This window comes from Lysobacter solisilvae, assembly GCF_016613535.2.
Taxonomy (GTDB): Bacteria; Pseudomonadota; Gammaproteobacteria; order Xanthomonadales; family Xanthomonadaceae; genus Agrilutibacter; species Agrilutibacter solisilvae.
In genome coordinates, this window is record NZ_CP071518.1 from 2502482 (window position 1) to 2558810 (window position 56329).

The following is a 56329-nucleotide window of genomic DNA, read 5'->3' on the forward strand; positions in this document are numbered from 1 at the left end:
GCCGGCAGCGGCGTAGCGCCCACTCAGCGCCGTTCGTGCCCAGTCGCGGATGAGGCTGCGCGATTCATTGCCGCCGAAGCCGATGCGGCGTCCCGGCAGATAACCGATCCGCGCCGCCAGCCACGGCAGAAAGCGGTACACCAGCGGCAGCCACCAGCGGGTACGCGGCGGGAATGCCCGCCAGTACGGGGCACCACTGGCCACCAGCCAGAACCGCCGTGCCTGGCCTGGATTCTGGCCGAGGAAGCACGCGCCCAGCTGACCGCCCAGGCTGTGGCCACCGAGGATGGATGCGTCCATCTCCAGGCGCGCGGCCATCGCTGCCGCGGCCGCAGGCAGGTCAAGCTCGAGCAGTTCGCGATATCCCCAGTCGACTGCTCGCGACGGGCGCAGGCTGCTGCTGCCGTTGCCGCGCCAGTCGTGGATGAACACCGCGATACCCCGCGCGCACAGCGCCTGCGCAAACGGCACGTAGTGCCGGGCAGCAACCCCCATGGCGGGCAGCCACAGCAGTCGGGCGCGCGGCTGCGCAGGGATCACCGCGGGCATCTGCCAACGGTGTCCGTCGGCAGCAGTCACCTCGAGGCTCTCCACGCCTGTTTCAGCAGCGGTGGAAGCTTGCGCGCTCATCGCGGGGCGGCGCCGAAATGGTCGAGCAGCACGAGTTCGCTGCGGCCGGCTCGGTAACCCTGGCGCAGTGCCGCGTGTACGTAGTCGGTTGCGGCCTGGCAGGCTTCGGGCAGACGAAGGCCCCGGCACAGGTTGGCGGCCACCGCGGACGCGAGCGTGCAGCCCGTGCCATGCGCCTGCAGGTCCAGGCGCGGGTGTTGGAACTCATGGGTGGCGTCGCGAAGAAACAGGACGTCGGTCACCATGGCCGCCTGGTCCAGCGCGTGTCCGCCCTTGAGCAGCCAGGCTTGTCCGTGTGACGCGACCGCGTCGGAGCCGGCCCGGCGCATTTCATCCAGCGTGCGCAGCGGGCGTTCCAGGAGGATCTCCGCTTCGGGAAGGTTGGGCGTGACCACCGTTGCCAGCGGGAGCAGGCGCGTACGCAGTGCGATCAATGCATCCGATTGCAGGAGCTTCGCGCCCGAAGTCGCCACCATCACCGGGTCGACGACGATCACCGCGGGCCGGTGCTGCTCGAGCGCATCGGCCACGGCGTGGATCACGTCGGCCGTGGCCAGCATCCCCAGTTTCACCGCGCCTATGTCGAAGTCATCGAAACACGCGTCGATCTGCGCGCGCAGGAAAGGCAGCGACGGCACTTCGATCGCGGTCACTCCGCGCGTGTGCTGCGCGGTCAGCGCGGCGATCGCGGAAAGGCCGTGGACGCCGTGCGCGGCGAAGGTCTTCAGGTCGGCCTGGATGCCGGCGCCGCCGCCGGAATCCGAACCGGCGATCGTCAGGGCGCACCGCGGGCGGGGCGTGTTCATGCGGCCACCGACTGCGGCGGGCTGCCGGACCCCTTGCCACGCGGAGCTGCACCGTGCGTGATGCGCTGCTGCCCTGCGCCGGAGGGCTCCATGCCGCGATATCCGCCCCCTCCGGCTGCAGCGGGGACGGGCGCGTGCACGCCCGCCCCGACGCGATGCCCATGGACCACCATGGCGGCTACAGCACCTCGGATGCGAAGTCCGCCAACCGCGAACGCTCGCCACGGCGCAGCGTGATGTGCGCGCTGTGGTTCCATCCCTTGAAACGGTCCACGGCGTAGGTCAGGCCCGACGTCGTCTCGGTGAGATAGGGCGTATCGATCTGCTCGACGTTGCCCAGGCAGACGATCTTGGTGCCCGGACCGGCACGCGTGACCAGCGTCTTCATCTGCTTGGGCGTGAGGTTCTGCGCCTCGTCCAGGATCAGCCAGCGACTGAGGAACGTGCGGCCGCGCATGAAGTTCAGCGAGCGGATCTTGATGCGCGAGGCGAGCAGGTCGTTGGTGGCCGCGCGTCCCCAGCTGCCGCCTTCCGGATTGTGCGTGAGCACTTCCAGGTTGTCGGTCAGCGCGCCCATCCACGGCGTCATCTTTTCCTCTTCGGTGCCGGGAAGGAAACCGATGTCCTCGCCCACGCTGACCGTGGCGCGCGTCATGATGATCTCGCGGTAGCGCTGCTGGTCCATCGTCTGCGCCAGGCCGGCCGCCAGGGCGAGCAGCGTCTTGCCGGTGCCTGCGGTACCCAGCAGGGTGACGAAGTCGATCTCGGGATCCATCAGCGCATTGAGGGCGAAGTTCTGCTCACGGTTGCGCGCGGTGATGCCCCATACCGCGTGTTGGTTGTGGCGGTAGTCGTCGACGATCTGCAGGATCACCCGGTCGTCGTCCAGCCGCGCGACCTTCATCTCGGCCTCTTCGTCGCCCGGCAGGTACAGGAACTGGTTGGGGTACCACTCGTCTTCCTCGTTGCGCCGGATCTCGTAGAAGGTGCGGCCCTTCTCGGTCCATGAACGCAGGTCCTTGCCGTAGCGCTGCCAGAAGTTCTCGGGCAGGGCGGTCGAGCCGGTATAGAGCAGGCTGAAATCGTCCAGCGCACGGTCGTTCTCGTAGTCCTCCGACTCTATGCCGGCGATCGAGGCCTTGATGCGCAGGTTGATGTCCTTGGACACGAACACCACCGGCACGCCGGGCTCGGCCTCCTTCAGCGCGAGGATCGAGCCCAGGATGTGGTTGTCCGGGATGACCGCGCCGAACCGCTTGCCGGAATCGAAGTCGCCGGTCTGGAAACGCAGGCGGCCGATGCTCTGCGCGCCGCGCAGCTGGATGCCCTGGGGGCGGTTGAGCGCGATGCCTTCGTTGATGGCACGCGTGCCCTGGTTCTCGATCAGCTCGTTGAGGAACCGGCTGACCTGGCGTGCGTTGCGGCTGGCTTCCGTGTTGCCTTTCTTGCCGTTGTCCAGCTCCTCGATCACCTGCATGGGCAGGTAGACATCGTGCTCCTCGAACTTGAACAGCGCGGTGGGATCGTGCATCAGCACGTTGGTGTCGAGGACATAGATGCGCTTGCTTCGGGTCATCGTGTGTTCCTGGGACGGAAGGGTGCAGCGGACGGGCACGGACAGGCCACCACGGTCCCGCAGGGCGGGGTGGCGAAGTGGCTGGAGTACGGGGTGGTCACTGGGTCGAGGCGGCCTTGAGCGCGTCGAGGACGGCCCTGGGCATGGCCGGTCACCTTCACCGGCCGCCATGACTCGCGGATGACGCCTGCGGGATCGATCAGGAAAGTGCTGCGTTCCACGCCGATGTAGTCCCGGCCGTAGAGCTTTTTCGGCTTGATCACGCCGAAGGCGTTGCAAAGTGTTTCGTCGGTGTCACTGACCAGCTCGAACCTGAAGCCCTGCTTGGCGCAGAAGTTCTGGTGTGAACGCAGGGAATCGCGGGATACGCCCAGCACGGTGGCATCGAGCTTGCGGAACTTGGGCAGCAGCGCGTTGAAGTCCAGGCCCTCGGTGGTGCAGCCGGGCGTGCTGTCCTTGGGATAGAAGTACAGGACCAGCCATTTCCCGCGCAGGTCGGCAAGACGCGTCGTGGAACCGCTGGAGAGCGTGAGGGGCAGGTCGGGAACCTTGTCGCCAACGTCTAGCATCGGGGTCTCGTCTGGGGGCGCCGTCCTGGCGCCCGATGGCCGCATCGATCAGAACTTCATCGGGTCCATGATCGCGTCGAGGTTAAGGTGATCACAGAACTCCAGGAAGTCATCGCGCAGTGCAGCAATATGCATGCTGGCCGGGACGCCGATGGTGACCTGGGCGGAGAACATATCCGCGCCGGTCTGCATCGCGCGGTAGCGCGAGCAGTGCAGGCTCTCGATGGTGATGCCCTGGCGGTCGAAGAAGTCGGCCAGCTGGAACAGGATGCCCGGCTTGTCGGCCGCCACGACCTCGACGACATACGGCAGCAGGTTCGACTGCACCTGCTTGGGCCCCGTGCGGTACCAGTTGAGCTTGAGGCCTTCCTCGCGCTCGAGCCGGCTCAGCATCGATTCCAGCTTGGCCACCGCATCCCACGGACCCACGGCAAGGGCGGTCACGGAGACATCACGTCCCACCGTCGACAGACGGGCGTCCACGAGGTTGCAGCCACTGTCCGTGATGCGACGCGTGACCGACAGCAGCGGGGATTCCGGATGTGTCGTGTACGCGTTGATCAGGAGGTGGTTTTCGTTCGGCGACGGCCGGGGGGAAATATCGGTCAAGGCGGCGCCTGCGGATGGGAGAACGGGTTGGGAACCGTGAACATGAACCTGTGCCGTCGCAGGGACGGCGCCGGGTTCAGCATACTTGCCCGCGGTTTCACGCCGCAAGTAACATCTGGATATTCGCGTTACCGGCCCGATGGCCGCACAATCCCTGCGGCGTGACGACGGATTCGCCTCCGACGCACCTGTCCAGTTCCACTTCCCAGAGCCTTACGACCTTGCGACTTTCCGGCAGCATCACCGCGCTGGCCACCCCCTTCAATGCGGCGGGCGAACTCGACCTGGATGCCTGGCAGCGGCTGCTTGCGCAGCAGCTCGATGGCGGCACCCAGGCCGTGGTGGTCGCCGGATCGACCGGCGAGGCGGCCGCATTGCTGGACGCCGAGTTCGACCTGCTGCTGCGCACGGCCGTCGAGTTCATCGCCGGCCGGATTCCCGTCCTCGCCGGAACCGGCCTGTCGAACACCGCCAAGACGGTCGAGCAGACCCGGCGCGCCGCCGTGCTGGGCGCGGACGCCGCGCTGATCGTCACGCCGCCTTACGTGCGCCCCACCCAGGCGGGCCTGGTCGCTCACTATCGCGCGATCGCCGACGATGGCGCGCTCCCGATCGTGCTCTACAACGTGCCCGGCCGCACCGGCAGCGACCTGCTGCCGGAGACCGTGGCCGAACTCTGCGGCCACCCGCGCATCGTCGCCATCAAGGAAGCCTGCAGCGAGCCCGAACGCATGGCCGCGTTGCTGGCGCTCAAGGCCGACGACTTCGCCGTGATCAGCGGCGACGATCCGACTGCATGTCGCGCGCTGCTGGCCGGCGCCGACGGTGTGATAGGTGTCGCGTCCAACGTGCTGCCCGCCGCCATGCGCTACCTGTGCGACCTGTCGCGCGCCGGCGATGCCGATGCCGCGACGGCCTGGGATGCGCGCCTGCAGGCGGTTTTCACTTTCCTCGGCGTCGAATCCAATCCGATCCCCATCAAGGCGCTGTTGTCGCTGCAGGGAATCGGCCATGGGCTTCGGCTGCCGCTGTTACCCCTGTCGGCGGGACATGCCGACCTCGCGCATTCGATGGCCTCGGCCATCCGCGAACTCGAGACCGCGAGCCGGGAACTGCTCGCGGCCTAAGTCACGAATCTCTGGAGGAATTCCATGCGTTCCAATGTTTCCCTGCGCCGCACTGCGGGCATCGTTCTGATCGTGGTCGCCGTGAGTGCGGTATCGGGCTGCAGCTGGTTCCACAAGCCGAACAAGCTGTATGCCGGGGACGCGCAGAGCCGTCCGCTGGAAGTGCCGCCCGATCTCGACCTGCCGCGCACCGACGCCGCTGTGCAGGTGCCGGGAGCCGCGGTGACGGCTTCGGGTTCGCCGACCACCGCGCCGACGCCGGCACTGGGCTTCCAGGTCACCGGTAGTCGGGACGAGGCCTTCAACCGGGTCGGCGATGCGCTGGCGCAGGTCGAAGGCCTGACGATTGCCAGCCGCGCCCAGTTGCTGGGGGCCTACGACGTCAGCTACATGGGCAGCAACTTCCTGGTGCGCGTCAGTGCAGTGGAAGGCGGCGCCTACGTGTCGGCCGTGGACCCGCGCGGCACCGCCGTGACGGGCGAGGGCCCGACGAAGCTGATCGGCGCGCTGAAGACGGCGCTGTCGGGCCAATAAGCTGGCCGGCCAAGAGCGCGGGGCCAGGGCGATACCCTGGCATCCGCGGGCATGAAAAAGGGCGCCGATGGCGCCCTTTTTTCGTTTCGCGCGTGCCTCAGCGCTCGAGCAGGTCGCGCTTGCCCGGCTTGCCTTCCCATTCCTTCGCATCGGGCAGGGCGTCCTTGCGGGTGGTGAGCACGGGCCAGCTCCTGGACAGTTCGGCATTCAGCGCGACAAACGCTTCCTGCCCGGCCGGCACGTCGTCCTCGGGGTAGATCGCGTTCACCGGGCACTCGGGCTCGCACAAGGTGCAGTCGATGCATTCGTCCGGGTCGATCACCAGGAAATTGGGACCTTCGTGAAAGCAGTCGACCGGGCACACCTCCACGCAGTCGGTGTACTTGCACTTGATGCAGTTCTCGGTGACGACGAAGGGCATGGCGGGGTCCGTGTGTCAGGCGGGGTCAAGTGTAGCCACTCGACGCGGCATCGGGGATGGGGCCGCGGTGGAGGGAGCAACAAAAAACCCGGCGCGGGCCGGGTTTCGTGTCTGGGGCCCTATCTCAAAATCAGGCCCCGCTTATGGCGCTCCCTACGGGATTCGAACCCGTGTTTTAGCCTTGAGAGGGCCACGTCCTGGGCCTCTAGACGAAGGGAGCAGAAAACGTCGCCTCCATGGCGGTCTGCTTCGTCGGTACTGTCGAAGCATCGCCTGCGAAAGCCGATCCTTCCGGTCATCCGGGGCCTGGTAGCCGAAGGCCACCATGATCCGGGTGCCCGGCGCCCAGGTAGCGACCTGAACGCGGCCTGCTAGTATAAGCAGCGCCATCGCCTCCGGCAATGGCGTCTCAACCGAATCGACAAGGACCGTGGCGAACTCGCCCGATGCCCGCTATCCAAGCCAATCCCATACTCCGGCTGATCCCCCGCGAGGAGCACAACGTCTCCCGCAAGGACATCAGTCCCAATGCCCTGCGCGTCCTCTACAGGCTCCGCGACGCCGGTTTCGGCGCGTTCCTGGTGGGCGGTGCTGTCCGTGACCTGCTGGTCGGGGGGCATCCCAAGGACTTCGACGTGGCCACCGACGCCACGCCGGAGCAGGTCAAGCAGCTGTTCCGGAACTGCCGCCTGATCGGTCGCCGCTTCCGGCTGGCCCATGTGGTGTTCGGCCGCGAGATCATCGAGGTCGCCACGTTCCGCGCCAACGCCGACGATGGCAGCGGTGATCGCGAAACCCACGAAGGCGGGCGGGTGCTGCGCGACAACGTCTTCGGCTCGGTCGAGGACGATGCGGTACGCCGCGACTTCACGGCCAACGCGCTGTACTACGCGATCGAGGATTTCTCGGTGCGCGACTACGTCGGCGGCTTCGAGGACGTCCGCGACCGGCTGATGCGGCTGATCGGCGACCCGGAAACGCGCTACCGCGAAGACCCGGTGCGCATGCTGCGCGCCGTGCGCCTGGCGGCGAAGCTGGATTTCCAGATCGAGTCGGCCACCGCCGAACCCATCCCGCGGCTGGCCCACCTGCTGTCCGAGGCGGCACCCGCGCGGCTGTTCGAGGAATGCCTGAAGATGTTCCTGACCGGGCACGCGGTCGCCAGCTTCGAGGGCCTGGAACGCCACGGCCTGCTTGCGGCGCTCTTTCCCGAAACGGCGGCGGCGCTCGCCTCCAACCGCAGCGGCGCCCTGCGCCGCATGCTGGTCGCCGGTCTGAGCGGTACCGATGCGCGCGTCGAGCGCGACGAGCCCGTGTCACCGGCCTTCCTGTTCGCCGTGCTGTTGTGGCCGGCGTATTGCCGATCCCTGGCGCAGCTCCAGCACGGCGGCATGCATGTCACCGAAGCCGAGCGCCGCGCCGCCGATCGCGTCACCGTGCACCAGTTGAACACGGTGGCGCTGCCACGCCGGTTCTCACTGCCGATGCAGGAAATCTGGCTGCTCCAGTCGCGCTTCTCCCTGCGGCAGCGCAAGCGCGTGTTCCGCCTGCTCTCGCACCCGCGCTTCCGGGCCGCGTTCGATTTCCTCAGCGTGCGCCTGGCCGCTTCCAACGAGCACGCCGACGACGTCGAGTTCTGGCGTGAAGCCCAGCAGCAGCCGGGCGACGTGCTGGCCGCACAGCTCGACGGCCATTCCGCGCACGACGAATCAGGCGAGGCCCCGCGCCGCCGCCGTCGCCGCCGTCGGAGCGGCTCGGCCGCAGCCGGCGAGTGAATACGCATACCGTCGCGCTGGTGGGGCTGGGGGCCAACCTCGGTGACGCCGTGGCCACGCTGCGGCACGCCTTCCAGCACCTGGATGCGATGCCGCACACGCGCCTGCTGCGGACTTCCAGGCTTTACCGGACTCCGGCCTGGGGCCGGACCGACCAGCCGGACTTCATCAACGCGGTGGCGATGCTCGATACGGCGCTGACCGCGCGTGAACTGCTGGACGCGATGCTCGACATCGAGCACGCGGCCGGACGCGACCGCGATACCGGCGATCGCTGGGGTCCTCGCACGCTGGACCTGGACCTGCTCCTGTTCGGCAATCAGTCCATTGATGAGCCGGGCCTGCACGTGCCGCACCCGCACCTGCATGAACGCAGTTTCGCGCTGGCGCCGCTGGTCGAGATCGCGCCCGATGCGATGATCCCGGGCATCGGGCCGGCCCGTGCCGCCCTCGCATCGATCGACACCTCGCAGCTCAAGCTCGTAGGCTAAGGACGCATGTACACGTCGACTCCCGCAGAAAAGCCCTGGACGGTGCCGATGCTCGCGCAGGCCAAGCGCGACGGCCGCCGGCTGGTGATGCTCACCGCCTACGACGCCAGCTTCGCGCGCACGCTCGATACCGCCGGCACGGACCTGATCCTGGTGGGAGATTCGCTGGGCATGGTCGTGCAGGGGCATGGCAGCACGCTGCCGGTCACCGTCGAGGCGACCGCCTACCACGTGACCTGCGTCGCCCGCGGCCTGTCGCGGGCGCTGCTGATCGCCGACCTGCCGTTCCAGTCCGACGCCACCCCCGAACGCGCGCTGGACGCGGCCACCACGCTGCTCCAGGCGGGCGCGGCGATGGTCAAACTCGAAGGTGCCGGCCACAAGCTGGAGGTCATCCGTTTCCTGGTGGAGCGCGAGATCCCGGTCTGCGCACACCTGGGCCTGACGCCGCAGTCGGTGCTGCGTCTGGGCGGATACAAGGTGCAGGGGCGCGACGACGCCGCCGCGGAAAAGCTGCGGCAGGATGCGCGTGCCGTCGCCGCCGCCGGCGCGGACCTGCTCGTGCTGGAATGCGTGCCCAGCAGCCTGGCCCAGGCCGTCACCGCCGACCTGGAGATTCCCACGATCGGCATCGGCGCCGGCCCGCATTGCGATGGACAGGTGCTGGTGCTGCACGACCTGCTCGGCGTGAACAGCGGACATCGCCGGCCGAAGTTCGTGAAGGATTTCCTGGCCCAGGGCGGCTCGATCGAGGGCGCCGTGCGCAGCTTCGCGAAGGACGTGCGCGACGGCAGCTTTCCCGACGCGCAGCACTCCTACGACTGAACCTTCCGCGCCGGCATGCTTCCGGCGCCACACGCACCGGATTGCCGCGATGATCGACATCGTCTCCGAACTGCCCACGCTGCGCGCGCGGGTGCACCAGTGGAAGCGCGACGGCCTGCGCGTGGCCTTCGTGCCCACGATGGGCAACCTGCACGCCGGCCATCATTCGCTGGTCCGGATCGCGCGCCGCGAGGCGGACCGGGTCGTCGCCAGCGTCTTCGTCAATCCCACCCAGTTCGGCCCGCACGAGGATTTCGGCCGCTACCCGCGCACCCCCGACGCCGATGCGCAGGGACTGGCCGTGGCGGGCTGCGACCTGATGTGGGCGCCGACCGTGGAGACCATGTATCCCTTCGGCGTCGACGGCGCGGTGCGGATCGCCGTGCCGGGCGTGACCGCCGTGCTGGAAGGTGCGCACCGCCCCGGTCATTTCGATGGCGTGGCCACGGTGGTGTCGCGCCTGTTCCATCAGGTCGAGCCCGACGTGGCCGTGTTCGGCCGCAAGGATTTCCAGCAGTTGGCCGTCATCCGTTACCTGGTGCGGGAGCTGTCCTTCCCGGTGCGGATCGTCGCGGCCGAAACGCTGCGCGAAGCCGATGGCCTGGCGATGAGCTCGCGCAACCAGTACCTGACGGCGGAGGAGCGGCCGGTGGCGGCGGAGATCCACCGGACGCTGCAGGCGATGCGGGAGGCCCTGTCCGGCGGCACGCGCGAGGCCGATGTCGAGGCCGAGGCCGTGCGGCGCCTGTCGGCGGCCGGATTCGAGGTCGACTACGCCGTGGTCAGGACGCCGGAACTGAATGCGCCCGCCGGCCCGGGCGGTCCCCGCGTGGCCCTGGTCGCGGCCCGGCTCGGGCGCACCCGCCTGATCGACAACCTTGAATTCGAGCTCTGATTTCGCCGCCCCGGGGACTGGCTGAACGAGTGCCCGCGGGACGTCCCGCTCCATGTTGCACCGCGCCATCGGCTGCTAGACTTTGCCCTTTCTCGCTGCCAGCCCGGCTGCCGGAGACCCTGATGCAACTCAACGTCCTCAAGGCCAAGATCCACCGCGCGAGCGTGACCCACGCCGAGCTGCACTACGAAGGCTCCTGCGCCATCGACGGTCGCCTGCTCGACATCTCGGGTATCCGCGAGTACGAGCAGATCCACATCTACAACGTCAACAACGGCGCCCGGTTCGTCACCTACGCCATCCGCGGCGAGGAAGGCAGCGGCGTGATCTCGGTCAACGGTGCTGCCGCGCACTGCGCCCAGCCCGGCGACCTGGTGATCATCTGCGCCTACGGCGTCTGCGACGAGGCCGAGGCGGCCAAGTACAAGCCGACGCTGGTGTACGTGGATCGCCACAACCACCTGACCCACACGAACCACTCGATGCCGGCCCAGGCCGCCGCCTGACCCGGCCGCGCATGGAGGCGACTACGCGGTTCGAACGACTCCAGGCCCACGCCCGCCGGCTGGCGGGCGAGGGTGTATCCGCCTCCGCCGACGCGGCGCGCGCCCAGGCGCTCGCGCTGCGGGTTGGCCCGGTCTACGCGAACTTCGCCCGCCAGTCCTACGACACCGCCGCGCTGGACGAACTGTTCGCCCAGCTCGATGCGCTCGACGGGGCCGGGCGGATCCGCGCCCTCTTCGACGGCGCGCAGGTCAACCCGACCGAGGGCCGGCCCGCCCTCCATACCGCCCTGCGCAGCAACCTCTCGCAGTCCGCCGCGAGCCGTGACGGGTACACCCAGGCGGTGGACGCGCGCCGGCGCATGGGCGCCATGATCCGCGCGCTGGCCCAAACGCCGGTGTCCGACGTGGTCAGCGTGGGCATCGGCGGCTCCGACCTGGGACCGCGCCTGGCGGTGGATGCGCTGGGCGGCGATGCGTCCCGGTTTCGCGTCCATTTCCTGTCCAATGTCGACGGCTCGGCCGCCCGCCGGGTTCTGGCCGGGCTGGATCCGGCGCGCACCGCCGCGATCCTGATCTCCAAGAGTTTCGGCACGCAGGAGACCCTGCTCAACGGCGCGATCCTGCGCGACTGGCTGGGCGACGATTCCCGGCTCTACGCCGTCACCGCCAATGGCGATCGCGCCGCGGCCGCCTTCGCGATTCCGTCCAGCCGGATCCTGCCGATGTGGGACTGGGTGGGTGGCCGCTACTCGCTGTGGTCCGCAGTGGGGCTTCCGATCGCCCTGTCCACAGGCATGGAGGCCTTCGAGGCGCTGCTCGAAGGCGCGGCGGCGATGGACGCGCACGTGCTCGACACGCCGGTACGGGCCAACCTGGCCGCCTGGCATGCGCTCACCGCGGTCTGGAACGCCAATGCCTGCCAGCACGCGACCCAGGCGGTCATCGCCTACGACGAGCGCCTCAGGCTGCTGCCCAGCTACCTCCAGCAGCTGGTGATGGAAAGCCTGGGCAAGTCGGTGACGCTCGACGGCCAGCGGGTCGGCTATCCGACCGTGCCGGTCTGGTGGGGCGGTGCCGGCACCGATTCGCAGCACAGCTTCTTCCAGGCGCTGCACCAGGGCACGCAGCAGGTGCCGATCGAGTTCATCGGCGTGGTCCGCCCCGACCACGGCCACCGCGCCAACCACGAGGCGCTGTTGTCCAACCTGCTCGCCCAGGCCCAGGCCCTGGCGACGGGGCAGGGCGACGCCGACCCGCACCGCCGCTATGAAGGCGGGCGTCCGAGCACGACGATCCTGCTCGATGCACTGACGCCGTACGCGCTGGGTGCGCTGCTGGCGATGTACGAGCACAGCGTCTACCTGCAGGCCGCATGGTGGGGCATCAATCCTTTCGACCAGTTCGGAGTCGAACTGGGCAAGCAGGTCGCCGACGCCCTGCTGCCGGCGATCCGGGAGGGAGCCGCGGTCGATGACGCGGTGACGCAGGCGCTGCTCGACCAGCTGCGCCGAGAGGACTGAGAGAACGGCTCAGCCCTGGCCGTGCCGCGCCAGGGCCCATTCCACGTGTTCGCGGACCACGGGATTGTCGCTGTCGCGACGGCTGCGCAGCGCCGCCACCACTTCCGGGGAACCTGGCGCATTGCCCAGCGCCACGGCGATGTTGCGCAGCCACCGCTCGTAGCCGCTGCGGCGGATCGCGCTGCCCTCGCTGCGCTGCAGGAATTCCTCCTCCGTCCAGGCGAACAGCTGGGCCAGCGTCGCGCGGTCCAAGTCGTTGCGCACGCGGAAATCAGGCTCGTCGCTGCGCTTGGCGAACTTGTTCCAGGGGCACACGAGCTGGCAGTCGTCGCAGCCGAAGATGCGGTTGCCGATCAGCGGACGCAGCGCCTCGTCGATCGATCCTTCGTGCTCGATGGTGAGGTAGGAAATGCACCGCCGCGCGTCGAGGCGGTTGGGCGCCACGATGGCCTGCGTCGGGCAGATGTCGATGCAGCGCGTGCAGGTGCCGCAGTGCGCGCCGGCGGGCACGTCCACCGGCAGGGGCAGGTCGACGTAGATCTCGCCCAGGAAGAACCAGGAACCGCCGTCCTTGTCGATCAGGCAGGTGTGCTTGCCGATCCAGCCCAGGCCGGCATTGCGCGCCAGCGCGCGCTCCAGCACCGGCGCCGAATCCACGAACACGCGGTGGCCGAAGGGCCCGACCTCCAGCGCGATGCGGTCGGCGAGCCGCTGCAACCGCTGGCGCATGAGCTTGTGGTAGTCGCGGCCCAGCGCGTAGCGCGCCACGTACGCGCGTTCGCCATCGGCCAGGTTGTGCCAGGCCTCGTCGACTTCCCGGCCGTAGTCCAGCCCCACGCAGATCACCCGCAGCGTGCCGGGCACCAGCTCGTGCGGCCGGGCGCGCTTGTCGCCGTGCCGGGCCATCCAGTCCATCGTGCCGTACAGCCCCTGCTCGAGCCAGTCGCGCAGGTGTGCCTCATCGGTGCCCAGCTCGACGCCGGTGATCCCGCAGCGCTGGAAGCCGAACTCGCGCGCCAGTTCGCGCACACGCAGCGCAAGCGCGGCGTAGTCCGGTACGGGCGTGATGTCGGGATCGGGCCTCATGCAGGCCAAGTATAGAATCGCCCGATGCCGACCACCCCCGCACTCCGCGACGTCGCCGCGCTTCGTGCCATCGAGGCACTCGCCAGCCAGCGGCTTGGCGACGGCTTCGAACTTATGCGCCGTGCCGGCCAGGCCGCCTGGCGGGACCTCCTGCGCGCATGGCCGGATGCGCATCGGATCGTCGTGGCCTGCGGTCCGGGAAACAACGGCGGCGACGGCTATGTCCTGGCGCGCCATGCGCTGGAGTCGGGCCGGGAAGTGACGGTCGTGCATGCCCCCGCCCACGCCCCGCGCGGCGAACTGGCACCGCGGGCGGCAGGCGATTTCCGCGAAGCCGGCGGCTCGGTGCGGACCGACGGCGCGCTGCCCGTGGCCGATCTGCTGGTCGACGCCGTCTTCGGGATCGGCCTGTCTCGCGCGCCGGAGGGCGAAAGCGCGACGTTCATCGATGCGCTCAATGCACACGGCGCGCCGATCCTGTCGCTGGACGTGCCGAGCGGCCTCGATGCCGACACCGGCAATGCGCCCGGCCGCTGCATTTACGCGCGCCGCACGATTGAATTCATCGCGCCCAAGGCCGGCCTGCGCACGGGCGCCGCGCTGGACTACGTCGGCGACCTGTCGCTGGCGACGCTCGCGCTGGAACCGGCCTGGCTGGACGAGGTGCATGCGTGCGCGAAACTGCTGCAGGCCGACGCGCTCGCGTCCTGGCTGCCGCCACGTGCGCGCAACGCGCACAAGGGCTCGCATGGACGGGTCCTGTGCATCGGCGGCGACCACGGCAGCGGCGGCGCGATCATGCTCTGCGCACAGGCGGCCTTGCGCAGCGGTGCGGGGCTGGTGGACGTCGCCACGCGCGAGTTGCATGTGCCCGCATTGCTGGCGCGGTTGCCCGAAGCGATGGCGCACGTGCCCACGTTCCGGGAGCAGTTCGAGGCCTCGCTGGAACGCGCGGACGTGATCGCGGTGGGGCCGGGCCTTGGCCAGGAGTCCTGGGGCGAACACGCGCTGGACACGGCGATGCAGCACGCACAGGGCAGGGCGCTGGTGCTCGACGCCGATGCCCTGAATCTCGTCGCGCGGCAACACCGCGCACTGCCCGCGGGCACCATCATCACGCCGCATCCTGGCGAGGCGGCACGGTTGCTGGATACCGATGCCAAGCTGGTGCAGCGCGACCGCCTGGCGGCCGCGCGCGAACTGGCCGCGCGATACGGCTGCGTGGTGGTGCTCAAGGGCGCAGGCACGATCGTCGCCGCAGCCGGGCGCACGCCGCGCGTGATCGCCGCGGGCAATCCCGGCATGGCCGTGGGCGGCATGGGCGATGTGCTTACCGGTGTCATCGCCGCGTTGCGCGCGCAGGGGCTGGCTGCGTTCGATGCGGCGTCCGCCGGCGCGCTGCTGCATGCGTGCGCAGGTGACGCCGCTGCCGCCGCGGGCGAACGCGGATTGCTGCCCACCGATCTCATGCCATTCCTGCGTGCGCTGGCCAACCCGGAACCTGTTCGATGACCTCGTGCTACCTGCCCGATGCTGATGCCACCGATGCGCTCGGCGCCGCGCTGGCGCGCACGCGGCCTGCGTTCGCGGTGGTGCATCTGCAGGGCGACCTAGGCGCCGGAAAATCCACGCTGGCGCGCGCGCTGCTGCGTGCCCTGGGTGTCGAAGGTGCGATCCGCAGCCCGACGTACACCCTGGTCGAGCGCTATCGCCTCGCCGACGGCGGCGAGGCCTGGCACCTCGACCTGTATCGCATCGGCGATGCCGCCGAACTGGAGTTCCTCGGGCTCGACGGTGACGAGGCCACCCTCTGGCTGGTCGAGTGGCCCGAACGCGGGCGCGGCGCGCTGCCGCCCACCGACGTGACAGTCCACCTGCGCATCGAGGGCGAGGGTCGCCAGGCCGACCTGGAGGCCCATTCGGATCGCGGCCGGGCCTGGCTGGAGGCGATGGCGGCGATCGCCTGAGGACAAATGCCCGACTTGCGGCAGACTCCTGACCTTGGAACGAGGAAGTCGCGGCAGGTGCCGGATTCCAAAGGAAAAAGTGCTTGACGAACTGCCACGGCAGTGCTTGACTTGCGTCATGCGCATCCAGGGGGCCACCGTTCAGAAGCTGATGATGGGCCTGGCCCTGTTGTCGGCGCTGGCGTGGAATCTGGCCCAGGCCAGTGAAATCAAGGGGTTGCAGATCACCGCGGGCGCCACCGGCACCCGTGCGGAAATCGCCCTCGACCAGCCCGGAGCCTTCAAGGTCATCCGCCTGTCCAACCCCGAGCGTCTCGTCCTGGATTTCACGGGCAGCCGCATGGCGCGCAATGTCGCGATGCCGGCCGGCACCGGGGTGGTCCGCGCCATCCGCAGCGGACAGCCGGAAGCCGGCATCGCCCGCCTCGTCTTCGACCTGAGCCAGCCTGTCGCCGCCATCGGTCCGCGGCTGGAGCAGGGCGCCGGTGGCCCCCGCCTGGTGCTGGAATGGCCCGGCGAATTCGCCTCACCCAACGCTGCCCCCGCAGTCACGACCACCACCACGGCGCCCCGGCCGGTCGATGCCGCGGCGACGCCCTCGAAGTACCTGCCGTCCCCCGCGCAGATCGCGCGCTCGGAGGCCGAAACCTCCGCCGCGTCGGCCGAAGCGACCTCGCGCCTGATCTCCCAGTTGGCCCAGCGGGGAACGGCAACGCCTACCTCTGCGTCCGGCACCCCGGCGACCACCACCGACCCGCGCGCCACGGTGCCGCCGTCGGTCCGCACGGTGCCCGTCGCGGCCGGCTCGATTTCCGCGGCGCCTGACCGCTCGACGGTCTACGTGCCGCCGGCGCGGGCCGCTTCCGTCGCCCCGGCGGGCGTCGGCTCGTCCATCCCGACACCCGCGAGGGCCGGATCCTCGACGGCGGGATCCTCGACGGCGGGATCCTCAACGGCGGGATCCTCGACGGCGGCCTCGATGACCGCGCCCACCACCGTCGCCAACGCACCGACCCGGCCGCTCGACGATCCGATGCGCAACCGGACCATGCGGCCGCTGGTGATTGCCATCGACCCCGGGCATGGCGGGCAGGATCCGGGCGCGATCGGCCAGTCGGGCAAGCGCGAGAAGGACGTCACCCTGGCCATCGCCCGCGAACTGGCGCGCCAGATCAACGCGACGCCCGGCCTGAAGGCCTACCTGACCCGCGATACCGACATGTTCATCCCGCTCAACCGACGCGCTCAGCTGGCGCGCCAGGCGAGGGCGGACATGTTTGTGTCCATCCATGCCGACGCCGCGGAAAACCGCAGCGCGAACGGGTCGTCCGTCTACGTCCTGTCGCTCAAGGGCGCGTCGTCGCAACGCGCGCGCTGGCTGGCCGACAAGGAAAACGCCTCCGACCTGGTCGGCGGCGTGCGCCTGGAACCCAGCAGCACGCTGACCTCGGTCCTGCTGGACCTGACCCAGAGCGGGCAGATGAAGGCTTCCGAGGACGCCGCCTCGAGCGTGCTCAGCGGACTGGGGCAGCTCGGCCGCAACCACAAGCCGCACGTGGAGCGCGCCAACTTCGCCGTGCTGCGCACCTCCGACATGCCGGCGATGCTGGTGGAGACGGCATTCATCTCCAATCCGGACGAGGAACGCCGCCTGACCGATCCGGCCTCGCAGCGGCAGATCGCGCGCGCGGTACTGGAAGGCGTCAACACCTACTTCCTGCGGCAGCCGCCGCCGGGAACGCTGTACGCCGCCCGCGCGACGGCCGATTCCTCGCCCCGCCCGGGCGCGGGCGCCGGCCGACCCTGAACTGCACGGGTCCGGCCACGCGCGACGCGCGTGAGTCCTGACCGATCGTGACCGGTGCCGGTATCATTCCGGCGGTGACGATCCGCCAGCTTCCCGACACCCTCATCAACCAGATCGCTGCCGGCGAAGTCGTCGAACGACCTGCGTCCGTGGTCAAGGAACTGGTCGAAAACGCCCTCGACGCCGGCGCCCTGCGCGTGGACATCGACCTGGAGGAAGGCGGCGTCCGCCTGATCCGGATCCGCGACGATGGCCGCGGCATCGCCCCCGAGCAACTGTCCCTGGCCGTCTCCCGGCACGCCACGAGCAAGATCGCTTCGCTCGACGACCTGGAAGGCGTCGCCACCCTGGGTTTCCGCGGCGAAGCGTTGCCGTCCATTGCCTCGGTGAGCCGCTTCGCGCTGACCTCGCGCCACGCCGACGCCGCCCACGGCGCGAGCCTGGAGATCGAGGGCGGCCGCCAGGGCGAACTGGTGCCCAAGCCGCACCCGCGCGGCACCACGGTGGAAGTGCGCGACCTGTTCTTCAACGTGCCCGCGCGGCGCAAGTTCCTCAAGGCCGAGCGCACCGAACTGGGCCACATCGAGGACTGGCTCCGCCAGCTGGCGCTGGCCCGCCCGGAAGTCGAACTGCGCGTCACCCACAACGGCAAGCCCTCCCGCCGCTGGAAGGGCGAGGGCGACCTGCTCTCGCAGGTGCGGCTCAACGAGGCGCTGGGCGAGGAATTCGCGCAGAACGCCCTGCGGGTGGACCACGCCGCCGCGTCGCTGCGATTGCATGGGTGGATCGCGCGGCCGGTGTACAACCGGGCCAGCGCCGACCAGCAGTTCCTGTACGTCAATGGGCGGGCGATCCGCGATCGCAGCGTCGCCCACGCGGTGAAGCAGGCGTATGCGGACGTGCTGTTCCATGGCCGCCAGCCGGCATACGTCCTGTTCCCTGGAGCTGGACCCGCGCCGCGTCGACGTCAACGTGCATCCGGCCAAGCACGAGGTGCGCTTCCGCGATGCCCGGCTGATCCACGACTTCGTCTACCGCACCCTGCATGAAGCGCTGGCGGACACGCGCGCCGGCTTGAGCCCGGGCGCGGACCAGCCCCATCCGCCGATGCCGGCAGGTAGCGATTACCGCTGGAACGCGCCGCAATCGCCGCTGGGACTGCAGGTCGAACAGACCCGCGCCGGCTACGCCGCGCTGTACGGCGAGCCTGCCATGCCGTCCCCATACGCGGCCGCCGCGGCGGCGCAGCCAGGCCAGGATGCCTTCGCGCCCGCGCGCCTGCCCGACAGCCAGGAAGCGACGCTGCCCCCGCTCGGGTACGCCATCGCGCAGCTGCACGGCGTCTACATCCTGGCCGAGAGCGCCGAAGGCCTGGTGGTCATCGACATGCACGCCGCGCACGAGCGCATCGGTTACGAGAGAAGCTCAAGTGCGCGCACGACGGCGAAGGCCTGCGCACGCAGCCGCTGCTGGTGCCGATGAACGTCGCGGTGTCCGAACGCGAGGCCGACGCGGCCGAACGCGAAGCCGACACGCTGGAGTCACTCGGTTTCGAGATCACCCGCAGCGGTCCGCAGTCGCTCACGCTGCGCAGCGTGCCGGCCCTGTTGGCCCACGGCGACGTCGAGGCCCTGCTGCGCGACGTGCTGGCCGACCTGCGCGAACACGCGGATACCCAGGGCGCCGGCGCCAACCGGGTAATGGCCGCGCGCGACGAACTGCTGGCGACGATGGCCTGCCACGGGGCCGTCAGAGCGAACCGACGTCTCACTTTGCCCGAAATGAACGCCCTGCTGCGGGAAATGGAAGTGACCGAGCGCTCGGGGCAGTGCAATCATGGCCGTCCCCACGTGGGCGCGGTTCAGCCTGCCCGAGATCGATCGCTGGTTCCTGCGAGGACGTTGAAGATGAGCGTTGCCCTGCGTTGCGCGTCCCAGGCCGCGAAGCTGCTGCTGTCGATGGGTGGGCTGTGCATGCTGTCGGTGGGCATGCTGTCCGGTTGCGCCAAGCCCGAGCCGGACGCGGTGCGGCAGGCGCGCGAGGCCAAGGCGCAGGCGTTCACCGCGGGCCAGGCCACCTGGCGCGAAACCCGCAAGGCCGACCTGCTCAAGCCCGATGGCTGGACGACGCTGATGGGCCTGCACTGGGTGGATGCCGGTGCGCACTACGTGGGCAGCGACGGCGACAACGGAATCCGGCTCGCCGTCGGTCCGCCGCACATGGGCATGCTCGAGCGCAAGGGCGACCGCATCCGTTTCGTGCCCGAAAAGGGCGCCGAACTCACGCTTGATGGCGAGCCGCTCAAGGGCAGCACGCCGCTGCGCAGCGATGCCGACCCGGCCGGGTCCAGTCGATTGGGATTCGACCAGGGCAAGGGGGGAAGTCAACATCATCAAGCGCGGCGACCGCTACGCCCTGCGCGTGCGCCACGCCGACGCGGCCACACGGACCGGATTCAAGGGCCTGGAATACTGGCCGGGCGGACAGGACTGGATCATCGAAGGCCGTTTCGTGCCCAACACCGCGGGCAAGGTCATCGCCGTGGGCAACATCATCGGCACGGTGGAAGATGTCCCCAATCCCGGCGCGATCGAGTTCGAGCGTGGTGGCCAGACCTATCGGCTCGAAGCGCTCGACGGTGGCGACGGCAGCCTGTTCTTCGTCTTCCACGACCGCACCAGCGGCAAGGGCAGCTATCCTGCGGGACGCTTCCTGGACGCCGCCGCTCCCGATGCCAAGGGCCACGTCGTGCTGGACTTCAACAAGGCCTACAACCCCCCGTGCGCATTCACCGCGTACGCCACCTGTCCGTTGCCCCCGCCAGAAAACCGCCTGAACCTGGAAGTGGTCGCGGGCGAGAAGAATTACTCGTTCGAGGAACGAAAGCACCCATGAGCCTGCCCCGACTGCTCCGCCGCCGCCCCTGGGCGAGCGCGCTGCTCGCCTGCGCACTGATCGCGCCCGCGGTCTATGCCCTGACACCCGCCTCGGATGCAGCCCCCGCCTCGTCGCCCACGCATCCGCCGCTGTGGAAGGTGTCCGACAAGGACAACTCGCTGTACCTGCTGGGTTCCTTCCACCTGCTCAAGACCAGCGACTATCCCCTGTCGCAGGACGTGGAAGCCGCCTTCGCCGACGCCGAGTCGCTGGTGTTCGAGGTCACGCCGGCCGAACTGGCGGACCCTGCCAACGCCGCCAAGATGCAGGCCGCGGCGGGCTACAGCGGCGACCAGCGGCTGAGCACCGTGCTGCCGGCCGACGTGCGCGACAAGCTCGTCGCGCGCATGGGCGAAGCCGCCTTCGCCCAGCTCGATCCGTACGAGCCGTGGTTCATCAACCTGCAGATGCTGCTGGCCACCGCCAGCCAGATGGGCTTCCAGTTCGACAAGGGGCTGGACAACCACCTGATGCAACGCGCCGCGCAAGCCGGCAAGCCGACCTCGGGGCTGGAAGGCATCGAATCCCAGTTCAAGGTGATGGAATCGGCGCCGATGTCCGAACAGGTCGCCGGCCTCAAGGACCTGGTCGACAACCCGGCCGAGATGCCGCGCATGCTCAACCAGATGCACGGCGCCTGGCGCAGTTCCGACGATGCCACCCTGACCGCGCTCATGCTGAAGGAAATGCGCGAGAAGACGCCGGTCAGCTATCGCCTGATGAACGTCCAGCGCAACGATGCCTGGCTGCCAAAGCTGCGCCTGCTGCTCGACAAGGGCGGCAAGGACGATGCGCTGGTGGTGGTGGGCACGCTGCACCTGCTGGGCGAGGACGGACTGGTGCGCAAGCTGCGCGCCAGCGGTTACACGGTCGAGAGGATCTGCACCGGTTGCGGCGGCAGCAAGCGCTGATGTCGGGACCCACGCCCGACCAGGCCAGCCGGTACTCGGCGGCCGTCGCCGCCCTCAATGCCGGTGACTGGGCGCGTGCGCAGCAGCTGGCGATGTACCTGCTGCGCGAAGTGCCCGGGCATGCCGGCGTGGCGTTCGTGGCCGGCGTCGCGGCGATGCAGTTGCGGCAGATGCCGCTGGCGGCGTCCTGCCTGCAGCGCAGCGTCGAACTCAATCCCAACCGGGCCGATTACCTGGCCCAGTACGCGCGCGCGCTGGCGCAGTCCTCGCGCACCCGCGAGGCGGGCGAGGTCGCGCGCCGCGCGATGGCGTTGTCACCGACCGACGCGATGACGATGGATACCCTGGGCGTGGTGCTGACCCAGGCCAACGAATACGAAGCGGCCGCGCAGATGTTCAGGCGCGTGGCCGAACTGGAACCCGAGCGTGCGAGCTACCGTTTCAACCACGCCACCGCGCTGGTGTTCGCGGGGGAGCTGGACCGCGCCGAGGCCGAACTGGAAGCCTGCCTGCGCCTGGAACCGCGTTACTGGAAGGCCTACCTGACGCTGTCGCAGCTGCGCCGCTGGACGCCGCAGGACAACCACGTCCAGCGCCTGGAGGCGATGCTGGCCACGCCGGAGGCCGACGAGCCCGAAGCGCGCATGTTCCTGGACATGGCGCTGTCCAAGGAGCTGGAGGACCTGGGCGACCACGCCCGTTCCTTCGATGCGCTGGTGCGCGGCAAGGCCGCGGGCGGCGGCCTGCGGCGATACAGCTTCGCGCAGGACGCGGCGCTGTTCGACGCCATCGAGACGACCTATCCGGGCGCCGCTCCGGCCGACGCCGGGCTGGCGACCGATGCGCCCATCTTCATTTTCGGCATGCCCCGCAGTGGCACGACCCTGGTGGAGCGGATCCTGTCGAGCCATCCGCAGGTGCGTTCGGCCGGTGAACTGCAGGACTTCAGCGTGGCCTTCAAGCGCACCAGCGGCAGCCGGACGCCCGAGCTGCTGGACGTCGACACCATCACCCAGGCCCGCCGCGCGGACTGGCGCCAGATGGGGCAGGCCTATGTCGACAGCACCCGTGGCCGCAGTGGCGGGCGGGCACACTTCATCGACAAGCTGCCGCACAACTTCCTCTATGCCGGCTACATCGCCAACGCGTTGCCGCAGGCCAGGCTGATCTGCATCCGCCGAGATCCGGTGGATACCTGCCTGAGCAACCTGCGGCAGCTGTTCGCGCAGAACTCGCCCTACTACGACTACTCGTTCGATCTGCTCGACATCGGCCGCTACTACGTGCGCTTCCACCGCCTGATGGAATTCTGGCAGCGGCAGCTGCCGGGGCGCATCCTGCAGATCGAATACGAGCAGCTGGTCGACCAGCAGGAAGCCTGGAGCCGCCGCGTGGTTGAATTCTGCGGGCTGCCGTGGGACGAGGCCTGCCTGCGCTTCGAGGAAAACGCGGCACCCGTGGCCACCGCGAGCGCGGCGCAGGTGCGGGTGCCGATGTACCGCACGGCGGTGCGCCGCTGGAAGCGCTACGAAGCCCAGCTGCAACCACTGCTCGCGCTGCTGGCCGATGCCGGCATCGCGGTGGATCGCGCGGACTGAGCTCGCCCGCGCGGATCCCGCGCGGAAAACACATCGATGATGGGCGAGTTGGATCCGGCGGGACGGAAGCTCGCCTCGCCGCGCCTGCCTGGCGACGGCGGAACGGTTACGACGCCGGCGCCGCCGGCACCAGCACGATGCAGTCGACCGGGCAGGCGGGAATGCACAGCTCGCAGGCGGTGCACAAGGGCTCGACCACCGTATGCATGTGCTTGGCGGCGCCGAGGATGGCGTCGACCGGACAGGCCTGGATGCACTTGGTGCAGCCGATGCAGTCGGCCTCCACGACCAGGGCCACCTGGGCGGGCTTGTGCGCGCCACGTGCGCGATCGAAGGGCCGTGGGGCCACGCCCAGCACATGGGCCAGCGCGCGCGCGCCTGCGTCGCCTCCGGGCGGGCAGCGATCCACATCCGCCTCCCGCGCCGCCATCGCCTGCGCATACGGCCGGCAGCCGGCGAATCCGCACTGCCCGCACTGCGTCTGCGGCAGCAGGCGGTCCAGCCGCTCGATCAGCGCTTCGCGATCCGCCGCCGGCAGGTTCACTTCACCGGCATGCCCGGCAGGGCGTTGGCGTCCACGTCCAGCAGGCTCAGCGGACCGTTGTCGAAGCCGGCCGACAGGATCATGCCCTCGCTGATGCCGAACCGCATCTTGCGCGGGGCGAGGTTGGCGATGAACACGACCTTGCGGCCCACCAGCTTTTCCGGCTCGCCATAGCTGGCGCGGATGCCGGAGAAGATCTGCCGACGGCCCAGTTCACCAGCGTCCAGTTCGAAGCGCAGCAGCTTGTCCGAGCCCTCGACGAACTCGCAGGCCAGCACGGTGCCGATGCGCAGGTCGAGCCTGGCGAAGTCGTCGATGCCGATGTACGGCGTCGCCGCCGGCGCGGCCGATGCAGCGGCCGGGGCCGGCGCGGATGCGACAGGGGCGGCGGCAGCCGGGACCACCGGAGCGGGCGCCGCGGCCGCAACGTCGGCGGTCGGGGTGAGGGTTTCCTTGCTGGCTTCGATCATGGTTTCGATGTGCTTGGGATCAATGCGGGTGAACAGCGGCGCGTAGGGCCGGATGCGGTGGGCCAGCAGCGGCGCCTCCAGATCGGACCAGTGACGCACGGGCGCGTCCAGGAAGTCCTCGGCCGCACGGGCCAGCTGCGGCATGACCGGCTTGAGCGCGGTGTTGAGGACGCGGAAGAGGTTCAGGCCCTGCGTGCAGACGGCATGCAGCTGCGCGTCGGCGCCTTCCTGCTTGGCCAGCACCCAGGGCTTGTGCTCGTCGATGTAGCGGTTGGCTTCATCGGCCAGCGCCATCGTCAGGCGCAGCGCGGTGGCCGCCTCGTTGCGCGAGTAGGCCTGGGCGATGGGTTCGAGCTGTTCGACGAAGCGCGCGTACATCGCATGGTCGGGCAGGGCGTCGGCCAGCTGGCCGTCGAAACGCTTCTCGATGAAGCCCGCGCAGCGGCTGGCGAGGTTGACGAACTTGCCGACCAGGTCTGCGTTCACGCGGGCGGTGAAGTCGGCGAAGTTCAGGTCGACGTCGTCCACGCCGCCGGAGGTCTTGGTGGCGATGTAGTAGCGCAGGGCTTCGGGCGGCAGGCCGACGTCGAGGAACGTGCGGGCCATGATGAAGGTGCCGCGCGACTTGGACATCTTCTCGCCGTTGACCATCAGGTAGCCGTTGACGTGCAGGCGGGTGGGCGTGCGCAGCCCCGCGCCGTGCAGCACGGCGGGCCAGAACAGGCCGTGGAAGTTGACGATGTCCTTGCCGATGAAGTGATGCAGCTCCGAAGCGCTGCCGCGCGCCAGATGGCCGAAGAAGTCCAGCCCCTCGCGCTCGCACAGGGCCTGGAAGCTGCTCAGGTAGCCGATGGGCGCATCCAGCCACACGTAGAGGAACTTGCCCGGATGCCCCGGGATCTGGAAGCCGAAGTACGGCGCATCGCGCGAGATGTCCCACGCACGCAGGCCGCCTTCCGCATCCAGCCATTCCAGCAGCTTGGCCTTGACGCCCGGCGTGGCGATGTCGCCGGCCATCCATTCGCGCAGGAAGCCTTCGAAGCCGCCGACCTCGAAGAAGAAGTGCTCGGACTGGCGCAGCTCCGGCGTCGCCCCGGTCAGCACGGAGCGCGGCTCGATCAGTTCGGTGGGCGCGTAAGTGGCGCCGCAGTTCTCGCAGTTGTCGCCGTACTGGTCCGGCTTGCCGCAGTTCGGGCAGGTGCCCTTGACGTAGCGGTCGGGCAGGAACATCGCCTTGACCGGGTCGAAGAGCTGGGCCACCGCGCGACGGGTGATGTGCCCGCTATTGTCGAGCTTGGTGTAGATCGCCTCGGTCAGTGCGCGGTTGCGTGCCGAGTGGGTGGAGTCGTAGTGGTCGAAGGCCACGCCGAAATCGGCGAAATCGCGCTCATGCCCCGCCTGGATGCCGGCGATGAACTCCTCGGGCGTCGTCCCGGCCTTCTCGGCGGCCAGCATGATCGGCGTGCCGTGGGTGTCGTCGGCGCACACGAAGTGCACCGTCGCTCCGGCCATCCGCGCCGCCCGCGTCCAGATGTCGCCCTGGATGTAGCCCACGAGGTGGCCCAGGTGCAGGGCTCCGTTGGCGTAGGGCAGGGCGCAGGTGACGATCGCGGTGCGGGACATGGCAAGGCTGGAGACGAGGGGGCGCGATTATCGCATGCCATCCCGCCGGGCTTGCGGCGAGCGGTGTCGCGGACGCCCGGGCCAAGTCGCCCCGGAACCACCGCGTCCCAAACGAAAGCGGCCCGGCAATGCCGGGCCGCGAGTATCACTTCGCAGGTATCGCTTCGCGGGAGGACGCTTACTGCTGGCGCACCCAGGTCTGGCTGCGGCCGAGCAGCGAGAAGCCCATGAAGCCGCGCACTTCGAGCTTCGCGCCGCCCTCGATGGGCGTCATCTTGGCCGAGTACACCTTGCCGTTCTTCGGGTCCATGATCTTGCCGCCTTCCCAGGTCTCGCCCTCACCCTTGTTCATGCCCCACAGGATGACCATGCCCTTGATGGGCTTGTTGTGGTTGGCGCCCTTGCACGCGTCGCACAGCGGATTGGGGCCTTTCTCGGAGTTGAAGACTTCCAGCACCTTGCCGGCGAGCGCGCCGTTGGCGGTCTGGTAGATCTCGACCGTCGACTTCACCTTGCCGGTGGCGTCGTCGATCGTCTTCCACGTGCCGACCGGCGAGGACTGGGCGAACGCCGCCATCGGCAGGATGGCCAGCAGCAGGGCAATGAAACGGATGCGCATGGGTCCCCTCCCAGGGATTGTGTTGGCCGCACGGCGAATGCCGTCCGGATTGGGCTGTTATACCGGCATCCGCCGACGTATGGAACGGGGGCGCCGCAACCGTTCAGCGCGGACTGGCCCCGGTGTCGGGAACCCTTCAGCCAGCGCCCGTGAAAGCGGCCTCGGGCTGTGGGGATGCCGCCAACGGGTGGGCCCGACGCGCGCCATGCAGTCGGCGCGGCGCCACACGCGGTGCCCGGGCAGGTGGACGAGCAAAAAAAAAGGCCCCGCCGAAGCGGGGCCTTTCGTTTACAGCACTCGAAGCCGATTAGTCCCGGTTGAACAGGTAACGGGCTTCCAGGAAGTACGCACGGCCATACACGTCGTAGTTGCCCGTGTTGTACGGCGAACCGGTCAGGCCGTCGTAGGTCAGGTCCATGTCGGGCATACGGTTGCCCAGGTTGGTGACCAGGAACGACATGCTGAAGTCCGGGGTGAAGTCGTAGTTCACGCTCGCATTGAACGTGGTGTACGAACCGACGCCGCGGTTACGACCATAAGCCGTGGGGACAGACGTGATGAACGCCACGTTGTTGCCCGTCGGACCGATGTAGTTGCCGTACAGCGTGGCGGTCAGCGCGTCCTTCGACCAGGACACCGAAGCATTGGCCTTGTAGCGCGGATCGGTGGTGTAGAACTCGTCGTAGACCAGGTCCAGGGTCGGATCGTCCGGGAAGGTCTGCGAGTCGTGCTTCAGGTTGCGCGTCCACGAACCGTTGACGTTCAGGTCGCCCCAGGCGCCGAGGCTCTGGCCCCAGTTGAGGGCAACGGTGACCGCTTCCACGTCGCGATGAGCCAGGTTGATCTTGGTCAGCGAGATGTTCTGCAGCGCACCCAGGGCGTTACGCGTGATCGCATCGAACGCCGCCTGGCAGGTGCCCGAGTTCGGATCGAGCAGGCCCGAACCGCCGTTGGCCACCGAGGTGCAGTCGTATTCGTCGCGCATGATGCGACCGGCGCTCTGCAGGACGGTTTCGTTCTCGATCTTCCAGTTGTAGTAGTCGACGCCGACCGAGAACTTCGCGGTCGGAGCCCACACCACACCGGCGTTCCACACGTCGGCGTCGATCGGTTCCAGGTCCGGGTTGCCCTGCTGGGTACCGAAGTACTGCGCGGCTTCCAGGTTCTGCGGGCAGCCGGCTTCATCCGGATCGAAGCCCGCCTGGCTGCAGCCCAGGTCGTCGCGGACCGAGCTGTAGAAACCGCTCACGCCCTGGAACATGTCCGACAGGGTCGGCGCGCGGAAGGCGGTACCGAACTTGCCACGGAACAGCAGGCTTTCGATCGGACGGAATTCCAGGCCGACGCTGTAGGTCGGGCTGTCGATCGTGCGGCCACCGGCGTCGAACGAGTCATAACGACCCGACAGCGAGATGGTCAGCGGTTCCCACACCGGCAGGCGCATTTCGCCGGTCACGGCGTAGCGGTCACGCGTACCCTGGCCGCTGACGGAGGTGGTGCCCCAGATTTCCGATTGCAGCGTGACCGGATCGGGGATCAGCAGTGCGTCGGGGTTGTACTTCCACTTTTCCTTGCCGAACTCGACGGACGCAGCGATACCGGCGTCACCGCCCGGCAGCGAGAACAGCGAGCCGTTGGTGATCTGGGCGCGCAGCATGTCGTCGTAGGTCAGGCTGCGGTTGACGGTGCGAGTGGTGAAGCTCTCGAACGCGCCGGCCGGCAGCAGCTGGTAGAACGCCTCGTAATCAGGCGTATAGACCTGGTAGGCGCCGAAGTACGGGTCCAGCATGAGGCTGCCGTCCGGATTGGTCAGCGCCGGGCCCATGATGTTGGTTTCGAACCAGTCGTTGATCGGATCAGCCAGGCGGGCCCAGCTGTTCTCGTTCAGCGTGTACTGGGTGCGGGTGAAACCGACGTCGTAATCCCAGTTGGACTCGCCGAAGGTGCCGTTGACGCCGACGGTGTAGGCGTACGACTCGCTCTTGTCATGGTTCATCGACTGTTCCCAGCCGCCGGCCATGTCTTCAGGCGCGAAGGCGCGCTGGAGCTGGAAGAAGTCGTCCAGGTTCGGGTCGTAGAAGTAGCCCCACTTGACGCTCGAGCCCCACCAGGTGAAGTTCGAACCGATGTGGTAGTCGACCGTCTCGCGGTTGTACAGCGCATCGGCATACAGCTGGGTGTTGTCGCTGATGTCGAAGGTGAAGTGCGAGTAGAGCTGGGTCGCTTCCTTGCCGTTGCGCAGGGTGCGGTAGCCCGGGGTGTACATCGAGCCGCAGTACGGCGCCGGACGGGCCGGACGGGTCTGCACGCCGGTCGTGCCGCCAAAGGCGTCGGAGACGTTTTCGCAGTTGTTCGGGTCGAGGAAGTTGTAGCTGGTGAACGGGCTGAAGACCAGCCAGTCACGGCTGGCAACCGGCACGCCGTCGTTGGGATTGTTCGGGTTGTCCAGCGGGTGCTGGTTGAACTGCTTGGTCAGGTCGCGCTGGTAGGCCCAGATCGGGTCGCGCATTTCGTACTGGATACCGGCCAGGACGGTGCCGCGGTCATCGGCGAAGCTGAAGCTGTCGGCCAGGCTCAGGCGCGTGCTCTGGCCGCCACCCTCGTGGTAGCCACCGACGCGGGCCGTGAGGGCCGTGCCGTCCATGCGCTTCTTGAGGATGACGTTGATGACGCCGGCGATGGCGTCGGAACCGTACAGGGAGGACTGGCCGCCCGGCAGGATTTCGATGCGCTCGACCAGGTCGACCGGGATGCCGCTGATGTTGTTGAACGTGTCGGTGCCGTTGTACAGCGCCGGGTAGTTCGCCATCGGGCGGCCGTCGATCAGGTACTTGGTGTAACCAACCGGCAGACCGAACAGGCTGTTGGTTTCAGCGCCCTGGGTGAACGAGGCGGAGGACTGGTTGCCCTGCACGCCACCGGTCGCCATGGAGCTCTGGTTCAGGGCTTCCTGGACGCTGTTGAAGCCACGCGCCTGCAGGTCGTCCGCCGTGATGACGGTCACCGGCTTGAAGGTTTCCAGCGTCGTCTGCGGAATGAGCGAGCCGGTCACCACGACCTTGTCGAGTTCGGTGGCGTCCTGGTCGGTCGTCGCTGCAGGCTGGGTCTGGGTCTCCTGGGCCATGGCCGCGCTTGCGGTCAGGACCAGTGCGCTCATCAGAGCGGCCGACAGCGTGGAGCGCTGCAGGCGGTTGTTTCTAACTGCCATCTTTTTCCCCTTGGATCGGTGGTTGGCTACTTGTATTGCAAGTCTTTTTTCGCCGGCGCAGGCGGCCGGTACGAGACCGACCTGCCGAAATTAACATGGGTTTAACGCAGATGTCATGGGGTCCGGGGCAAAAAAGCTTGTCCGGTCCCTGAAGAGTTATCCGTTCTCCCCCGACGTCGTGCCGGGGCCCCTACAATTGCTGCAATGCGGCATGCCCCGCGAGCCAGGTGAACCCCGTGAAAGAAGCGCTGCAGGCCCGTCTGGCCGCTCTCCCGATGCCGGAAATGGGGCTCCTCACCCTGGGCGAAGCGGGCGCCGTCTTCCGCATTGCCGAATCTGGCGATCGGGTTGCGGTCGAGATTCGGCTGGGCTTCCCCTCCGGCTGGCTCGAGCCATGGCTGGAGCAGGCCGTGAAGCAGGCCGCCGCGGCCGAGGGCCTGGAACTGGGCGCGCTGACCGTGCAGTCGCGAGTCGCCAGCCACGCCGTCCAGGGCGCGCTGACCCCGCTGCCCGCGGTGCGCAACATCATCGCCGTGGGTTCGGGCAAGGGCGGCGTCGGCAAGTCGACGGTGGCCGTGAACCTCGCGCTGGCGCTGTCGGCCGACGGCGCCCGCGTCGGCGTCCTGGATGCCGACATCTACGGCCCCAGCGTGCCGATGATGCTGGGCCTCACCGGCCGTCCCGACAGCCCCGACGGCAAGACCATCGAACCCATGCACGCGCACGGGATCGAGGCGATGTCGATCGGACTGCTGGTGGACCAGGACACGCCGATGATCTGGCGGGGTCCGATGGCGACCTCCGCGCTCACCCAGCTGTTGAACGAAACCCGCTGGGGCGGCGCCGACGGGCAGGGGCTGGATTACCTGATCCTCGACCTGCCGCCGGGCACCGGCGACATCCAGCTCACCATGGCGCAGAAGATCCCCGTCGCCGGCGCGGTGGTGGTGACCACGCCGCAGGACGTGGCCACGCTGGACGCCCGCAAGGCGCTGAAGATGTTCGAGAAGGTCGAGGTGCCGGTGCTGGGCCTGGTCGAGAACATGGCCGTCCACGTCTGCACCCAGTGCGGCCATGCCGAGCACGTCTTCGGCGAAGGCGGCGGCGAGCGGATGGCGGCCCAGTACGGCGTCAAGCTGCTGGGAAGCCTGCCGCTGGAGGCGCGCGTGCGCGAACAGGGCGACGCCGGCACGCCCATCGTGGCCAAGGCGCCGGAAACGCCGGCCGCCGGACAGTTCCGGATGACCGCCCGTCGCCTCGCCATCGCGCTGGCCGGGCGCCCCCAGGTGGCCAGGCCCCTGTCCGTGTCGCTTCTGGGCTGAAAAAGCCGCCCTCGGCCTGCTGCGACGCAACATGCGCGGGCCGGGACCCTCCCTCTAGATTCGACGTTCGCGGCCCTCACGGGCCGCGTTTGTTGCGCGACCTGGGCCGGCCGCGCAATCCGTCAACTCCCCTGAGGGTCCCATCTGATGAAGCATCCGTTCCGCACCGCGGCCCTGAGCGCCGCCGTGATCGCCTCGCTCGGTTTCTCCGCCGCCGCCCTGGCCGCTGGCCGCCCCGACCCTGGTGTTGTCGGGCCTGAAGGCCGGCAAGCCCCATGAAGCCAGCGAGCTGCTGGTCAAGTTCCGCGACGGCTCCACCGCCGCCCAGCAACTGGCCGTCCGCCAGGGCCTGGGCGCGCAGAAGATCCAGACCGTGCGCGGTGGCAAGGGCGAACTGGCGCTGCTGCGCCTGCCCGCCGGCAAGAGCCTGGCCGCCAGCGTGAGCGCCCTGGCGTCCAACCCGGCCGTCGAATACGCCGAGCCGAACTGGATCTACCAGCACAACGCCACTTCCAACGACACCTACTTCACCAACGGCGCGCTGTGGGGCATGTACGGCGACGCCTCCTCGCCGGCCAACCAGTACGGCTCGCAGGCGTCGGAAGCCTGGGCCGCCGGCCACACCGACTGCGGCAACGTCATCGTCGGCGTGATCGACGAGGGCATCTACTACAACCACGAAGACCTCGCCGCCAACATCTGGAGCAATCCCTACGATCCGGCCGACGGCGTCGACAACGACGGCAACGGCAAGGTCGACGACGTCCGCGGCTGGGACTTCGACGGCGGCAGCAACAACATCAACTCCGGCGGCGCCAACGACGACCACGGCACGCATGTGTCGGGCACCATCGCCGGCGTGGGCGGCAACGGCAAGGGCGTGGCGGGCGTGTGCTGGAGCGGCGTCAAGCTGATCAGCGCCAGGTTCCTGGGCCGTCGCGGCGGCACCACCGCCAATGCGATCGCGGCGGTGGACTACATCACCGACCTGAAGACCCGCCATGGCCTGAACATCGTCGCCACCAACAACTCGTGGGGCGGTGGCGGCTTCTCGCAGGGCCTGCAGGACGCGATCGGCCGCGCGAACACGGCCAACATCCTGTTCATCGCCGCCGCCGGCAACGATGCGTACAACAACGACGCCACGGCCAGCTATCCCTCGAACTACCCGAACGCGAACGTGATCGCGGTCGCCTCGACGACCAGCACCGGCGGCCTGTCGAGCTTCTCGCAGTGGGGCGCGACCACGGTCGACATCGGTGCGCCGGGTTCGGGCATCTATTCGTCCGTTCCCAAGAGCGTCAAGGGTCAGCTCACCTCGGCCTACGCCAGCTACAGCGGCACCTCGATGGCCACCCCGCACGTGACCGGCGCCGCGGCGCTGTACAAGTCGTCGCATCCGGCCGCCACGGCCGCGGACATCAAGGCCGCGATCCTGGGCACCGCGGTGCCGACGCCGTCGCTCAACGGCAAGGTGCTCACCGGTGGCCGCCTGAACGCCAGCGGCTTCTGATCGACCCGCCCGTTGCACCCGAAGGCCCGGTCTTCTGACCGGGCCTTCTTTTTGGGCCGACGGCAGGCGAACGACTGGGGGGCTCCGCAGCGCCGGCAGGGAAGGCGTGGCGGATCCCGAAGGCAGAGGGCGGGACCCGGAGCGGGGTGGTCGACTGAAAAAGACTGACGCTCGACTCTCAGAGAGTGGCGTTCGACTCCAAAAGACTGGCGCTCGACTCTAAAAGAGTGGCGCTCGACTCTAAAAGACTGGCGCTCGACTCTAAAAGAGTGGCGCTCGACTCTAAAAGACTCGCGTTCGACTCTAAAAGACTCGCGCTCGACTCTCAGAGAGTGGCGCTCGACTCTAAAAGACTCGCGCTCGACTCTCAGAGAGTGGCGCTCGACTCTAAAAGACTCGCCCTCGACTCTCAGAGAGTGGCGCTCGACTCTAAAAGACTCGCGCTCGACTCTAAAAGACTGGCGCTCGACTCTCGGAGAGTGGCGCTCGACTCCAAAAGACTGGCGCTCGACTCTCGCAGAGCTTCGGCTGGGTCCCGGGGAAGGGGGCGCCTGGCGCCCCGAGGGGGCCGCTTCGCCGTCCGGGCGTGGCGCCGGGCTCCCGGAGGGCGGCAACTGCCCTGCGCAGACCGCATTTCCAGCGCCCGAAGAGCGGAGCCCCGGTCCCGGAGCGTGGCCGTTGGTACTCCAGGCTGGGCCCACGGGGCCCTGCCGGCGGGCCGTGGGCCCGGGAGCACCGCCAGTTCCGGATGCCCGAGGTCGTCCGGCGGGCCCGGGACGTTCCGGCACCGCCCCGTGCCGCTTAGAATCGCGCTTTCTTTCTCGCGGAACCCCCCGACGCATGAGCATCAAGTCCGACCGCTGGATCCGCCGGATGGCCGAGCAGCACAGCATGATCGAGCCGTTCGAACCGGGCCAGGTCAAGCAGGATGCCCAGGGCCATCGCATCGTCAGCTTCGGCACCTCCAGCTACGGCTACGACGTGCGCTGCTCACGCGAGTTCAAGGTCTTCACCAACATCAACTCGACGATCGTCGATCCCAAGCACTTCGACAGCGGCAGCTTCGTCGACATCGAATCGGACGTGTGCATCATCCCGCCCAATTCCTTCGCGCTGGCCCGCACCGTCGAGTACTTCCGCATTCCCCGCGACACGCTGGTGGTGTGCCTGGGCAAGAGCACGTACGCGCGCTGCGGCATCATCGTCAACGTGACGCCGCTGGAGCCGGAATGGGAAGGCCACGTCACCCTGGAATTCAGCAACACCACGCCGCTGCCGGCGCGCATCTACGCCAACGAGGGCGTCGCGCAGATGCTGTTCTTCCAGTCCGACGAAGTCTGCGAAACCTCCTACAAGGACCGCGGCGGCAAGTACCAGGGCCAGAAGGGCGTGACGCTGCCCCGCACCTGACCCTGCCGCGGCACCGAAAGCCCGGCCCATCGGCCGGGCGCGGTGCTCAGGGCTTCTGGTAGGTGACGAAGAACCCCACCAGGTCGTTGTTCTCGACGTAGGGCTGCACGTCCTGCACGCGGTAGCCGCGGGCGGCGAAGGCGGTGTGCGCGCGGGTGAGCGAGTTGGCGGCGCCCTGGTTGCGGAAGCCCCAGCTTGCATCGACCCAGATGGTCACCGCCGCCAGGTTCAGGCGCGCGGCTTCCTCGGCCGAGGCTTCGGGCTTCTTCTCGAAAATCGCGGCGTCGGCCGGCGCGGTGGCCAGCAGGCCGGCAAGGACGGCGACGAGGACGGGCATGCGCATGGGGGACTCCTGTGTGTTGTGGGCCTGCGCGGCAAGCGCGCAGTGGGTTCGGGTGCGGATCAGTGTTCGGCGCCGGCGCTGAGCCGGGCATCGGTCGAAGTGGTCAGGGCGACCTGCAGCGCCAGCCGCAGGCCCGCCTGCACGGTGGCCACGTCCAGCGACGGGGCGCCCGGGTGCCGCGCCGCCTGCTCGGGCGAATAGGGGATGTGGATGAAGCCCCCGCGGGCCGCGCGACGACGCAGGGCATGCATCAGCCCGTAGAAGACATGGTTGCAGACGAAGGTGCCGGCGGTCTGTGACACCTCCGCCGGAATCCGTGCGGCCTGCAGCGCGGCGAGCATCGCCTTGATCGGCAGGTCGGTGAAATAGGCGGCGGGGCTGTGCGCCACTACGGGTTGGTCGACCGGACGCGCGCCCGCGTTGTCCGGAATCCGCGCGTCGTCGACGTTGATCGCCACGCGCTCCAGGCTCATCGCGGCGCGGCCGCCGGCCTCGCCGACGCAGAGCACCAGCGCCGGGCGCAGGGTACGGATGGCGGTGCGCAGGTCGTCCAGCGCGGCGCCGAACGCCACCGGCAGGCAGCGCGTGTGGACGCGGTGGCCGGCGATCAGCTCGCCTTCGATGGCGCTCACGGCCTGCCAGCTGGGATTGACGGTCTCGCCGCCGAAGGGCGCGAATCCGGTCAGCAGGACGTTGGGCGGGGCGGGGCTGGGCATCGGCGGGAGTGTAGGGCGGCCGGCCGCCGCGCGGCACCGCCGCGGCGACCGCGTGGCCGGGATCGATTCATCTGCCGGGCGGCGCCTGCCAGCGGCGATCAGCGGAACACGATCACGTACATCAGCACGACATTGCACGCCAGCAGCACCAGGCCCGTCATCCACTGCGCGCGGATCACGCCGTAGGGATCCTTCAGTTCCAGCAGCGCGGCGGGCACCAGGTTGAAGTTGGCCGCCATCGGCGTCATCAGTGTGCCGCAGTATCCCGACAGCATGCCGATGGCGGCCAGCGAGGCCGCGTCGGCGCCGTGCAGCGTCACCAGCAGCGGCAGGGCGACGCCGGCGGTCATCACCGGAAACGCGGCGAAGGCGTTGCCCATGATGATGGTGAACACGGCCATGCCCACGGCGTAGGCGACGACCACCACGAACGCGTTGTCGACGGGGATGACGTCGCGCACGACGCCGGCCACGGCTTCGCCCACGCCGCCCGCCTCGAACACGCTGCCCAGCGTGGCCAGCAGCGGCAGCAGCGCGGCCCAGCCGATGGCGTCGATCAGCCGGCGGGACTGCTCCACGGCGCTCCAAGGGCGTCTGCCGCGTGAGCCGGCACGCCGCGGCCAGCGCGACCACGCAGGCCACCGCCAATGCGATCACGGTGGTCTGCTTCGCATCGAGCAGGCGCAGGCCCGCCACGGAGATCTCGGCCACCGAGAATCCGAACGCCTTGACCGCCAGCACCAGCGTCACGATCGGGATCAGCAGCGCCGGACCGAACAGGCGGTTGCCCAGGCGTTCGGCTTCGGCCTGTTTTTCCTGCGGATCGGATTCTTCATAGCGCCCCATGCGCAGCCCGCCCAGTCCCGCGAGCAGGGCCAGCACCACCACCAGCGCGCCCACCGCCGCCGCGGGCATGTGCTCCGCGCCGAACAGCAGCAGCGCCAGCAGCCCCCAGAACAGCCCGGTGGTATGCCGGCGCGGATTGCCGCGGTCGCGCGCGCCGCGCCAGGCGATCGACAGGAAGTACGCGCCCAGCAGCCAGTAGACGTGGGTGAGGGTGATCATGGCGCGGGCTTTGACCGGTCGCGCATCGTGCCGTCGCGCATCGCCTCGTCGCGCATCGTCCAGTCACGCAGCAGGCGCCGCTCGAAGCGGCGGATGCGCGCGGCGTGGATGACGAAGGCGCACAACGCCGTGGGGATGCCCCACACCGCGATCTGGTAAGGCTCCAAGGTGATGCCGTGGTCGGCGTAGAAACTCTGCATGAGCAGCACCGCGCCGAAGGCGATGAAGATGTCCTCGCCGAAGAACAGGCCGACGTTGTCGGTGGCGGCGGACATGGCGCGGATGCGCTCGCGCTGGCTGTCGTCCACGTGCGAGCCGTGCGCCTGCGCCGCGACTTCCGCCGCACCTTCGGCCATCGGCGCCAGCAGCGGGCGCACCGCCTGCGGATGCCCGCCCAGGCCGGTCAGGCCCATGGCCGAGGCCAGTTGGCGCATGAACAGGTAGGCGATCAGCAACCGGCCCATCGTCGCGCCGCGCAGGCGGGCGATCCAGGCCTGCGCGTGCTCCTTCAGGCCGTGGCGTTCGAGCAGGCCGATCACCGGCAAGGTCAGCAGGAACACCAGCAGGTAGCGCTTCTCGGTGAAGGCGGTGCCGATCACCTCCAGCAGTTCCACCGGCGACATCCGCGCCGCCAGCCCGGTCACGCCGGCGGCGATCACCACCACCAGCGCCGGGTTCATGCGCAGCACGAAGCCGGCGACGACGGCCGCCACGCCCAGCAGGGGCCAGTAGTTCATGGGGTCGGCGCTCACGGGTGGGCCTTCATGGGTGGGCTTTCATGGTCGGGACCGTCGGGCTGGAAATGCATGTCACGCGCGTGCAGGCGGCCCTTCATGCAGGCGCGCCGAATGCGCGGATCGACACACCGTCGCGCTCGAGCGCGGCGCGGATCGCGCGGGCGAAAGTCGCGGCGTCGGGGCGGTCGCCGTGCAGGCATAGCGTGTCGGCGCGCACGGCCACTTCCTCGCCGTTGCGCGCGGTGACGCGGCCGCGGGCCACCAGCGCACGCACCTGGGCCAGGCTGTCATCGAGGGTCTCGATGACCGCGCCCGGCTCGCCGCGCGGCGTCAGGCGTCCATCGGGTTCGTAGCGGCGTTCGGCGAACACCTCGTGCGCCACCCGCAGGCCGGCGCGTTCGCCGGCTTCGGTCAGCCGGGAGCCCGACAGCCCGAACAGGACCAGCGCCGGATCGGCCTGGCGCACGGCCAGGGCAATCGCGTCGGCGATGTCCGCATCGCGTGCGGCCAGGTTGTAGAGCGCGCCATGCGGCTTGACGTGCGCCAGGCGGACGTCCTTGGTCGGCGGCCAGCGCCGCGAGCCGCTCGATCTGGGCAGCCACCAGGGCGGTGACCGCCGCCGGCTCGATCGCCAGTTCGCGGCGGCCGAAGTGCTCGCGGTCATCGAACCCCGGGTGCGCGCCCGCCGCCACGCCGTGCGCGCGGCACAGGCGCAGCGTGGCGCGCATGCTCGTGTCGTCGCCGGCATGCGCACCGCAGGCGATCGACGCCGAGGTGATCAGGGGGATGATCGCGGCGTCGTCGCCGCAGCCTTCGCCCAGGTCACAGTTGAAATCGATGCGCACGGTGCGTGCCGGGGCAGGGAAGCCGTGGGCGCTACTTGCGGCTGAACAACAGGCCCAGCCCCACGATCACCAGGATCGCCGGCCACCACGTGCTGATCAGGCGGCCCAGGCTGAGATTGGTGAAACCCAGGTTGTTCAACAGGAACAGCGTGCCGACCACGATCAGCACCAGTGCCGCGACCACATTGCCTTTCATTCCCCGTATCCCCTTTGCAGTTTGAAATCGATCATCAAGGTGATTCTGGCCAGCCGGGCGCGCGCGGCGCAAGCCAGCTGCGTCGCGGTTCGCGCATCGCAGGCGGAAAAATGCACGGGCTGGCCGGGCCGCAGCTGGGCCAGGCGCTGCAGGTCGACGGCGATCACGTGTCCGAGGCGAGGGTAACCGCCTACGGTCTGCGCGTCGGCCAGCAGGACGATGGGGCGGCCATCGGGCGGCAGCTGCACGGTGCCCGGCGCGACCGGCGCGGAAATCTGCTCGTGCGTGTCCAGCGACAGCGCCTCGCCGTCCAGGCGCAGGCCTTGCCGGTCGCTGCGTGCACTGGCGCGCCACGGCATGCGCGCGAACGCGTCGGCGCCGGGCAGGTGCGCGGGCACATAGCGGATCGGCGCCGCGCGCCCATGGGGCTGGCGATCGTGCGCGAGCGGATCCACCCACCAGGCGGGAAAGCGTGGCTCCGGACCGGGGTCGGGCGCAGCAGACACGTGCAGCCTGTCGCCCGCGCGCAATGCGCGCCCCGCGAGGCCGCCGAAGCCGCCGCGCAGGTCGGTGCTGCGGCTGCCGAGCACGGGCGGCACGTCCAGTCCGCCGCCGATCGCCAGCCAGGCGCGCGTGCCGTCGCAGGCCGCGCCCAGGCTGAGTTCGCCCGCGGGCAGGGACACGGGCCTGCCGCCGGGGATGTGGGCGGCCACGCCCGTGGAGGACGTGAACTTCATCGGCAGCCAGGCGCCGCACAATGCGATGCGCGTGGGCACGTCGAAGCGCAGCGTCGGACCCTGCAGCGTCATTTCCAGCACGGCCGCGTCCGGGTCGTTGCCCACCAGCCGATTGGCGAGCGCGGCCGCATCCGGGTCGAGCGCGCCGGCGCGCGCGATGCCCAGGTGGCGCCAGCCGTGGCGCCCGCGGTCCTGCACCGTGGTCAGCAGGCCCGGTTGCAGGACGTGCAGGCTCATGCGGCATCCATCGGCAGCGGCACGAAGCGCACGCGGTCGCCCGACGCGAGCAGGGACGGCGCCTGGCGCGTGGCGTCGAACAGCACGCTGGGCGTACGCCCGATCAGCCGCCAGCCGCCCGGACTCTCGCGCGGGTAGATGCCCGTCTGCGCACCGCCGATGCCGACGCTGCCCGCCGGCACGCGCGTGCGCGGCGTGGCCAGGCGCGGCAGCGCCAGGGCCGGATCCAGCCCGAGCAGGTAGGGGAATCCCGGCGCGAAGCCGATCATCGCCACCGTGTACTCGCGGTCGGCATGGCGTCGCACGAACTCTTCGGGCGTCAGGCCCAGTTCGGCCGCGCTGGTGGCCAGGTCGGGGCCGTCGTCGCCGCCGTAGGCCACGGGGATTTCGACCAGTCGCGAACCGTCGCCGGCGGCGTGCTGCGGCCCCTGCGAATGCGCCGCGCCCTGCGCCTGCTCCAGCAGCCAGCGCGCGGCGGCGTCGCCGTCGATGGCGGCCGGATCGAAGAACAGCGCCACGCTCGCGTAGGCGGGCACCAGGTCGCGCACCCAGTGCGGTCGCCGTGCCTGCAGGTGCGCGCACAGGGCGTGCACGCGCGCGTTGAGGGCGGGGTCGATGCGGTCGCCCAGGTGCAGCAGCCAGGCGTCGTCGGCTAGCGCTTCCAGCGCCGGCGCGTCGCTCACGCCAGTGCCGCGCGCAGGCGCTCGATGCGTCCGACCAGCGCCTCGGTCGAGTAGGGCTGCGCGGAGGCCATGCCCCACACCGGCCGCGGCCAGGCGATGTCGTCGGTGAAGCGGGCGATGACGTGCACACGTGCAGCTGCGGCACGACATTGCCCAGGGCGGCCACGTTGAGTTTGTGCGGCTTGAACACCGCCTGCAGCATGCGCCCGGCCTGGCTGATCTCGGCCGAAAGCTGCGCCTGCTGCTCGGTGTCCAGGTCGGTCCATTCCACCGCGCCTTCCACGCGCGGCACGAGGATCAGCCAGGGATGGTTGGCGTCGTCCATCAGTTGCAGGTCGCTCAGCGCGAAGTGCGCGACCGGATGCGTGTCTTCGGCCAGTTGCGGATGCAGGTGCCAGCCGACCGGAGCCTGGGGGTGCTTGCTCATCTCAGGTTCTCCGCGAGGAAGTCGATCGTGCGCTGCCACGCGAGCGAGGCGCTGGGCGCGTGGTAGTGCGCATTGTCCACGTCGCGGTTGAAGGCGTGGCCGGCCTCCTCGTAGACATGGATGCGGGCCGTCGGCTGCCTCGCCCGGTGCAGTTCGATGGCTTCCGCGGGAATGCTGTCGTCGCGCGCACCGAAATGGAACATCAGCGGGGCGCGCGCCGGTTCGTCGAGGAAGGGCACGCTGCGCGCGCCGTACCAGCTCACCGAGGGCAGGCCCAGGCGCGTATTGCCCCAGGAAGGCCACGCTCCCGCCCCAGCAGAAGCCCACCACGCCCGTGCGCAGGCCCTCGGCCTGCAGTTCGTCGGCGGCGGCGCCCACGATGTCCACGGCGCGGTCGAACCCCAGGGCATTGCGCAGGTCGACGCCGCGCTGGGTGTCCTGCGGCGTGTAGGCCAGTTCCACCCCGGATTCCACCGGGTCGTAGAGGGCCGGTGCCAGCGCCACGAACCCGGCCGCCGCGAAGCGCTCGGTCACGCGGCGGATGTGCTCGTTGACGCCGAAGATTTCCTGCAGGACCACGACAGCCTGGCGGGCCGGCACGGTCGGGTCGGCGCGCCAGGCCCGCACGGGCCCGTGGGGCGTATTCAGGTCGATCCATCGGCTCATGGCGGCGTGGTCTTTCGGGGCAGGGCAGACCGCTACTTAACGCCTAGCCGGCCCCTGCCTGCAAGCCGCCCGCCGGGGTGGGCCTGGCCCGCCATGGCTGATTGCTTCCGCGGTGAAAAATGGGCTGGTGCCGGCTGCGGCCACGGCACGCCACAGGCAGCGTCATTGGCTGCGCTGCGTCGCACACCCCAAGCACCCGGCGACGCGCCTTTATTGGCGGGCGGGCCGCGCTCCTCCGCCACCGTTGCGTTGCGTAGCCGCGCGGCTTTCCGCGAAATCCGGGAAGGTTTCCGCTATCGGCGCCGCATCCGGCAGGATGTAGAAAACCCCGCCGCGCTCGAACGTCGGACGGATGATCCCCTCGTAGAACTCGGGCGCGACGTTGATGCAGCCGTGAGTGATGCGGTTGTCGTCCGGCGTGGGCGTTGCAAGGCGTTCGGCGCGTCTCTCGGCAGGAACGCCCGTGGCCGTGGGGTGCATGGAGACGGCGGAGTCGTAGTCCACCCACAACACGCGCCCGGCGTCGACAGATGGACCGAAACCGCCCACGAAGCGACCCGCGGGCGTCGTGCGATCCCGGCCCGGAATCTCGCGAAGCGCGAGACCGGCGATGCCGGGGGCCGAATGGTCGCCGATCGCCGAGCCAAACAGCCCGGGTGCCGCGCCGCGAAGCCGGCCGTCACCGTCGAACACGAGGATCTGTGCGGCGGCCTTGTCGATGACCGCGAACGGGAAGCCTTCGCTGTCCCTGGCCGCGACAACCCAGCCCGCGAGCTCAATCACCGTGCCGGATACTTCCTGGCCTTGCGGTAGCAGGTCGACGGCCGCGACCGGTTGCTCGGCGGTGTCCTCGGCGCTGGCCACGCCAAAGCTCGCGAACGCCAGCGCAAGCGCCAGCGCACCATTTACGGCCCGGATCGCGGGGTGTCTGCACGTACGAATGGGCGGTTCCTTGGAACAAAAGCTGGATCAAGACAAGGAGACCGGTGACCAGCAAAGGTCACCGGGCCTCGGTTCAGGCCGTTCGTCGCGAACGACTAACCGCGCGGCTTGCGGCGCGGTGCCGCTTCGAGCTGCTGGACGCGGCTTTCCATCTGATCCAGTCGCTGGTTGGCCTGCTGCGCGGACTGATTGGCCGATTCGGCGCTCTGCGCTGCGCCCTGCACCTTTGCGTCGAGTTGATCGAGGCGCGAGTTGATCGTCGCGAACTCCTCGTCATAGGTGGCGCAGCTGGCAAGTCCCAGGGTGGCGATGATCGCCACGCCGAGCGTACGCGCCATCACCAGAGGTTGCTTGGTAAGTGACATTTCCAATCCTCCTTCGTCTGGGGTTTCCGAACATGGGGGGCCGTTTTGCCGGAGTCATGACCCGAATTCAGGTTAAGCAGGCATAGGTACATGGATTGTGAAGGCGTGGCGACCGGTGGAGTTGCAGCTTGAATCCATCGCTTTCCAGTGAAAACCGCAGCATCTGATCGGCGGTCACAACACTAGTCACCCGACCAAAGGTGAACAGTAGAGCGTGCCGAGCGAGCCGTTTGCACCGACTGATCTTGAGACTTCCCAAGTCTTCAGCAGGCAAAGCCATGCCGACCCGCCAATGCGCAATGCATCGAGCCGGTCGACTTGGTCTTTCATCACTCACCGCGCGCAAGTCCCGGCCTTCGATTGGGTCGTGGTGTCGGTCCATGACGCCAACGGCAATCAGCTTGTCCAGTTGTGCGGCACGGCGGTCCAGCACCGCCTGTGAACCCGGGCGCGGCGGTGGGCGTCCATCGCCGCGGTGTCCCATCTGCCTGGGAAGGCGGACCTGGAGCAGGTCGACGAACCCTCCAGGCGCCGCCTGCCTGCCTGCCGGCCATGGGTCGCAACTTCACCGCGCCGGGTGTCCTGCGGTGTGCTATCCACCGGGGCGTAGAAGGCGGGCGAGCGCCACGAACCCGCCGGAACAAAGCGCCCGGTCACGCCGCGGATGTGCTCGTTGATGCCGGAGACAGGCCCGCACGTGCCCGTGGGGCGTATTCAGGTCCATCCATCGGCTGATGGCGGCGCAGTCCCCGGGGCAGGGCAGGCCGCTACGTGACGCCTGGCCGACCGCTGCCTGCCAGGCGGCCCGCCCGGGTGGCGCGGACCGCTATAATTGATTGTTTCCGCTGTAGAAAATGCCCTGATGTCGGTTACCAGTCCAAATGACGCCAGTCCCAAGGCCGCCAATCCCAAGGTCGGTTTCGTCAGCCTCGGCTGCCCCAAGGCGCTCGTCGATTCCGAGCGCATCCTCAGCCAGCTCAAGGTGGAGGGTTACGAGCTGGTGCCGACCTACGACGATGCCGACGTGGTGGTGGTCAACACCTGCGGTTTCATCGATTCGGCCGTGGCCGAGTCGCTGGACGCGATCGGCGAGGCGATGGCCGAGAACGGCAAGGTGATCGTGACCGGCTGCCTGGGCAAGCGCGAGGAAGTGATCCGCCAGGCGCATCCGGGCGTGCTGTCGATCAGCGGCCCGCAGGATTACGCCAGCGTGATGTCGGCCGTGCACAAGGCCCTGCCGCCGCGGCACGATCCCTTCATCGACCTGGTCCCGCGCCGCGCGTCGAACGACACCGACATCGGCGTCAAGCTCACGCCGCGTCACTATGCGTACCTGAAGATCTCCGAGGGCTGCAACCACCGTTGCAGCTTCTGCATCATCCCGTCGATGCGTGGCGACCTGGTGTCGCGTCCGGTGGACCAGGTGCTGCGCGAGGCCGAAAAACTGGCCATGGGCGGCGTCAAGGAACTGCTGGTGATCTCGCAGGACACCTCCGCCTACGGCGTCGACGTGAAGTACGCCGCGCACGAATGGCGCGGCAAGTCCTGGCAGACCCGCATGAAGTCGCTGTGCGAGGGCCTGTCCGAGCTGGGCCTGTGGACGCGCCTGCACTACGTGTACCCGTACCCGCACGTGGACGAAATCATCCCGCTGATGGCCGACGGCAAGCTGCTGCCGTACCTGGACATCCCGTTCCAGCATGCCAGCCCGCGCATCCTGAAGCTGATGAAGCGTCCGGGCGCGGTCGACAAGACGCTCGAGCGGATCCATCGCTGGCGCCAGGCCTGCCCGGACCTCACCCTGCGCTCCACCTTCATCGTCGGTTTCCCCGGCGAGACCGAAGCCGAGTTCGAGGAACTGCTCGACTTCCTGGACGAGGCGCAGCTCGATCGCGTCGGCGCGTTCGCCTACTCGCCGGTGGAAGGCGCGACCGCCAATGCCCTTCCGGACGCGGTGCCGGACGAGGTCAAGCAGGAACGCCTGGCGCGCTTCATGGAACGGCAGGCGGAGATTTCCGCGGCGCGCCTGGAAGCGAAGGTCGGCACCGTCCAGCGCTGCCTGGTCGACACGCTCGACGGCGAGCTGGCGCTGGCGCGCTCGTCCGCGGACGCGCCGGAAATCGACGGCCTGGTGCAGATCCAGAACGGCTTCGAGGCCGGCCTGAAGCCGGGCGATTTCGTCGACGTCGAGATCATGGGCAGCGACGAGCACGACCTGTTCGGCGAGGTGGCGTTCGAGGATTGAGCGGCGCCGCCGCGCAGGCGCGGCGCGGTTGGCGCATGCACGGCCGTGTCCCTCCGCGACGGGGACACCCCGAGGCCGCCCGGGAATGCCGGCGGGTGAAGGCCGGCTAGAATCGCCCCCGACATCCAACGGCAGGGGGCGGCATGCGGCATGCGACTTCGGGTCTTTTCCTCGGCGTGCTTCTCGCAAGCGCGGCGGCGCAGAGCCAGGCAGCTTCGAAGGACGCCGCCCGGTTCGTTCCCGACGGCATGCGCGTGGAAGCCGAGCTGGCCACGGACCTGACCGGCGACGGCCGGCCCGACCTGGCCTTCATCGCCGGCAACGACGAGACGCGCGTGCTGCGGGTGCTCGCTCGTTTCCGGGTCGAGGCCGCGCCGGGCCAGGAGGCCGTGGAAGACCTCGAGCCCATCGATTCGATGACGCTGGAAGTCACGCCGCTCGGGCCCGGGACGCTCTCGGCCCGCAAGGGCGTGCTGATCGTCGAGGACCTCGTCGGCGGCACCACCGCAACCGCCGCCACCTATCGGTTCCGCTTCGATCCCGCGGAAGACCGGATGCGGCTGATCGGCATCGATGCCGAGCGCTACAGCCGCACCAACAGCCACGGCGGCATCGAGCTCAGCTGGAACCTGCTCAATGGCGCCCACCTGGTGCAGAGCAGCCGCCTGGCCGAAGGCGCGGCCGACGACGGCGCCTACCGGTTCTCGACCCCGCAGCGCACGGTGCAGAAGGTCGAGAAGGTCTTCATGGACGCCACGCCCAATCCCGACGAGCTGATCGACAACGAGATCGCCGCGCAGATGGCGGAGTAGGGCGGCCTTCCTTCCGGCGGCTTGTTCGCGGCGTGCCAATCGTGGCGCCGGAGGCCTGGGCTCCGGCGCCGTGCACGGCGGGACGATCGCTTGGTTACTTCATCGCCCGCTACTGATCGCCCCTTACTCCATCGCCCCTTACTTCCCGGCATCGACCAGCGCCGCGGCCGTCGTGGGCCCGCGCGCGTAGGTGTCGGTGTGCGAGCTGATGAAGGAACGGAACTCCAGCGAAGCCTTGTAGCCGGTGGTCAGGTGCTTGCCGGCGAGGATGCCCTGGACCTTTTCGTCCTGCGCCTGCGTGGTGACCGGCGCGATGCTCACGAAGTCCCAGCTGTCGCCGTCCACGTGCGCGTACCACTGCGTCGCGCCGACGCCGGCCTCGGCCGCGGCGGCGTCGCGGGCCGCCTGCCAGCGCAGGAAATCCAGGTGCTTGCCGGGCGCGATGCGGTAGATCGCGACGAGCACCGTGCCGCTGTCCTGGGCACGGGCAGGGGTGGGCGCCAGCGCGGCGAACGCGAGCAGCAGTGGCGCGCCGAAAGTGGCCGCGAGGCGGAAGGTGCGGGACATGGCGGACTCCTTGGGGGATGGGGGCGCAGTGGCCTGCGCGGCGACGATCGCCATGGTCGTGCTGCGAAGGTTGCGCAGCCTGTTCAACGCCGCCGCCCCGATGAACAGGACAGTCCGCCCCATCGCCCGGTCGGGTGATGGGCCTGTTCATCCTGCCCCGTGGCGACGTGGGCGGCGTAAGAATGGGGGAGCCTGGTCCACAGGCAGTTCCAACTCGGAATTCCACCTCGGAGTTCCACCTCGGAGATATCCCATGAAGACAATTGATTCCTGCGCGCGCGCGCCTCTGGCTTGCGCGCTGCTGCTGGCGTGCGCCGGCGTGGCGGCCCAGGATCCGGCCGCGGTCGGTTCGGGCATCTACAAATGCACGATGGAGAACGAACACACGCGCGTGTGCGAGGTGACCTTCGCACCGGGCGCGAAGATGGCGTCCCACTCGCATCCGGCGCACGTGGTCTACGTGATCCAGCCGGGCAAGCTGCGCATCACCGACGACGCCACCGGCAAGGCTGAAGACCACGACTTCAAGGCCGGCGACACGGTGTGGATGGATCCGGTGACACACCACGCCGAGAACGTGGGCAGCAAGACGCTCAAGGGCATCGTCGTCGAGTTCCGCGACATGAAGGGCGCGCCGATGGCCGGACGGCCCTCGATGACGGACGTGCCGCGCACGATGAACGAAGCGCCGCCGATGGACGAGCTTCCGCCGCTGGACAAGCCGGCCATGCCGCCGCCGATGGACAAGGTGCCGCCGGACGTGCCGCCGATGGATCCGTTGCCGGCCATCGATGACGAACCCGGGAAACGGGACGACTAGCCCGGCCGGGCCGAAGTCCGCCAGTCCGATCGATGCCACGGGCGCGTCATCGCGCCCGTGGGGTATTCAGGCATCGCTGGCGGGATAGGCCACGTCCACGATCACGAAGCGCTGCGCCCCGCCCGGCAGGAGCGCTTCGAACTCGTCGTCCAGGCGTTTTTTCAGCATCGCCCGCGCGAGCGGCGAATCGATGCTGATGTGTCCGCGCTGCGCGTCGGTCTCGTCCGGGCCGACGATGCGGTAGCGGTGAACCTCGCCGTCGACCTCGTTCTCGACCTCGACGATGGCGCCGAAGAAGACCGCGTCCCGGTCGGTCGGGGGCTCGACGACGACGCGCAGCACTTCCAGCCGTTTCGACAGGTAGCGCACGCGGCGGTCGATCTCGCCCAGCTGCTTCTTGCGGTAGGTGTACTCGGCGTTCTCCGACCGGTCGCCTTCGGCCGCCGCGGCCGCCAGCGCGCGGACCACTTCCGGCCGGCGCACGCGCCACAGGTCGTCGAGTTCGGCCTTCAGTCGCGCGTGGCCTTCGGCCGTGATCAGCGCGGTGCTCTTCTCGGCGGGGGGTCGCCAGCGGCCCATCGCAGGTCCTCATGCAGGTCGGAACCCCGAACGCCAGGCGCAGGGGGCGGATGCGCCGTCCCGGGCGCACCGTACGTCCGGGAAAAAAAGAAGGGGCGGCCCATTGTGCGGGCCGCCCCCCGGATCGGCAAAAAGCCGGTGCGGCTCAGTAGGCCGCGGCTTCGCGCTTGAACGACTGCGCCGGCTCGACGGCCTTGCCGGTGGCGTCGACGCGATCGATCTGCTCGTTCGAGACGACCGTGTAGAGGCGGTCCTCGTCGGTCTTGCTGTTGGGATCCAGGCGGATGCGCGAGCCGTTCTCCTCGGCCGTCCACGTGCCGTCGCCCTGCGCGCTGCCGGCGAGCTTGTAGGTGCCGTCGGCGTTGAGCGTGATCTTGTCGGCGCCGTTGCCGAAGGTGCCGGCAAAGCCCTTCACGTCGAAGGGTACGTCGGCGGCCGATTTGGCGGGCGCGGACTCGACGGCGACCGGCGCGGGCGCCTCGACGGTGGTCTGCGCGTCGGTGGTGGGCGCCGGTTCGGCGGGCGCCTGCGGCTTGCAGGCGGTGACGGCAACGGCGGCTAGCAGGGCGAGCATCAGCAAAGAGCGGTTCATCGAGGGACTCCCGGGGGAATGGAACAAAAGAGCGCCGGATTCGAGTGGATGGCGGCGCCCGCGTCAACCTGCAGTGCAGCAATTGTCAGCGGCGGCGCCCGAACAGGCCGCCGAGCAGGCCACGGACGATCTGGCGGCCGATCTGGCTGCCCACCGTGCGTGCGGTCTGCTTGGCCATGGTCTCGACCACGCCCTGGCGGCGGCGGGTGCCGAACACGACGTCCTTCACGCCTTGTCCGAAGCCGCCTTCCTCGGCGTCGTCTTCCTCGCGGGTGCGCGCCGGCGGCGCCTTGGCGTCCTGGGCGGCGGCCTCGCCCTTGCGGGCGAGCATCTCGGCGGCCGACTCGCGGTCGACAGGCTGGTCGTACTTCGCGCCGACCGGGCTGCCGGCGCGCACCTGGGCGCGCTCCTGGGCCGTGATCGCGCCCATGCGGCTGCGCGGCGGGGCGATCAGCGTGCGCTCCACCGGCATCGGAATGCCCTTGTCCTGCAGCATGGACACCAGCGCTTCGCCGGTGGCCAGCTGCGAGATGGCCTCGGCCACGTCTAGGTGGGGATTGGCCACGAACGTCTCGGCGGCCGTGCGCACCGCCTTCTGGTCGCGCGGCGTGAAGGCGCGCAGCGCATGCTGCACCCGGTTGCCGAGCTGCCCCAGGATGTCGTCGGGCACGTCGTCGGGGAACTGCGAGCAGAAGTACACGCCCACGCCCTTGGACCGGATGATCCGGACGACCTGCTCGACGCGCTGCTGCAGCGCCGGCGGGGCGTCGTCGAACAGCAGGTGGGCCTCGTCGAAGACGAACACGAGCTTCGGCCGGTCCAGGTCACCCACTTCCGGCATCTGCTCGAACAGCTCCGACAACAGCCACAGCAGGAACGAGGCGTACAGGCGCGGCTTGAGGATCAGCTGCTCCGCGGCCAGGATGTTGATCACGCCGCGGCCGTCGGGGGTCGTGCGCATCAGGTCGGCGAGCTCGAGCGCGGGCTCGCCGAAGAACATCTCGCCGCCGTCCTGCTCCAGGCGCAGCAGCGCGCGCTGGATCGCGCCGATGGACGGTGCGCTGACCAGGCCATAGGACGTGGAGATGTCCTTGCGCTCATCGGCGACCACGCCGAGCAGGGCGCGCAGGTCGGCCAGGTCGAGCAGCAGCAGGCCGCGGTCGTCGGCGAGCTTGAACACGATGTCCAGCACGCCGCTCTGGGTGTCGTTGAGCTCGAGGATGCGCGACAGCAGCGTCGGGCCGATCTCGCTGACGGTGGTGCGCACCGGGTGGCCGTTCTTGCCGAACAGGTCCCAGAACACGACCGGGTTGGCGTCGTGGGCGTAGTCGGGCAGGCCGATCTGCGCCAGGCGTTCGTTGAGCCGTTCGCTGCCGGTGCCGGCGATGGCGAGCCCGGCGACATCGCCCTTCACGTCGGCCAGGAACACCGGCACGCCCAGGCGCGAGAAACCTTCGGCCAGGGTCATCAGCGTGACGGTCTTGCCGGTGCCGGTGGCGCCCGCCACGAGCCCGTGCCGGTTGCCCAGCCGCGCCTGCAGCAGGACGTGGCCGTGGCTGTCGGGGAGGGCATCGGGCGTGGTGACGGCTTTGCCGACGATGATCGCGTGTTCCGTCATGGGGCCATCCGCAGGAAAGGTCGGGCGATTCTAGTGCAGCGGCGCAGGGGGTGAACTTTCACCCCGCCCAGCACTCCGATGATCCATCGTGCCGACTTTGTCGCCGGCATTGTCGTGGCGTCGCCATGACGGGGTCTGCGGCGGGGCCGTTGCCGGTTTTCCCGCGCGGGGGCTACCCTGCCGGTGAGGCGCCCGTTCGTTTTCGAGTTCTTTTTCCGGCTCATGCCGCTCTTCCAAGGCCGATCCCAGTAATGCCGATCCCTGTAGCGCCGATTTCACTAGCGTCCATCCCAGTGGCGTCGATCTCAATAGCGCCGAGCCATCGTTTCGTTCGCCGCACCGGTTTTCGCGTCCCGCATCTCGTCCTTCCTGCCCGGCATGCGCCGGCCTCGTCCACTGCCGACCGGAGCGCCCGCCCATGACGCCGATCATCCAACGGGGTTGCCTGCTTCTCGTCGCCGGTTCGCTGCTGCTGACCGGCATCCCGGGCCAGGCGCAGGCGGCTTCGCGCCGCGACCAGGCCGCCATCGATGCGCTCAACCAGCGCATGCAGGCCGCCGAAGCCGACTACCGCGAGGCGGCCGTCCTGATCGGCAACGCCGACCCGGAAGGCCAGAAGCGCAGCGACACCGCGCTGGAGGACATGGAAGACGTCGTGACCGCGTGCATGAAGCAGCGCGGCTGCTCGGTCCCCACCATGCTGGCGGCGTACAAGCGCCTGCTCAAGCTCAACGCCGATGCGGAAGCCGAAGTAGCCGACGAACCCGAAGGAGACGATGACCACGTCGGACCCATCGCGGCGTCGGTCCCCGAGGCCGCCCGCGCCGCGCACCTGCTCCAGGAAGACCATCGCTTCGACAAGATGGTGCAGTTCAACCCGGCGGTGCAGGCGGGCATCCGCCGCTGGCTGACCGACATGCGCGGCGCGCTGATCAGCAGCCACGAGAACTACCAGTACATGCGCTACCAGATGTTGCCGGCCTACGAACGCGCCGACCTGCCCGAGGCGCTGCTGTTCGGCATCATGGCCAAGGAGTCCAACGGCAAGGTCCACGCGACCTCGCGCGCGGGCGCCGCCGGCCCGATGCAGTTCATGTACCAGACCGGGTTGCGCTTCGGACTGGGCGACGACGGCACCGGGTTCGATACGCGCTACGACCCGCGCTCGGCCGCCCAGGCCAGTGCGTCGTATCTCAACGAACGCATGCGCGAGCTCAACCGCAGCATCGAACTGGCCCTGGCCGCCTACAACGGCGGCGAGGGACGCGCGTTGCGCGTCTATCGCGGCAGCGGCGGGCGCAATTTCTGGGATGCCGACGTCTACAACCAGTTCCCGCCGGAGACGCAGGACTACGTGCCGATGGTGATCGCCGCCGCGTGGCTGTACCTGCATCCGCGCGAATACGGGCTGAGCTTCCCGAAGATCGACGCCAAGCCCGCCACGCTGCGCCTGAGCCAGCCCAGTTCGATCTACCAGCTGACCATCTGCCTGGGCAACCGCGGCGAGCGCGAGGGCTACATGCGCGCGCTGCGCAACCTCAACCCGCGCCACCAGGCCGAGACCTGGCTCCCGGCGGGCAGCTCGCTCAATGCCACGGCGAAGATCGTCGGCCTGTACAACCGCTGGTGCGTGTCGGGTCCCCGCGCCGAGCTGGCCAGGACTCTGGCCAGCAGCGATGCGCGCTCGGCGATCGTCCGGCTGGGGCCGCTGACGCCGGTGACCACCGGGCAGGCGGGTGGGGTGGTGCCCGGCGAGGCGGCAGGCGCTACGCCGGCCGCCGCCCTGGCCACGGGCAAGCCGGCGGCGGCCAAGCCGCGCGAGTACCGGGTGCAGAAGGGCGAGACCCTGCATTCGATCGCGCGCCGCTTCGGCTGTTCCACGAACGGGTTGGCCCGGGCCAACCAGCTGCGTGGCCCCCGCTACACGCTGCGCACCGGCCAGCGCCTGGAGTTGGTGGGCTGCGACAAATGAAGGATGCAGCCTGGCCGGACGCGTGCGGCTCAAGTTGTGGTGCCGGCGGCCGTTGAACCCTGAATCGCGCCCGGTCTGATCATCGGGCCCGCGAAAATTGGGTGCGGCCGTCCGGCCGGCCCGCGGTCACCGGCGGGGGAGCTGTGGCGGAAAGGGAAGGCGTACCGGGTGGGGCACCATCGCTGGTCTGGGAATCGTTGCCGGGTCCACTCCCCGCGGCGAGCCCGGCGCCGGCGGCCTCGCTGACGGCGCGCGCCTGGTCCACGCGCTGGTGGAGTGCGCTGGCCTTCGCCCTGGGCGTGATGGTGTCGCTGTGGTGGGCGGCGGCCGATGCCGACCAGCTGCAGGCCCGGCGCCAGGCCGAGCTGAAATCGCATGCCGACGCGAGCCTGCTGGCGATGCGGGCGCAGTTGCAGGATTGCGAGACGCTGATCCGTTCATTCCAGGCGGTGTTCGCGACCCTGCCCGTCGTCGATCACGGCAGCTTCGAGCGTGTCTACGAGCGCCTGCAGCCTCGCGTGCGGTTCCCCAGCCTGCAGGCCATCGCCTACGCGCCCCGCTCGGAGGCGGGCGGCCAGGCGCGGTATGTCACCGCGCTGGTGGCGCCGATGGCCGGCAACGAACGTGTCGTCGGTCTGGACGTGGGCTCGCAGCCGGCGAACCTGCGCGCGGTGGAGCGCTCGCGCGATTTCGACCGGGTCGTGCTGTCCTCGCCGTTCCGCCTGCTGCAGTTCCGCGATGCGGACGCCCGGGTCGACGGCATCACGATGCGCGTGCCGGTGTACTCGCGCGGGACGATTCCGCGCACGATGGCGGAGCGCCGGACACGACTGGCGGGGTCCCTGGCTGTTTCCTTCCGGGTGAGTGACCTGATCGACGCCGCCCTGCAGGGTGGCGCGCGCGATTCCCTGCATACGCGGATCACCGATATCTCCGGGAGCGCGCCTGTTGGCGGCGCGCCCACTAAAACCGCGCCCATTGGAACCGCGCCCATTGGAACCGCGCCCATTGAAACCGCGTCCGGCCGTGAAGGCATCTTCCTGTTCGACTCGCACCCGGGGCGCAAGGTCGCCCGGACGGAAATCGTCCGGCGTGAACTGCGCTTCGGCGACCGCGTGTGGCGGATGGAGATGTCGCCCGCCGGCCCCCTGGCGGCGGCCCAGCCGGTGTCGAAGTCGCCCTTCTGGGCCGGGCTGCTGGCCTCGGTGCTGCTGGCCGGGCTGGTCCATTCGAGCATCACCATGCGCCGGCGCGCCCGCCGCCTGGCCGAGCAGATGAGCCAGCGCTTCCGCGACAGCGAGGAGCGCTTCCGTGCGCTCAACGAACTGCTGCCGGCGCTGGTCCTGCTGGCGCGCGTGCAGGACCACCGCATCGTCTACGCGAACCAGGCCGCGCGCACGCGCCTGGGTGAAGCGGTCGGCATGCAGGTGCTGCCGCATCTGTTCGACGACCCGGCGCTGCGCGGGCGGATCGAGGCCGGCCACGACTGCTGCGGCACCATCGAGGCGCGGCTGCATACCAGCCGCGGCAGCCGGTTCTGGGCAAGCGTGTCCATCTCGCGCGTGATCGTCGACGACCATGCGCACCTGTTGATGGTGGCCGCCGACATCTCCGAGCAGCGTGAACTGACCGAGCTGTTGACCTACCAGGCCAGCCACGACGCGCTGACCGAGCTGTACAACCGGCGCGAGTTCGAGCGCCGCGTGGAGCAGGCCCGCGCGGCGCTGGCCCAGGGCGGCGCGCCGGGCGCGCTGCTGTACATCGACCTGGACCAGTTCAAGCTGATCAACGACACCTCCGGCCACCTCGCCGGCGACCACCTGCTGACCGAACTGGCCGGGATCATGCGCGAGCAGCTGCGCGGCGACGACGTGCTCGCCCGCCTGGGCGGCGACGAGTTCGGCATCCTCGCCACCCATGTCAAGGATCGCCACGGGGCGCAGCTGGTGGCCGACCGCCTGCGCGAGCGCATCGATGGCTACGACTTCGTCTGGGAAAACCGCAACTACGCCATCAGCGCCAGCATCGGCGTGGTGATGCTGGATGATCCTTCCGTCACGCTGAAGGACCTGTTCGCCCACGCCGACACCGCCTGCTACCAGGCCAAGGAGAACGGCCGCAACCGCGTGCAGTTCTTCTCCGCCCACGACGACGACACCACGCGCCGGCACTCGGAAATGGAGTGGGCCACGCGCCTGCGCGCGGCCGTCGCCGAGCAGCGCCTGCTGCTGCACTACCAGGAGGTCTGGCCGCTGGCGGGCGAGGCCGACGGGGCCCGCGTGGAACTGCTGGTGCGCCTGCGCGAGCAGGACGGCACGCTGGTCCCGCCGGGGGCGTTCATTCCCGCCGCCGAGCGCTACGGCCTGATGCCGATGATCGACCGCTGGGTGATCGAGACCGCGCTGTCGCATTTCGACGAACTCCACCCCTCCGGCGCCGCCCTGCAGCTGGCGACGATCAACCTGTCGGGGCACAGCCTCGAGGAAGACGCGCTCGCCGACCACATCATCGAGCGCATGCGGCGCCACCGCGTCGATCCGTCGCGCGTGTGCTTCGAGGTGACCGAGACCGTGGCCGTGCGCAACGTGGCGCGCGTGTCCCGCTTCATCCAGCGACTGCGGGCGGCCGGGTGCCGGATCGCGCTGGATGACTTCGGCGCCGGCATGTCCTCGTTCGGCTACCTCAAGAGCCTGCCGGTGGACATGATCAAGATCGACGGCGGCTTCGTCCGCGACCTGACCACCGATCCGATGAGCCAGGCCATCGTGCGCGCGGTGACCGACATCGGGCACCAGCGCGGCCTGACGGTCGTCGCCGAATGGGTGGCGACGCCGGAGATCGCCGCGATGCTGCGCAGGTTCGGCGTCGATTTCGCGCAGGGCTACGCATTGCACGTGCCGGAGGCCGTGGCGTTCCAGCGTGTGGCGGTGCAGGACGGCGCGGCGCAGGGCCGCGCGGGTGTTCACGGTGTCGCGGCCGATCCCCTGGTCGCGTTGCGTGCGCGACGCCGGGCATCGCGCGGGGCGCGGCAGGGTTGAACCGGCACGCGCGGGGCCGGTGCTCCCCGCGGGCTCAGGGGGCCGGCGCCATCCGCACGTCCTTCGCCAGCAGCCAGCCGTTCAACCCGTAGCTGGAGCTCACCTCGAATCCGCGCAGTTCCTGCGCCGCGGCGAAGGACACCGCCTCCAGCAGCGACCCCGCCCAGGGGCCGGGCCAGCCGTTGCTGCGGCTCCCGCGCTCCAGCAAGGGCCAGTGCTCCCGGAGCAGGTCCGCGGCCGGGACGGCCTGGATGTCCAGCAGGATGGCCGGCAGCAGCGGCTCGGGAAAACTGTGCGCCGCCACGCCGGTGAACACGAGCGCGAACGGCTCGCGTGCACAGCCGTGGTGGGGCAGCAGGGAGAACATCAGGGCCTGGTGCTCGGAATCCACCGAGTAGGCCACCAGCAGGCTGTCGTGGATCTCCTGGAACATCCGGCCCCCGCGTCAGTTCAGTCGGGCCAGCGCCTGGCCCAGCTGCACGGGCGCCTGGGCGCGCAGTTCCGGCACCAGGTCGGCCACGCCCGCCGGCAGCAGGACGATTGCCGTGGAGCCGTAGTTGAAGCGCGCCATCTCCGCGAAGCGCTCCAGGGCGATGCCCTGGCCGCGGTAGTCCTTGACGACGATGGGACCGCCGTAGGGCGGGATCTCCACGCCACCCCACACGGTCTCCACTCCGGAGACGAGCAGGGCGCCGACCATCACCACGGCCATCGGGCCGAAATCGCAGTCGAAGTGGCAGACCAGGCGTTCGTTGCGCGCGAACAGCGCCGACACCGAGCCAACCGCATCGGTGCCCACGCTGAACAATCGGCCCGGCACGTGCACGGTTTCGCGCAGCGTGCCCGACCAGGGCATGTGCACACGGTGGTAGTCGCGGGGCGAGAGGTAGACGGTGGCGTAAACGCCGCCGTCGAACGCGCGCGCGGCCGCATCGTCGGCCAGCAGCTGCGCGGTGGTGAAGCCGTGGCCCTTGGCCTGGAAGATGTGGCCGGCTTCCTCGTGCAGCACGCCTTCGCGCGAACGGCCGATGTGGCCGCATTCGCTGATCCGGCCATCGGCCGGCATCAGCACGCTGCGCGGATCGGCGTCGGCCACGCGCGCGCCGGGCTTGAGCGCGCGGGTGAAGAACGCATTGAACGTGGGATACGCAGTGGGGTCGGGTTGCGCGGCCTCGGCCAGGTTGACGTTGAACTTGCGCGTGACCGTGTCGATCAGCCACTGCTTGATCGCCGGCCGCGTCGAGTAGGCCAGCCGGCGCGCGATGGAGGAGACCAGCCGGTGCGGCAGGACGTAGGTCAGTGCAGTGATCGGACTCACGGCTGGGCCTCGGTAAGGGTCTGGAAGTCCGCCGCAATATCGGCCGGTTCGAAGGGAGGCGAGATGAAGCCGGCCAGGCGCCCGCGCGGATCGAGCACGGCCATCGAGGCGCTGTGCTCCATCGTGTACTGGTCGGCCGGCGTGCCTTCCGGCGCCGGGACCTTGGCGAAGACCAGGCTGAGCGAGCGCACGAAAGCTTCCAGCGCAGGAACGTCCGCGGTCGCGGCGAGCGTGTCGCGATGGAAGGCCTGGGTGTATTCGCCGATGCGGTCGGGGGTGTCGCGTTCGGGGTCGATGGACACGAACAGCACGCGAGGGCGGGTGGCTTCCGGCAGCGGGGCCCACTGCTTCTGGGCCACGCGCAGCTGGGTCAGCGTGGTCGGGCAGACATCCGGGCAGTTGGTGAAGCCGAGGAACACGATGGTCCAGTGGCCCTTGAGTTCGCCCGACACCAGCGGCGTGCCGTCGGATTGCCGCAGGGTGAAGGCCGGCAGTTCGCGCGGCGGATCGAACAGGCGCGCGGCCTTCAGGGGCGGATGCCCCGGCGTGGCCGGCCGTGCGAAGAAACCCTGGGCGGCCCACAGACCCAGCGCAGCGGCCAGCGCGGCGACCAGGACGTAGACGGTGGTGCGGTTCATTCTCTACTCGACCTCTCCGGAAAGCGGCGACATGATACCCGCCGGAAGACACGCGCCGGCTGCCGGGCTGCGTCCGCGCCCGTATAATTGGCGCCCCCATGATTCCGCCGGAACCTGCCGTGTCCTTGCCTACGCCCGTCTTCGAGCAGGTCTCGATCATCGACCTGATCCGCTATGGCGGCAGCCGCTTCAACGAGGCCGGCCTGACCTTCGGCCACAGCTACGACAACGCGCTCGACGAGGCGACCCAGCTGGTGCTGCACGCGCTGCACCTGCCGCATGACCTCAGCCCCGTGTACGGGGCTTCGCGCGTCACCGGCGCCGAGCAGGCGAAGGTGCTGGAGCTGTTCCAGCGGCGCATCGACGAGCGGATCCCCGCCGCGTACCTCACCGGCGAGGCCTGGTTCGCGGGCCTGAGTTTCAAGAGCGATGCACGCGCCCTGGTGCCGCGCTCGCCGATCGCCGAACTGATCACCTCCGGCTTCGAGCCCTGGCTGGGCGGGCGCGAGGTCGAGCGTGCGCTGGACCTGTGCACCGGTTCGGGCTGCATCGCGATCGCCACCGCGCATTACCACCCGAACTGGCAGGTGGACGGCGCCGACATCAACGACGACGCCCTGGCGCTCGCGGCCGAGAACAAGGAACGCCTGCAGGCGACCAATGTCACGCTGCGCAAGTCCGACCTGTTCCAGGGCCTGCAGGGCGAGGTGTACGACCTGATCGTGACCAATCCGCCCTACGTCACCCACGCCGAGACCGACGCGCTGCCGCGCGAGTATTCGCACGAGCCCGAGCTGGGCCTGCGCGCGGGCGACGACGGCCTGGACCTGGCCCTGAAGATCCTGCGCGATGCCCCGGCCCACCTGAGCGCG

Annotated in this window: 49 protein-coding genes, 1 tRNA gene and 7 pseudogenes (2 of these 57 cut by a window edge); 24 read left to right on the forward strand and 33 right to left on the reverse strand. The window is 69.3% G+C overall.

The window, feature by feature from the left end; all coding sequences use genetic code 11:
• From I8J32_RS11100 to I8J32_RS11120, 5 genes and pseudogenes are all read right to left on the reverse strand, one after another.
• Positions 1-549, reverse strand: the 5' portion of a protein-coding gene (locus I8J32_RS11100) for an alpha/beta hydrolase family protein (protein ID WP_245156511.1). It extends 237 nt beyond the left edge of the window; only the first 549 of its 786 coding nucleotides appear in the window; its start codon is at positions 547-549; its stop codon lies beyond the left edge, outside the window.
• A gap of 77 nt (positions 550-626) precedes the next feature.
• Positions 627-1436, reverse strand: coding sequence for a bifunctional hydroxymethylpyrimidine kinase/phosphomethylpyrimidine kinase (thiD, locus tag I8J32_RS11105; RefSeq protein ID WP_200612085.1), 810 nt, complete (start codon positions 1434-1436; stop codon positions 627-629).
• A gap of 178 nt (positions 1437-1614) precedes the next feature.
• Positions 1615-3012, reverse strand: coding sequence for a PhoH family protein (locus I8J32_RS11110; RefSeq protein WP_200612087.1), 1398 nt, complete (start codon positions 3010-3012; stop codon positions 1615-1617).
• Positions 3013-3109: 97 nt separating this feature from the next.
• A pseudogene (locus tag I8J32_RS11115) lies at positions 3110-3581 on the reverse strand (peroxiredoxin).
• A 48-nt stretch (positions 3582-3629) separates the two neighbouring features.
• Positions 3630-4190, reverse strand: coding sequence for a glycine cleavage system protein R (locus tag I8J32_RS11120; protein WP_200612091.1), 561 nt, complete (start codon positions 4188-4190; stop codon positions 3630-3632).
• A 221-nt stretch (positions 4191-4411) separates the two neighbouring features.
• Here I8J32_RS11120 and dapA point away from each other — a divergent pair, with 221 nt between their 5' ends.
• A complete protein-coding gene (gene dapA, locus I8J32_RS11125) occupies positions 4412-5317 on the forward strand; it encodes a 4-hydroxy-tetrahydrodipicolinate synthase (RefSeq protein WP_200612093.1) in 906 nt (301 codons plus the stop codon).
• A gap of 24 nt (positions 5318-5341) precedes the next feature.
• Positions 5342-5851 carry a hypothetical protein gene (locus tag I8J32_RS11130; protein ID WP_200612096.1) on the forward strand — a complete coding sequence of 170 codons (510 nt, stop codon included), beginning with the start codon at positions 5342-5344 and terminating at the stop codon, positions 5849-5851.
• Positions 5852-5948: 97 nt separating this feature from the next.
• Here the strand turns inward: I8J32_RS11130 and fdxA are convergent, their stop codons facing one another.
• Positions 5949-6272, reverse strand: coding sequence for a ferredoxin FdxA (gene fdxA / locus I8J32_RS11135; protein WP_200612099.1), 324 nt, complete (start codon positions 6270-6272; stop codon positions 5949-5951).
• Positions 6273-6416: 144 nt separating this feature from the next.
• A tRNA-Glu gene (locus tag I8J32_RS11140) sits at positions 6417-6492 on the reverse strand.
• Between the two features lie 226 nt (positions 6493-6718).
• Here I8J32_RS11140 and pcnB point away from each other — a divergent pair.
• The 6 genes from pcnB to pgi all read left to right on the forward strand — a co-directional run bounded on the left by pcnB (position 6719) and on the right by pgi (position 12284).
• Entirely contained in the window at positions 6719-8047 is a 1329-nt protein-coding gene (gene pcnB, locus I8J32_RS11145; RefSeq protein ID WP_200612102.1) for a polynucleotide adenylyltransferase PcnB, read from the forward strand.
• A complete protein-coding gene (gene folK / locus I8J32_RS11150) occupies positions 8044-8538 on the forward strand; it encodes a 2-amino-4-hydroxy-6-hydroxymethyldihydropteridine diphosphokinase (RefSeq protein ID WP_200612103.1) in 495 nt (164 codons plus the stop codon). Before pcnB ends, folK begins: the two co-directional genes overlap by 4 nt.
• Positions 8539-8544: 6 nt before the next feature.
• Positions 8545-9363 (forward strand): 3-methyl-2-oxobutanoate hydroxymethyltransferase, encoded by an 819-nt coding sequence (panB, locus tag I8J32_RS11155; protein WP_200612104.1) that lies wholly within the window; start codon positions 8545-8547, stop codon positions 9361-9363.
• Between the two features lie 49 nt (positions 9364-9412).
• Positions 9413-10258: a pantoate--beta-alanine ligase gene (gene panC / locus I8J32_RS11160; protein WP_200612105.1), complete on the forward strand. Its 846-nt coding sequence runs from the start codon at positions 9413-9415 to the stop codon at positions 10256-10258.
• A 122-nt stretch (positions 10259-10380) separates the two neighbouring features.
• Positions 10381-10764, forward strand: coding sequence for an aspartate 1-decarboxylase (gene panD / locus I8J32_RS11165; protein WP_200612106.1), 384 nt, complete (start codon positions 10381-10383; stop codon positions 10762-10764).
• A gap of 11 nt (positions 10765-10775) precedes the next feature.
• Positions 10776-12284, forward strand: a complete 1509-nt coding sequence (gene pgi, locus I8J32_RS11170; protein WP_200612107.1) for a glucose-6-phosphate isomerase — start codon at positions 10776-10778, stop codon at positions 12282-12284.
• A gap of 9 nt (positions 12285-12293) precedes the next feature.
• Here the strand turns inward: pgi and queG are convergent, their stop codons facing one another.
• Entirely contained in the window at positions 12294-13370 is a 1077-nt protein-coding gene (gene queG, locus I8J32_RS11175; RefSeq protein ID WP_200612108.1) for a tRNA epoxyqueuosine(34) reductase QueG, read from the reverse strand.
• 24 nt (positions 13371-13394) lie between these two features.
• On the opposite strand from queG, the gene I8J32_RS11180 reads away from it, so the two are divergent.
• The 7 genes and pseudogenes from I8J32_RS11180 (at position 13395) to I8J32_RS11210 (ending at position 22590) form a co-directional block, all read left to right on the forward strand.
• Entirely contained in the window at positions 13395-14882 is a 1488-nt protein-coding gene (locus I8J32_RS11180; protein WP_200612109.1) for an NAD(P)H-hydrate dehydratase, read from the forward strand.
• The gene (gene tsaE, locus I8J32_RS11185) at positions 14879-15337 is read left to right on the forward strand and encodes a tRNA (adenosine(37)-N6)-threonylcarbamoyltransferase complex ATPase subunit type 1 TsaE (RefSeq protein WP_200612111.1); all 459 of its coding nucleotides are present in this window, start codon (positions 14879-14881) and stop codon (positions 15335-15337) included. Before I8J32_RS11180 ends, tsaE begins: the two co-directional genes overlap by 4 nt.
• 118 nt (positions 15338-15455) lie before the next feature.
• Positions 15456-17144, forward strand: coding sequence for an N-acetylmuramoyl-L-alanine amidase (locus tag I8J32_RS11190; protein ID WP_245156311.1), 1689 nt, complete (start codon positions 15456-15458; stop codon positions 17142-17144).
• Between the two features lie 74 nt (positions 17145-17218).
• Positions 17219-19049: pseudogene (gene mutL, locus I8J32_RS11195) on the forward strand (DNA mismatch repair endonuclease MutL).
• Positions 19050-19102: 53 nt separating this feature from the next.
• A pseudogene (locus I8J32_RS18095) lies at positions 19103-20039 on the forward strand (DUF1684 domain-containing protein).
• The gene (locus tag I8J32_RS11205; protein ID WP_200612114.1) at positions 20036-20992 is read left to right on the forward strand and encodes a TraB/GumN family protein; all 957 of its coding nucleotides are present in this window, start codon (positions 20036-20038) and stop codon (positions 20990-20992) included. Before I8J32_RS18095 ends, I8J32_RS11205 begins: the two are co-directional and overlap by 4 nt.
• The gene (locus tag I8J32_RS11210; protein ID WP_200612116.1) at positions 20992-22590 is read left to right on the forward strand and encodes a tetratricopeptide repeat-containing sulfotransferase family protein; all 1599 of its coding nucleotides are present in this window, start codon (positions 20992-20994) and stop codon (positions 22588-22590) included. Before I8J32_RS11205 ends, I8J32_RS11210 begins: the two co-directional genes overlap by 1 nt.
• 106 nt (positions 22591-22696) lie before the next feature.
• Here I8J32_RS11210 and rnfB read toward each other — a convergent pair whose 3' ends face one another.
• The 4 genes from rnfB to I8J32_RS11230 form a co-directional block, all read right to left on the reverse strand.
• On the reverse strand, positions 22697-23134 hold the full coding sequence (rnfB, locus tag I8J32_RS11215; RefSeq protein WP_200612118.1) for an Rnf electron transport complex subunit RnfB: 438 nt from the start codon (positions 23132-23134) through the stop codon (positions 22697-22699).
• Positions 23131-25227, reverse strand: a complete 2097-nt coding sequence (gene metG, locus I8J32_RS11220) for a methionine--tRNA ligase (RefSeq protein ID WP_200612120.1) — start codon at positions 25225-25227, stop codon at positions 23131-23133. Before metG ends, rnfB begins: the two co-directional genes overlap by 4 nt.
• Before the next feature lie 178 nt (positions 25228-25405).
• Positions 25406-25846 carry a DUF2147 domain-containing protein gene (locus I8J32_RS11225; RefSeq protein WP_200612121.1) on the reverse strand — a complete coding sequence of 147 codons (441 nt, stop codon included), beginning with the start codon at positions 25844-25846 and terminating at the stop codon, positions 25406-25408.
• A 307-nt stretch (positions 25847-26153) separates the two neighbouring features.
• Positions 26154-29054, reverse strand: a complete 2901-nt coding sequence (locus I8J32_RS11230) for a TonB-dependent receptor plug domain-containing protein (protein WP_245156312.1) — start codon at positions 29052-29054, stop codon at positions 26154-26156.
• 227 nt (positions 29055-29281) lie between these two features.
• Here I8J32_RS11230 and apbC point away from each other — a divergent pair, with 227 nt between their 5' ends.
• The 3 genes from apbC (at position 29282) to dcd (ending at position 33299) form a co-directional block, all read left to right on the forward strand.
• Positions 29282-30376 (forward strand): iron-sulfur cluster carrier protein ApbC, encoded by a 1095-nt coding sequence (gene apbC / locus I8J32_RS11235; RefSeq protein ID WP_407060963.1) that lies wholly within the window; start codon positions 29282-29284, stop codon positions 30374-30376.
• A 247-nt stretch (positions 30377-30623) separates the two neighbouring features.
• On the forward strand, positions 30624-31889 hold the full coding sequence (locus tag I8J32_RS11240; RefSeq protein WP_207526562.1) for a S8 family peptidase: 1266 nt from the start codon (positions 30624-30626) through the stop codon (positions 31887-31889).
• Between the two features lie 840 nt (positions 31890-32729).
• Positions 32730-33299 (forward strand): dCTP deaminase, encoded by a 570-nt coding sequence (gene dcd, locus I8J32_RS11245; RefSeq protein ID WP_200612125.1) that lies wholly within the window; start codon positions 32730-32732, stop codon positions 33297-33299.
• 46 nt (positions 33300-33345) lie between these two features.
• Here the strand turns inward: dcd and I8J32_RS11250 are convergent, their stop codons facing one another.
• The 14 genes and pseudogenes from I8J32_RS11250 to I8J32_RS11305 form a co-directional block, all read right to left on the reverse strand.
• The gene (locus I8J32_RS11250; RefSeq protein WP_200612127.1) at positions 33346-33642 is read right to left on the reverse strand and encodes a hypothetical protein; all 297 of its coding nucleotides are present in this window, start codon (positions 33640-33642) and stop codon (positions 33346-33348) included.
• A gap of 59 nt (positions 33643-33701) precedes the next feature.
• Positions 33702-34358, reverse strand: coding sequence for a pyroglutamyl-peptidase I (gene pcp, locus I8J32_RS11255; protein WP_207526563.1), 657 nt, complete (start codon positions 34356-34358; stop codon positions 33702-33704).
• 98 nt (positions 34359-34456) lie between these two features.
• Positions 34457-34936, reverse strand: a complete 480-nt coding sequence (locus I8J32_RS17650) for a 5-oxoproline transporter, DUF979 family subunit (protein WP_245156314.1) — start codon at positions 34934-34936, stop codon at positions 34457-34459.
• Positions 34937-35003: 67 nt separating this feature from the next.
• Positions 35004-35423: pseudogene (locus I8J32_RS17655) on the reverse strand (5-oxoproline transporter, DUF979 family subunit); the annotation flags it as partial.
• Positions 35420-36175: a DUF969 domain-containing protein gene (locus tag I8J32_RS11265; RefSeq protein ID WP_245156315.1), complete on the reverse strand. Its 756-nt coding sequence runs from the start codon at positions 36173-36175 to the stop codon at positions 35420-35422. The pseudogene I8J32_RS17655 and the gene I8J32_RS11265, both read right to left, overlap by 4 nt.
• A 79-nt stretch (positions 36176-36254) precedes the next feature.
• Complete coding sequence (locus I8J32_RS11270; RefSeq protein WP_245156316.1) at positions 36255-36824, reverse strand: LamB/YcsF family protein; 570 nt, start codon at positions 36822-36824, stop codon at positions 36255-36257.
• Positions 36775-37005, reverse strand: a pseudogene (locus I8J32_RS17660) (LamB/YcsF family protein); the annotation flags it as partial. The gene I8J32_RS11270 and the pseudogene I8J32_RS17660, both read right to left, overlap by 50 nt.
• A 31-nt stretch (positions 37006-37036) precedes the next feature.
• The gene (locus I8J32_RS11275) at positions 37037-37201 is read right to left on the reverse strand and encodes a LiaI-LiaF-like domain-containing protein (RefSeq protein ID WP_200612133.1); all 165 of its coding nucleotides are present in this window, start codon (positions 37199-37201) and stop codon (positions 37037-37039) included.
• Positions 37198-38175 (reverse strand): 5-oxoprolinase subunit C family protein, encoded by a 978-nt coding sequence (locus I8J32_RS11280; RefSeq protein WP_200612134.1) that lies wholly within the window; start codon positions 38173-38175, stop codon positions 37198-37200. Before I8J32_RS11280 ends, I8J32_RS11275 begins: the two co-directional genes overlap by 4 nt.
• Complete coding sequence (pxpB, locus tag I8J32_RS11285; RefSeq protein WP_200612135.1) at positions 38172-38858, reverse strand: 5-oxoprolinase subunit PxpB; 687 nt, start codon at positions 38856-38858, stop codon at positions 38172-38174. The genes I8J32_RS11280 and pxpB overlap by 4 nt, the downstream gene beginning before the upstream one ends.
• Positions 38855-39285 (reverse strand): annotated as a pseudogene (locus I8J32_RS17955) (HIT family protein). Before I8J32_RS17955 ends, pxpB begins: the two are co-directional and overlap by 4 nt.
• Positions 39282-39951, reverse strand: a pseudogene (locus tag I8J32_RS11295) (dienelactone hydrolase family protein). Before I8J32_RS11295 ends, I8J32_RS17955 begins: the two co-directional pseudogenes overlap by 4 nt.
• Before the next feature lie 210 nt (positions 39952-40161).
• Positions 40162-40848, reverse strand: coding sequence for a hypothetical protein (locus tag I8J32_RS11300; RefSeq protein WP_407061026.1), 687 nt, complete (start codon positions 40846-40848; stop codon positions 40162-40164).
• A 140-nt stretch (positions 40849-40988) separates the two neighbouring features.
• On the reverse strand, positions 40989-41258 hold the full coding sequence (locus tag I8J32_RS11305; RefSeq protein WP_200612139.1) for a hypothetical protein: 270 nt from the start codon (positions 41256-41258) through the stop codon (positions 40989-40991).
• An 862-nt stretch (positions 41259-42120) separates the two neighbouring features.
• Between I8J32_RS11305 and rimO the strand changes: the two genes are divergently transcribed.
• A complete protein-coding gene (gene rimO / locus I8J32_RS11310) occupies positions 42121-43503 on the forward strand; it encodes a 30S ribosomal protein S12 methylthiotransferase RimO (RefSeq protein ID WP_200612142.1) in 1383 nt (460 codons plus the stop codon).
• Between the two features lie 176 nt (positions 43504-43679).
• A complete protein-coding gene (locus tag I8J32_RS11315; RefSeq protein ID WP_200612145.1) occupies positions 43680-44315 on the forward strand; it encodes a hypothetical protein in 636 nt (211 codons plus the stop codon).
• A 138-nt stretch (positions 44316-44453) separates the two neighbouring features.
• Here the strand turns inward: I8J32_RS11315 and I8J32_RS11320 are convergent, their stop codons facing one another.
• Positions 44454-44882: a hypothetical protein gene (locus tag I8J32_RS11320; RefSeq protein ID WP_200612148.1), complete on the reverse strand. Its 429-nt coding sequence runs from the start codon at positions 44880-44882 to the stop codon at positions 44454-44456.
• A 253-nt stretch (positions 44883-45135) separates the two neighbouring features.
• On the opposite strand from I8J32_RS11320, the gene I8J32_RS11325 reads away from it, so the two are divergent.
• Positions 45136-45702 (forward strand): cupin domain-containing protein, encoded by a 567-nt coding sequence (locus tag I8J32_RS11325; RefSeq protein ID WP_200612151.1) that lies wholly within the window; start codon positions 45136-45138, stop codon positions 45700-45702.
• A gap of 66 nt (positions 45703-45768) precedes the next feature.
• Here I8J32_RS11325 and greB read toward each other — a convergent pair whose 3' ends face one another.
• From greB to I8J32_RS11340, 3 genes are all read right to left on the reverse strand, one after another.
• On the reverse strand, positions 45769-46281 hold the full coding sequence (gene greB, locus I8J32_RS11330) for a transcription elongation factor GreB (RefSeq protein WP_200612154.1): 513 nt from the start codon (positions 46279-46281) through the stop codon (positions 45769-45771).
• Between the two features lie 145 nt (positions 46282-46426).
• Positions 46427-46873, reverse strand: coding sequence for a hypothetical protein (locus I8J32_RS11335; RefSeq protein ID WP_200612157.1), 447 nt, complete (start codon positions 46871-46873; stop codon positions 46427-46429).
• A gap of 85 nt (positions 46874-46958) precedes the next feature.
• A complete protein-coding gene (locus I8J32_RS11340; protein ID WP_200612160.1) occupies positions 46959-48491 on the reverse strand; it encodes a helicase HerA-like domain-containing protein in 1533 nt (510 codons plus the stop codon).
• Positions 48492-48909: 418 nt separating this feature from the next.
• Here I8J32_RS11340 and I8J32_RS11345 point away from each other — a divergent pair, with 418 nt between their 5' ends.
• Positions 48910-50463 (forward strand): transglycosylase SLT domain-containing protein, encoded by a 1554-nt coding sequence (locus I8J32_RS11345; RefSeq protein WP_200612163.1) that lies wholly within the window; start codon positions 48910-48912, stop codon positions 50461-50463.
• A gap of 197 nt (positions 50464-50660) precedes the next feature.
• The gene (locus tag I8J32_RS11350; protein WP_245156317.1) at positions 50661-53501 is read left to right on the forward strand and encodes a bifunctional diguanylate cyclase/phosphodiesterase; all 2841 of its coding nucleotides are present in this window, start codon (positions 50661-50663) and stop codon (positions 53499-53501) included.
• Positions 53502-53535: 34 nt separating this feature from the next.
• Here the strand turns inward: I8J32_RS11350 and I8J32_RS11355 are convergent, their stop codons facing one another.
• Genes I8J32_RS11355 through I8J32_RS11365 form a run of 3 tightly spaced genes read right to left on the reverse strand, consistent with a single transcriptional unit; the run spans position 53536 to position 55457 of the window.
• Positions 53536-53934 (reverse strand): hypothetical protein, encoded by a 399-nt coding sequence (locus tag I8J32_RS11355; protein ID WP_200612166.1) that lies wholly within the window; start codon positions 53932-53934, stop codon positions 53536-53538.
• A gap of 12 nt (positions 53935-53946) precedes the next feature.
• Positions 53947-54819, reverse strand: coding sequence for an archaetidylserine decarboxylase (gene asd / locus I8J32_RS11360; RefSeq protein ID WP_200612168.1), 873 nt, complete (start codon positions 54817-54819; stop codon positions 53947-53949).
• Positions 54816-55457: an SCO family protein gene (locus I8J32_RS11365; protein ID WP_200612170.1), complete on the reverse strand. Its 642-nt coding sequence runs from the start codon at positions 55455-55457 to the stop codon at positions 54816-54818. Before I8J32_RS11365 ends, asd begins: the two co-directional genes overlap by 4 nt.
• A 125-nt stretch (positions 55458-55582) precedes the next feature.
• Between I8J32_RS11365 and prmB the strand changes: the two genes are divergently transcribed.
• Positions 55583-56329: the 5' portion of a 50S ribosomal protein L3 N(5)-glutamine methyltransferase gene (gene prmB / locus I8J32_RS11370; protein ID WP_245156513.1), read on the forward strand. The gene runs 177 nt beyond the window's last position; the window shows 747 of its 924 coding nt (coding positions 1-747); the start codon lies at positions 55583-55585; the stop codon falls past the right edge of the window.

What these genes read in the sequence shown, in the direction of transcription:
- I8J32_RS11355 (WP_200612166.1), bottom strand. Translation starts at nt 53,934, where the DNA reads ATGTTCCAGGAGATCCACGACAGCCTGCTGGTGGCCTACTCGGTGGAT.
- I8J32_RS11345 (WP_200612163.1), top strand. Translation starts at nt 48,910, where the DNA reads ATGACGCCGATCATCCAACGGGGTTGCCTGCTTCTCGTCGCCGGTTCG.
- panB (WP_200612104.1), top strand. Translation starts at nt 8,545, where the DNA reads ATGTACACGTCGACTCCCGCAGAAAAGCCCTGGACGGTGCCGATGCTC.
- I8J32_RS11335 (WP_200612157.1), bottom strand. Translation starts at nt 46,873, where the DNA reads ATGAACCGCTCTTTGCTGATGCTCGCCCTGCTAGCCGCCGTTGCCGTC.
- pcp (WP_207526563.1), bottom strand. Translation starts at nt 34,358, where the DNA reads ATGCCCAGCCCCGCCCCGCCCAACGTCCTGCTGACCGGATTCGCGCCC.
- I8J32_RS11130 (WP_200612096.1), top strand. Translation starts at nt 5,342, where the DNA reads ATGCGTTCCAATGTTTCCCTGCGCCGCACTGCGGGCATCGTTCTGATC.
- I8J32_RS11305 (WP_200612139.1), bottom strand. Translation starts at nt 41,258, where the DNA reads ATGTCACTTACCAAGCAACCTCTGGTGATGGCGCGTACGCTCGGCGTG.
- panD (WP_200612106.1), top strand. Translation starts at nt 10,381, where the DNA reads ATGCAACTCAACGTCCTCAAGGCCAAGATCCACCGCGCGAGCGTGACC.
- panC (WP_200612105.1), top strand. Translation starts at nt 9,413, where the DNA reads ATGATCGACATCGTCTCCGAACTGCCCACGCTGCGCGCGCGGGTGCAC.
- I8J32_RS11190 (WP_245156311.1), top strand. Translation starts at nt 15,456, where the DNA reads ATGCGCATCCAGGGGGCCACCGTTCAGAAGCTGATGATGGGCCTGGCC.
- dcd (WP_200612125.1), top strand. Translation starts at nt 32,730, where the DNA reads ATGAGCATCAAGTCCGACCGCTGGATCCGCCGGATGGCCGAGCAGCAC.
- queG (WP_200612108.1), bottom strand. Translation starts at nt 13,370, where the DNA reads ATGAGGCCCGATCCCGACATCACGCCCGTACCGGACTACGCCGCGCTT.
- pgi (WP_200612107.1), top strand. Translation starts at nt 10,776, where the DNA reads ATGGAGGCGACTACGCGGTTCGAACGACTCCAGGCCCACGCCCGCCGG.
- I8J32_RS11320 (WP_200612148.1), bottom strand. Translation starts at nt 44,882, where the DNA reads ATGTCCCGCACCTTCCGCCTCGCGGCCACTTTCGGCGCGCCACTGCTG.
- I8J32_RS11325 (WP_200612151.1), top strand. Translation starts at nt 45,136, where the DNA reads ATGAAGACAATTGATTCCTGCGCGCGCGCGCCTCTGGCTTGCGCGCTG.
- thiD (WP_200612085.1), bottom strand. Translation starts at nt 1,436, where the DNA reads ATGAACACGCCCCGCCCGCGGTGCGCCCTGACGATCGCCGGTTCGGAT.
- I8J32_RS11205 (WP_200612114.1), top strand. Translation starts at nt 20,036, where the DNA reads ATGAGCCTGCCCCGACTGCTCCGCCGCCGCCCCTGGGCGAGCGCGCTG.
- I8J32_RS11275 (WP_200612133.1), bottom strand. Translation starts at nt 37,201, where the DNA reads ATGAAAGGCAATGTGGTCGCGGCACTGGTGCTGATCGTGGTCGGCACG.
- I8J32_RS11180 (WP_200612109.1), top strand. Translation starts at nt 13,395, where the DNA reads ATGCCGACCACCCCCGCACTCCGCGACGTCGCCGCGCTTCGTGCCATC.
- I8J32_RS11250 (WP_200612127.1), bottom strand. Translation starts at nt 33,642, where the DNA reads ATGCGCATGCCCGTCCTCGTCGCCGTCCTTGCCGGCCTGCTGGCCACC.
- metG (WP_200612120.1), bottom strand. Translation starts at nt 25,227, where the DNA reads ATGTCCCGCACCGCGATCGTCACCTGCGCCCTGCCCTACGCCAACGGA.
- fdxA (WP_200612099.1), bottom strand. Translation starts at nt 6,272, where the DNA reads ATGCCCTTCGTCGTCACCGAGAACTGCATCAAGTGCAAGTACACCGAC.
- I8J32_RS11280 (WP_200612134.1), bottom strand. Translation starts at nt 38,175, where the DNA reads ATGAGCCTGCACGTCCTGCAACCGGGCCTGCTGACCACGGTGCAGGAC.
- pcnB (WP_200612102.1), top strand. Translation starts at nt 6,719, where the DNA reads ATGCCCGCTATCCAAGCCAATCCCATACTCCGGCTGATCCCCCGCGAG.
- I8J32_RS11210 (WP_200612116.1), top strand. Translation starts at nt 20,992, where the DNA reads ATGTCGGGACCCACGCCCGACCAGGCCAGCCGGTACTCGGCGGCCGTC.
- tsaE (WP_200612111.1), top strand. Translation starts at nt 14,879, where the DNA reads ATGACCTCGTGCTACCTGCCCGATGCTGATGCCACCGATGCGCTCGGC.
- I8J32_RS11270 (WP_245156316.1), bottom strand. Translation starts at nt 36,824, where the DNA reads ATGACCGCGAGCACTTCGGCCGCCGCGAACTGGCGATCGAGCCGGCGG.
- I8J32_RS11340 (WP_200612160.1), bottom strand. Translation starts at nt 48,491, where the DNA reads ATGACGGAACACGCGATCATCGTCGGCAAAGCCGTCACCACGCCCGAT.
- I8J32_RS11230 (WP_245156312.1), bottom strand. Translation starts at nt 29,054, where the DNA reads ATGGCAGTTAGAAACAACCGCCTGCAGCGCTCCACGCTGTCGGCCGCT.
- rimO (WP_200612142.1), top strand. Translation starts at nt 42,121, where the DNA reads ATGTCGGTTACCAGTCCAAATGACGCCAGTCCCAAGGCCGCCAATCCC.
- I8J32_RS11365 (WP_200612170.1), bottom strand. Translation starts at nt 55,457, where the DNA reads ATGAACCGCACCACCGTCTACGTCCTGGTCGCCGCGCTGGCCGCTGCG.
- I8J32_RS11225 (WP_200612121.1), bottom strand. Translation starts at nt 25,846, where the DNA reads ATGCGCATCCGTTTCATTGCCCTGCTGCTGGCCATCCTGCCGATGGCG.
- I8J32_RS11110 (WP_200612087.1), bottom strand. Translation starts at nt 3,012, where the DNA reads ATGACCCGAAGCAAGCGCATCTATGTCCTCGACACCAACGTGCTGATG.
- greB (WP_200612154.1), bottom strand. Translation starts at nt 46,281, where the DNA reads ATGGGCCGCTGGCGACCCCCCGCCGAGAAGAGCACCGCGCTGATCACG.